59 protein-coding genes (2 of these 59 cut by a window edge) are annotated in these 56,140 nt (G+C 58.8%); 40 read left to right on the forward strand and 19 right to left on the reverse strand.

The genetic code is table 11. From position 1 onward, the window contains the following. The 3 genes in view from DTW90_RS23845 to DTW90_RS23855 are tightly spaced (each overlapping or abutting the next) and all read right to left on the reverse strand, a layout consistent with a single transcriptional unit that may run on beyond the window. Positions 1-233: the 5' end (the start) of a DUF4381 domain-containing protein gene (locus DTW90_RS23845; RefSeq protein ID WP_149341410.1), read on the reverse strand. The gene continues 289 nt to the left of window position 1, outside the view; 233 of the gene's 522 nt are visible here — the first part of the coding sequence; its start codon is at positions 231-233; the stop codon falls past the left edge of the window. Continuing rightward, complete coding sequence (locus tag DTW90_RS23850; protein WP_149341411.1) at positions 233-1,183, reverse strand: DUF58 domain-containing protein; 951 nt, start codon at positions 1,181-1,183, stop codon at positions 233-235. Before DTW90_RS23850 ends, DTW90_RS23845 begins: the two co-directional genes overlap by 1 nt. Next, the gene (locus tag DTW90_RS23855; protein WP_132523891.1) at positions 1,180-2,157 is read right to left on the reverse strand and encodes a MoxR family ATPase; all 978 of its coding nucleotides are present in this window, start codon (positions 2,155-2,157) and stop codon (positions 1,180-1,182) included. Before DTW90_RS23855 ends, DTW90_RS23850 begins: the two co-directional genes overlap by 4 nt. Positions 2,158-2,564: 407 nt before the next feature. Here DTW90_RS23855 and DTW90_RS23860 point away from each other — a divergent pair, with 407 nt between their 5' ends. Further along, complete coding sequence (locus DTW90_RS23860; protein WP_246665018.1) at positions 2,565-3,980, forward strand: transporter substrate-binding domain-containing protein; 1,416 nt, start codon at positions 2,565-2,567, stop codon at positions 3,978-3,980. Positions 3,981-4,014: 34 nt separating this feature from the next. Here DTW90_RS23860 and DTW90_RS23865 read toward each other — a convergent pair whose 3' ends face one another. Further along, the gene (locus DTW90_RS23865) at positions 4,015-4,230 is read right to left on the reverse strand and encodes a hypothetical protein (RefSeq protein WP_149341412.1); all 216 of its coding nucleotides are present in this window, start codon (positions 4,228-4,230) and stop codon (positions 4,015-4,017) included. A gap of 375 nt (positions 4,231-4,605) precedes the next feature. On the opposite strand from DTW90_RS23865, the gene DTW90_RS37655 reads away from it, so the two are divergent. Continuing rightward, positions 4,606-5,046 carry a hypothetical protein gene (locus tag DTW90_RS37655; protein WP_246665019.1) on the forward strand — a complete coding sequence of 147 codons (441 nt, stop codon included), beginning with the start codon at positions 4,606-4,608 and terminating at the stop codon, positions 5,044-5,046. A 381-nt stretch (positions 5,047-5,427) separates the two neighbouring features. Here DTW90_RS37655 and DTW90_RS23875 read toward each other — a convergent pair whose 3' ends face one another. From DTW90_RS23875 to DTW90_RS23890, 4 genes are all read right to left on the reverse strand, one after another. Continuing rightward, a complete protein-coding gene (locus tag DTW90_RS23875) occupies positions 5,428-6,204 on the reverse strand; it encodes an amino acid ABC transporter ATP-binding protein (protein ID WP_132523888.1) in 777 nt (258 codons plus the stop codon). Between the two features lie 15 nt (positions 6,205-6,219). Continuing rightward, positions 6,220-7,377 carry an amino acid ABC transporter permease gene (locus DTW90_RS23880; RefSeq protein ID WP_132523887.1) on the reverse strand — a complete coding sequence of 386 codons (1,158 nt, stop codon included), beginning with the start codon at positions 7,375-7,377 and terminating at the stop codon, positions 6,220-6,222. Further along, complete coding sequence (locus DTW90_RS23885) at positions 7,378-8,580, reverse strand: amino acid ABC transporter permease (protein ID WP_132523886.1); 1,203 nt, start codon at positions 8,578-8,580, stop codon at positions 7,378-7,380. It lies immediately after the preceding gene. Positions 8,581-8,675: 95 nt separating this feature from the next. Then, complete coding sequence (locus DTW90_RS23890; RefSeq protein ID WP_132523885.1) at positions 8,676-9,701, reverse strand: amino acid ABC transporter substrate-binding protein; 1,026 nt, start codon at positions 9,699-9,701, stop codon at positions 8,676-8,678. Between the two features lie 357 nt (positions 9,702-10,058). On the opposite strand from DTW90_RS23890, the gene DTW90_RS23895 reads away from it, so the two are divergent. Then, positions 10,059-11,249, forward strand: coding sequence for a cystathionine beta-lyase (locus tag DTW90_RS23895; protein WP_149341413.1), 1,191 nt, complete (start codon positions 10,059-10,061; stop codon positions 11,247-11,249). A 9-nt stretch (positions 11,250-11,258) separates the two neighbouring features. Here the strand turns inward: DTW90_RS23895 and DTW90_RS23900 are convergent, their stop codons facing one another. Further along, on the reverse strand, positions 11,259-12,422 hold the full coding sequence (locus DTW90_RS23900; protein ID WP_149341415.1) for an FAD-dependent monooxygenase: 1,164 nt from the start codon (positions 12,420-12,422) through the stop codon (positions 11,259-11,261). A gap of 26 nt (positions 12,423-12,448) precedes the next feature. Next, complete coding sequence (locus tag DTW90_RS23905) at positions 12,449-12,694, reverse strand: zinc-finger domain-containing protein (RefSeq protein ID WP_149341416.1); 246 nt, start codon at positions 12,692-12,694, stop codon at positions 12,449-12,451. 157 nt (positions 12,695-12,851) lie between these two features. Between DTW90_RS23905 and DTW90_RS23910 the strand changes: the two genes are divergently transcribed. Next, positions 12,852-13,637, forward strand: a complete 786-nt coding sequence (locus DTW90_RS23910; protein WP_149341417.1) for an alpha/beta hydrolase — start codon at positions 12,852-12,854, stop codon at positions 13,635-13,637. A gap of 20 nt (positions 13,638-13,657) precedes the next feature. Here the strand turns inward: DTW90_RS23910 and DTW90_RS23915 are convergent, their stop codons facing one another. Then, the gene (locus DTW90_RS23915) at positions 13,658-14,461 is read right to left on the reverse strand and encodes an enoyl-CoA hydratase-related protein (RefSeq protein ID WP_149341419.1); all 804 of its coding nucleotides are present in this window, start codon (positions 14,459-14,461) and stop codon (positions 13,658-13,660) included. Positions 14,462-14,535: 74 nt separating this feature from the next. Here DTW90_RS23915 and cysE point away from each other — a divergent pair, with 74 nt between their 5' ends. From cysE to clpA, 5 genes are all read left to right on the forward strand, one after another. Then, positions 14,536-15,384, forward strand: coding sequence for a serine O-acetyltransferase (gene cysE, locus DTW90_RS23920; protein WP_149341420.1), 849 nt, complete (start codon positions 14,536-14,538; stop codon positions 15,382-15,384). A gap of 129 nt (positions 15,385-15,513) precedes the next feature. Next, the gene (locus tag DTW90_RS23925) at positions 15,514-15,717 is read left to right on the forward strand and encodes a DUF3126 family protein (protein ID WP_149341421.1); all 204 of its coding nucleotides are present in this window, start codon (positions 15,514-15,516) and stop codon (positions 15,715-15,717) included. Between the two features lie 346 nt (positions 15,718-16,063). Then, positions 16,064-16,420: a phasin family protein gene (locus DTW90_RS23930; protein ID WP_132523877.1), complete on the forward strand. Its 357-nt coding sequence runs from the start codon at positions 16,064-16,066 to the stop codon at positions 16,418-16,420. Positions 16,421-16,704: 284 nt separating this feature from the next. After that, complete coding sequence (gene clpS / locus DTW90_RS23935) at positions 16,705-17,058, forward strand: ATP-dependent Clp protease adapter ClpS (protein WP_132523964.1); 354 nt, start codon at positions 16,705-16,707, stop codon at positions 17,056-17,058. Between the two features lie 10 nt (positions 17,059-17,068). Next, positions 17,069-19,570 carry an ATP-dependent Clp protease ATP-binding subunit ClpA gene (gene clpA / locus DTW90_RS23940; RefSeq protein WP_132523876.1) on the forward strand — a complete coding sequence of 834 codons (2,502 nt, stop codon included), beginning with the start codon at positions 17,069-17,071 and terminating at the stop codon, positions 19,568-19,570. Positions 19,571-19,699: 129 nt separating this feature from the next. Here clpA and DTW90_RS23945 read toward each other — a convergent pair whose 3' ends face one another. From DTW90_RS23945 to DTW90_RS23960, 4 genes are read right to left on the reverse strand one after another with little or no spacing between them, the layout of a single operon-like run. Continuing rightward, positions 19,700-20,128, reverse strand: coding sequence for an HIT family protein (locus DTW90_RS23945; protein WP_132523875.1), 429 nt, complete (start codon positions 20,126-20,128; stop codon positions 19,700-19,702). 49 nt (positions 20,129-20,177) lie between these two features. Beyond that, positions 20,178-21,365 carry a GNAT family N-acetyltransferase gene (locus DTW90_RS23950; RefSeq protein WP_149341423.1) on the reverse strand — a complete coding sequence of 396 codons (1,188 nt, stop codon included), beginning with the start codon at positions 21,363-21,365 and terminating at the stop codon, positions 20,178-20,180. Then, positions 21,362-22,093 carry a glycerophosphodiester phosphodiesterase gene (locus DTW90_RS23955; protein ID WP_132523873.1) on the reverse strand — a complete coding sequence of 244 codons (732 nt, stop codon included), beginning with the start codon at positions 22,091-22,093 and terminating at the stop codon, positions 21,362-21,364. Before DTW90_RS23955 ends, DTW90_RS23950 begins: the two co-directional genes overlap by 4 nt. After that, complete coding sequence (locus tag DTW90_RS23960) at positions 22,090-22,560, reverse strand: RidA family protein (RefSeq protein ID WP_132523872.1); 471 nt, start codon at positions 22,558-22,560, stop codon at positions 22,090-22,092. The genes DTW90_RS23955 and DTW90_RS23960 overlap by 4 nt, the downstream gene beginning before the upstream one ends. A gap of 135 nt (positions 22,561-22,695) precedes the next feature. On the opposite strand from DTW90_RS23960, the gene DTW90_RS23965 reads away from it, so the two are divergent. The 14 genes from DTW90_RS23965 (at position 22,696) to lpxB (ending at position 36,862) form a co-directional block, all read left to right on the forward strand. Continuing rightward, positions 22,696-23,523, forward strand: a complete 828-nt coding sequence (locus DTW90_RS23965) for a cell envelope integrity EipB family protein (RefSeq protein WP_149341424.1) — start codon at positions 22,696-22,698, stop codon at positions 23,521-23,523. Between the two features lie 200 nt (positions 23,524-23,723). Then, entirely contained in the window at positions 23,724-24,491 is a 768-nt protein-coding gene (rpsB, locus tag DTW90_RS23970; protein ID WP_132523870.1) for a 30S ribosomal protein S2, read from the forward strand. Positions 24,492-24,733: 242 nt separating this feature from the next. After that, complete coding sequence (gene tsf / locus DTW90_RS23975; RefSeq protein WP_149341425.1) at positions 24,734-25,660, forward strand: translation elongation factor Ts; 927 nt, start codon at positions 24,734-24,736, stop codon at positions 25,658-25,660. Positions 25,661-25,755: 95 nt separating this feature from the next. Continuing rightward, positions 25,756-26,475 (forward strand): UMP kinase, encoded by a 720-nt coding sequence (gene pyrH, locus DTW90_RS23980; RefSeq protein ID WP_149341426.1) that lies wholly within the window; start codon positions 25,756-25,758, stop codon positions 26,473-26,475. Positions 26,476-26,530: 55 nt separating this feature from the next. Further along, the gene (frr, locus tag DTW90_RS23985; RefSeq protein WP_132523867.1) at positions 26,531-27,091 is read left to right on the forward strand and encodes a ribosome recycling factor; all 561 of its coding nucleotides are present in this window, start codon (positions 26,531-26,533) and stop codon (positions 27,089-27,091) included. 49 nt (positions 27,092-27,140) lie between these two features. Beyond that, positions 27,141-27,887: an isoprenyl transferase gene (locus DTW90_RS23990; RefSeq protein ID WP_132523866.1), complete on the forward strand. Its 747-nt coding sequence runs from the start codon at positions 27,141-27,143 to the stop codon at positions 27,885-27,887. Then, the gene (locus DTW90_RS23995) at positions 27,887-28,720 is read left to right on the forward strand and encodes a phosphatidate cytidylyltransferase (protein ID WP_149341428.1); all 834 of its coding nucleotides are present in this window, start codon (positions 27,887-27,889) and stop codon (positions 28,718-28,720) included. The genes DTW90_RS23990 and DTW90_RS23995 overlap by 1 nt, the downstream gene beginning before the upstream one ends. A gap of 24 nt (positions 28,721-28,744) precedes the next feature. Beyond that, complete coding sequence (rseP, locus tag DTW90_RS24000; protein WP_149341429.1) at positions 28,745-29,878, forward strand: RIP metalloprotease RseP; 1,134 nt, start codon at positions 28,745-28,747, stop codon at positions 29,876-29,878. Positions 29,879-30,073: 195 nt separating this feature from the next. After that, positions 30,074-32,410 (forward strand): outer membrane protein assembly factor BamA, encoded by a 2,337-nt coding sequence (gene bamA, locus DTW90_RS24005; RefSeq protein WP_132523863.1) that lies wholly within the window; start codon positions 30,074-30,076, stop codon positions 32,408-32,410. Between the two features lie 48 nt (positions 32,411-32,458). Then, positions 32,459-33,526: a UDP-3-O-(3-hydroxymyristoyl)glucosamine N-acyltransferase gene (gene lpxD / locus DTW90_RS24010; RefSeq protein WP_149341430.1), complete on the forward strand. Its 1,068-nt coding sequence runs from the start codon at positions 32,459-32,461 to the stop codon at positions 33,524-33,526. Further along, positions 33,519-33,986, forward strand: coding sequence for a 3-hydroxyacyl-ACP dehydratase FabZ (gene fabZ / locus DTW90_RS24015; RefSeq protein WP_132523861.1), 468 nt, complete (start codon positions 33,519-33,521; stop codon positions 33,984-33,986). Before lpxD ends, fabZ begins: the two co-directional genes overlap by 8 nt. Beyond that, positions 33,983-34,801 (forward strand): acyl-ACP--UDP-N-acetylglucosamine O-acyltransferase, encoded by an 819-nt coding sequence (gene lpxA / locus DTW90_RS24020; protein ID WP_149341432.1) that lies wholly within the window; start codon positions 33,983-33,985, stop codon positions 34,799-34,801. Before fabZ ends, lpxA begins: the two co-directional genes overlap by 4 nt. Before the next feature lies 1 nt (position 34,802). After that, complete coding sequence (locus DTW90_RS24025; protein WP_149341433.1) at positions 34,803-35,684, forward strand: LpxI family protein; 882 nt, start codon at positions 34,803-34,805, stop codon at positions 35,682-35,684. After that, complete coding sequence (gene lpxB / locus DTW90_RS24030) at positions 35,681-36,862, forward strand: lipid-A-disaccharide synthase (protein ID WP_149341435.1); 1,182 nt, start codon at positions 35,681-35,683, stop codon at positions 36,860-36,862. Before DTW90_RS24025 ends, lpxB begins: the two co-directional genes overlap by 4 nt. 29 nt (positions 36,863-36,891) lie before the next feature. Here lpxB and gltA read toward each other — a convergent pair whose 3' ends face one another. Next, a complete protein-coding gene (gene gltA / locus DTW90_RS24035; protein WP_132523857.1) occupies positions 36,892-38,181 on the reverse strand; it encodes a citrate synthase in 1,290 nt (429 codons plus the stop codon). Positions 38,182-38,630: 449 nt separating this feature from the next. Here gltA and DTW90_RS24040 point away from each other — a divergent pair, with 449 nt between their 5' ends. Further along, positions 38,631-40,934, forward strand: a complete 2,304-nt coding sequence (locus tag DTW90_RS24040) for a ComEC/Rec2 family competence protein (RefSeq protein WP_246665020.1) — start codon at positions 38,631-38,633, stop codon at positions 40,932-40,934. On the opposite strand, the gene lexA is transcribed toward DTW90_RS24040, so the two are convergent. Further along, positions 40,915-41,634, reverse strand: coding sequence for a transcriptional repressor LexA (gene lexA / locus DTW90_RS24045; RefSeq protein ID WP_149341438.1), 720 nt, complete (start codon positions 41,632-41,634; stop codon positions 40,915-40,917). The two genes, DTW90_RS24040 and lexA, sit on opposite strands and share 20 nt — an antisense overlap. 220 nt (positions 41,635-41,854) lie before the next feature. On the opposite strand from lexA, the gene DTW90_RS24050 reads away from it, so the two are divergent. The 16 genes from DTW90_RS24050 to DTW90_RS24125 all read left to right on the forward strand — a co-directional run bounded on the left by DTW90_RS24050 (position 41,855) and on the right by DTW90_RS24125 (position 55,365). After that, positions 41,855-42,742: a VOC family protein gene (locus DTW90_RS24050; protein WP_149341439.1), complete on the forward strand. Its 888-nt coding sequence runs from the start codon at positions 41,855-41,857 to the stop codon at positions 42,740-42,742. Beyond that, positions 42,739-43,584: a 3-deoxy-8-phosphooctulonate synthase gene (gene kdsA / locus DTW90_RS24055; RefSeq protein WP_149341441.1), complete on the forward strand. Its 846-nt coding sequence runs from the start codon at positions 42,739-42,741 to the stop codon at positions 43,582-43,584. Before DTW90_RS24050 ends, kdsA begins: the two co-directional genes overlap by 4 nt. 149 nt (positions 43,585-43,733) lie before the next feature. Next, a complete protein-coding gene (eno, locus tag DTW90_RS24060; RefSeq protein WP_149341442.1) occupies positions 43,734-45,008 on the forward strand; it encodes a phosphopyruvate hydratase in 1,275 nt (424 codons plus the stop codon). Positions 45,009-45,142: 134 nt separating this feature from the next. Next, the gene (locus tag DTW90_RS24065; protein WP_149341444.1) at positions 45,143-45,460 is read left to right on the forward strand and encodes a septum formation initiator family protein; all 318 of its coding nucleotides are present in this window, start codon (positions 45,143-45,145) and stop codon (positions 45,458-45,460) included. Between the two features lie 150 nt (positions 45,461-45,610). Then, a complete protein-coding gene (pdhA, locus tag DTW90_RS24070) occupies positions 45,611-46,657 on the forward strand; it encodes a pyruvate dehydrogenase (acetyl-transferring) E1 component subunit alpha (protein ID WP_132523850.1) in 1,047 nt (348 codons plus the stop codon). 15 nt (positions 46,658-46,672) lie between these two features. Continuing rightward, the gene (locus DTW90_RS24075; RefSeq protein WP_149341445.1) at positions 46,673-48,070 is read left to right on the forward strand and encodes a pyruvate dehydrogenase complex E1 component subunit beta; all 1,398 of its coding nucleotides are present in this window, start codon (positions 46,673-46,675) and stop codon (positions 48,068-48,070) included. A 7-nt stretch (positions 48,071-48,077) separates the two neighbouring features. Beyond that, a complete protein-coding gene (locus DTW90_RS24080; protein WP_149341446.1) occupies positions 48,078-48,371 on the forward strand; it encodes a DUF5076 domain-containing protein in 294 nt (97 codons plus the stop codon). A gap of 13 nt (positions 48,372-48,384) precedes the next feature. Beyond that, positions 48,385-49,737, forward strand: coding sequence for a pyruvate dehydrogenase complex dihydrolipoamide acetyltransferase (locus tag DTW90_RS24085; protein WP_149341448.1), 1,353 nt, complete (start codon positions 48,385-48,387; stop codon positions 49,735-49,737). Between the two features lie 18 nt (positions 49,738-49,755). Next, the gene (locus DTW90_RS24090) at positions 49,756-50,397 is read left to right on the forward strand and encodes an SGNH/GDSL hydrolase family protein (protein WP_132523846.1); all 642 of its coding nucleotides are present in this window, start codon (positions 49,756-49,758) and stop codon (positions 50,395-50,397) included. Between the two features lie 58 nt (positions 50,398-50,455). After that, positions 50,456-51,904: a dihydrolipoyl dehydrogenase gene (gene lpdA / locus DTW90_RS24095; RefSeq protein ID WP_149341450.1), complete on the forward strand. Its 1,449-nt coding sequence runs from the start codon at positions 50,456-50,458 to the stop codon at positions 51,902-51,904. Between the two features lie 80 nt (positions 51,905-51,984). After that, positions 51,985-52,245, forward strand: coding sequence for a GlsB/YeaQ/YmgE family stress response membrane protein (locus DTW90_RS24100; protein WP_149341451.1), 261 nt, complete (start codon positions 51,985-51,987; stop codon positions 52,243-52,245). A 7-nt stretch (positions 52,246-52,252) separates the two neighbouring features. Continuing rightward, a complete protein-coding gene (locus DTW90_RS24105; protein ID WP_132523843.1) occupies positions 52,253-52,501 on the forward strand; it encodes a GlsB/YeaQ/YmgE family stress response membrane protein in 249 nt (82 codons plus the stop codon). 79 nt (positions 52,502-52,580) lie between these two features. After that, positions 52,581-53,552, forward strand: coding sequence for a lipoyl synthase (gene lipA / locus DTW90_RS24110; RefSeq protein ID WP_132523842.1), 972 nt, complete (start codon positions 52,581-52,583; stop codon positions 53,550-53,552). A gap of 154 nt (positions 53,553-53,706) precedes the next feature. Next, positions 53,707-54,300: an AAA family ATPase gene (locus DTW90_RS24115; protein WP_149341453.1), complete on the forward strand. Its 594-nt coding sequence runs from the start codon at positions 53,707-53,709 to the stop codon at positions 54,298-54,300. Between the two features lie 17 nt (positions 54,301-54,317). Then, the gene (locus DTW90_RS24120; protein ID WP_149341455.1) at positions 54,318-54,908 is read left to right on the forward strand and encodes an AAA family ATPase; all 591 of its coding nucleotides are present in this window, start codon (positions 54,318-54,320) and stop codon (positions 54,906-54,908) included. A gap of 10 nt (positions 54,909-54,918) precedes the next feature. Next, complete coding sequence (locus tag DTW90_RS24125) at positions 54,919-55,365, forward strand: type II toxin-antitoxin system RatA family toxin (protein ID WP_149341457.1); 447 nt, start codon at positions 54,919-54,921, stop codon at positions 55,363-55,365. Here DTW90_RS24125 and DTW90_RS24130 read toward each other — a convergent pair. Both DTW90_RS24130 and DTW90_RS24135 read right to left on the reverse strand, forming a co-directional pair. Beyond that, positions 55,356-55,856, reverse strand: a complete 501-nt coding sequence (locus DTW90_RS24130; RefSeq protein ID WP_149341459.1) for a CinA family protein — start codon at positions 55,854-55,856, stop codon at positions 55,356-55,358. The genes DTW90_RS24125 and DTW90_RS24130 overlap by 10 nt on opposite strands. Then, a protein-coding gene (locus DTW90_RS24135) for a bifunctional 2-C-methyl-D-erythritol 4-phosphate cytidylyltransferase/2-C-methyl-D-erythritol 2,4-cyclodiphosphate synthase (protein ID WP_149341461.1) crosses the window boundary here: on the reverse strand, positions 55,853-56,140 show its end. 933 nt of this gene lie beyond the right edge of the window; 288 of the gene's 1,221 nt are visible here — the last part of the coding sequence; its start codon lies off the right edge, out of view — the gene reads right to left on this strand; its stop codon occupies positions 55,853-55,855. The genes DTW90_RS24130 and DTW90_RS24135 overlap by 4 nt, the downstream gene beginning before the upstream one ends.

The following is a 56,140-nucleotide window of genomic DNA, read 5'->3' on the forward strand; positions in this document are numbered from 1 at the left end:
AGCTTCACGCCGATATCTTCAAGCAGCCGCAGAGCCTCGCGGCGATAGGCGTTGCGGCGATAGCGGCGCAAGGCCAGAGCGAGCCAGATCGCAAGCGCCAGGGCCAAAAGGACGGCGAGCAGAGCGCATCCCCAGGTCTGAGGCATCCAGGAGACCGGCGGCGGCACGGCGACATCCTTCATGGAGCGCAGGGCTATTTCGGTGATGGGATCAAGCTTGGCCTGCGGTTCCATCAGCGCCTCCGTTGTCGCCAGGCCGATTGTTCCAGCAGGCGCCGCAACTGTGGCGCCGTTTCTTCCGCCGCAGATACCGGCAGCATCGGCAGGCCGAGTTCGCGCTGCCACGACATCAGTTCCCGCCCTCTGTCGCGCGCAAAGCGATCGACGGCATCGCGCATGGGGCCACGGGCAAGCAGGAGTTCAGCCTGCAATCCACCGCCACTGACGACGATGTCTCCCGATTTCGGCAGCTCAAGCAGGAAGGGGTCGTAAACGAGAAGGCAGATGACATCATTCCCGCTCGACATCTGCAGCAGTATGTCTCGTGTCACTGCACCGTGACCGTCGAAATCGCTGACGATAACGATCAGGTGGTCGTGATGCGCTACCGCGGAAACACGGTGAAGCACTTCGTCCAGCCGCCCCGGTGCGGGCGTTCCGGCATAGGCGGCATTCAGGCTGAGATTTTTTTCGGAAATGCGGTCGGCCAGCGCGATGACCGCGTTGCGGCTGCGGTGAGGCTTCACTTCACTGATGCCTTCGTCATCGAAAACGAAGCCGCCGACGCGGTCGCCGGAACCGAGGATGCGCCATGCGCAGAGCATCGCCGCCTCAGCTGCCGCCACTGACTTCATTGATCTCCGACTGCCGAAGAACATGTTGATCCTCTGGTCGACAAGGATCAGCGCAGGCCGCTCCTTTTCCTCGGCATAAACGCGAACCACAGGCCTTGTGGTGCGGGCGGTGACACGCCAGTCGATCGAACGGATGTCGTCGCCGGGAAGATACTCCCGCAGCTCCTCGAATATCAGGCCGCGCCCCCTGAGCGACGATTGCATGCGCCCGGCGAGCTGCTGATGGCTGCGCGCCTTCTGAACGAAGGAGAGATCACGCGCTCGGCCTTCGAGCGCGACCAGCTCATTGGTCGTAACGTGAACGCCACCGGTCCCAGCCGCGCCGCTCATGAGACGGCTACCAGCTCGGTGATCCGATCGATCACATGGTCGGCACTGGCGTTGGAGGCGTGGGCTTCATAAGAGAGGATAAGGCGATGGCGGAAGACGTCGTTGACGATCGCCTTGACATCATCGGGGGTGACATAGTCGCGGCCCTTCAACCAGGCATAGGCGCGCGATACCTTGTCGAGGCCGATGACGCCGCGGGGACTGACACCAACCTGCAGCAGCTTGGCGAGGTCCTTGTCGTATCTGTCCGGATAGCGCGTGGCGAAGACAAGGGCGACCATGTACTTCTCGACAGGGTCTGACACGGCGACAGCACCTATCTCCTTGCGGGCGTCGAAGACGGCCTGCGGGTTCATCTTCAGTGGCTGCTCCGTCTTTGCGCCGCCATGCGTCTCATTCTCCTCGTTGCGGTTCAGCCGCATGATCGATGCCTCCGACGCTTCATCGGGATAGCCGACCTCGACGTGCATCAGAAAGCGGTCGAGCTGCGCCTCGGGCAGGGGATAGGTGCCTTCCTGCTCGATAGGGTTCTGGGTCGCCATGACCATGAAGAGAGGCGGAAGCGGATAACTCTTGCCCCCGACGGTTACCTGGCGCTCCTCCATGGCTTCCAGCAGGGCGGATTGCACTTTAGCGGGCGCGCGGTTGATTTCGTCGGCGAGGATCAGGTTGGCGAAGATCGGTCCCTGCTGGAACTTGAACTCACCCTTGCCGCCCTCCGAGAAATAGATCTCGGAGCCCGTGATGTCGGCCGGCAGCAGATCTGGGGTGAACTGAACGCGTGAAAGCTGGGAATCAAGATTTTTTGCCAGGCTCTTGATCGCCCTGGTCTTTGCAAGGCCCGGCAGCCCCTCCACCAGCAGGTGTCCATTTGCCAGAAGGCCGAGCAGCAGCCGTTCGACCATTGCCTCCTGACCGATGATCGACTGGCCGATGCGTTTGCCCAAATCGAGAATATCGTCTCGTGCCGCCATGGAGCTCACCTTTCCGGACCTCAGTCGATCGATGAAGCTTTCCTCGTTTTTGGTGCTTGAAGAAGTACGTTACGGTAAATGGAGCCACTGCCGGCCGTAAATTCCGGAGCGATGGAGCGCCATGGAGGCTCGAACAACGGCTGATGCCGCATTAACGCTGAGATTTACCGTAACGTACTTATTCGAAGAAACGCTTTGTGGTTCGCTGCTGCTCACTCGCACTGGAGCAGGCGATGCTACATATTCCGGCAACGAGAATTTCATTTAGGGAGCCCGGGCACGCCAGGGTATCAGCAAGCCCCGATCAATTCGAGCGGCACCTCGTGCCGGTACAGGCCCGACGAACCTCAATCCTTTCGCTCCTCAGTGTTTTTGGTGAAATTTGTACGATCTTGACGGCGTTCCTGATGTCGCTGGCGCTCGTCATTTCAGTATGCTCGGCGCCGCCTGCCGTCGCCGCAAATGACAAGCCGGCTCTGATCGAAAAGCATGTGATCGATCTCGATGAGATGCTGCAACGGCGCATCGTGCGGGTGCTCGTCCCTTACAGCAAGACGATCTATTTCATCGACAAGGGGCGACAGTTCGGCACTGCGGTTGATTTTGGCCTGGCACTGGAGAAATACCTCAACAAGGATCGCCCCAAACAGATCGACCACGTCCACGTGGTGTTCGTGCCGACGCCACGCGACAAATTGCTCAGCAGGCTGAATGAGGGCTTCGGCGACATCGTCATGGCCAACCTGACCATCACCGACGAGCGGCTGAAAGAGGTGGACTTCACCGATCCGTTATATGAGAACGCCGAGGAAGTGCTTGTCGCCGCGCCTAATAGCCCGATGGTGTCCAGCCTCGACAATCTGGAAGGCAAGCACGTCGCTGTCCGCGCCTCAAGCAGCTACTATGAACATCTCCTGGCCCACAACCAGTCACTCGCTGCCTCGGGCAAGCCTCAAATCGGCATCGACCTCATGGATGAAAACCTCGAGGACGAAGACCTGATGGAGATGGTCAACGCCGAACTGCTGCCGTTCACCATCGTCGATGCCTATAAGGCGGATATCTGGTCGCACATCTTCACCCGGATCAAGGTCCGCCACGACGTCGTCCTGGCCTCCGAGGGCAAGATCGCCTGGGCGGTCCGGAAGAGCAGTCCGAAATTGAAGGCAGAGTTGAACAGCTTTGTCGCGACGCACAAGGTCGGCACGACCTTTGGAAACATTCTCAGGAGGACCTTTTACCAGCAGGACAAGATCGTCAAACGAGCTTACGCGCCCGCAGATGTAGCACGGTTTCAGCATTTGGTTGAGATTTTTCGAAAGTACGGTACGAGCTATTCCTTCGATTATCTGATGCTGATGGCCCAAGGCTATCAGGAGTCGCAACTTGATCAGTCGAAACGGTCTCCCCGTGGAGCCGTCGGAATTATGCAGATGTTGCCGGCCACGGCCCGTGACAAGGTCATAGGCATCAAGGGGATCGACAAGGACCCCGAGCGAAATGTCGAAGCAGGCGCCAAATATCTCCGCTATCTGATCGATACTTATATCGACGACGAAGGATTGCAGCCGAAGGACCGGCAGCTCTTCGCTTTCGCAGCCTATAATGCGGGTCCTGGAAATCTTAGGAAATTTCGCGAAAAGGCCAGCGCTTTGGGTCTCGATCCCAACGTCTGGTTCGGCAATGTCGAGAATGGCGCCGCGGCGATTGTCGGCCGGGAGACCGTCCAGTACGTCAGTAACATCTATAAATACTACGTCGCGTACAGCCTGCTTTCAAAACGGATGGAGCCGTCAGCCCAGGAAACAAAGCAGGTTCAGTGACGCGCGGCGATGGATTGCGGTTCGTGGAATACGCCTAATGCACAGACGTCGTGGTGACCGGATCTTTCTCAGGGTCGGAGGATGTCACCAGAATGGCGCCGGCGGCAGCTATGATCAGGATCGCGCCGAGAACAAGCCATGGTCGCTTTGATTTTGCGCGTGGAGTCGAATTCAAGTCGCGCTGGAAACCGAATTCGCGGCGATCCTCCGAGACGGAAGCGAATAGCCCGTCGTTTGTCTCATCTTTCATGACCAGTCCTCCCTTTCCGGGAAACGCTGATCTCCAGTGTAGCTGGGGCCATAAAGGATGTGCATCTTACAAATGCGTAATTCTTCACATGTGTTCGCAACTGGTTAAGCTTTGCACGCTTATCGGGCGAGTTGTTCGATTATGACGCGTATTTCCCGATTATTTACCAAACTTTCTTTCCCTTTGATATCAAGGGGTTTGGTTCGTTTATTTATGAAACTTTTCTAATGTGCCTACGTTATCGGACTTATCACGATGGACGATCTCAGGTTGTCCATTTGTCGATATGAGGGTGCGCACCTTCTCTAAACATCGTATCCGCCGTCGCCGGTAGCTTACTCCGCGCGGCGGCTCTAACGACAACGGAGGAGTGTCATGCAAAATCTGTCTCGAAATCTCTCTCTTGCCATCCTGCTGTCCGCCTGTGCGGCAATCGTCATCCCCGCTCAGGCGCAGCAGGCCAGCAGCGGCGGCCTGGGTGTCGGCGCGTCCGTTGGGCGCAGCAGCAGCGGCGGTCTTGGCGTCGGGGTGGGCGCTTCACTGGGCGGGTCGTCGGGCGTCAACGCGGGCGTCGGCGCTGATATAGGTGGCAGTAACGGCACAAATGCCGGGGTAAGCGCCTCGGCCGGCGGTTCCGGTGGCCTCAATGCCGGTGTTGGCGCATCACTCGGCGGCGGTAACGGAGTGAATGCCGGTGCGAATGCGTCGCTTGGCGGTGGCAATGGTGTCAATGCCGGCCTCGGCGCGTCGGTGGGCCGCGGTGGTATCGATGCTGGAACGACGGCATCTGTCGCAACGGCCTCAACGCCAATGTAGGCGCATCTGTCGGTGGTGGTGGCGGCACCGGGGCAAGCCTTGGCCTCGGCATCGGAAGCGGTGGAACAGGCACAACTCCCGGGACCGGAACGGCCGGTGGGACAGGCACAGCTCCAGGAACAGGCGCTGCCGCCGGCAGCGGAACGGACTTCAGCCCCGACGCAACCAACAGGGCGATCGTCGCCTTTGATCGGATGTCTTCCGCTCAACGGCAGAAGATGCTGACCCGCTGCAAGGATGTAGCAGCCGGCGGATATGACGCTGGCCTGGCTGGCCTTTGCAAGATTCTCGGCCAGATGGCGGCTCGCTGAGTCCCATCCAGAAAACAAAAGCGCCGGTTTGCGAACCGGCGCTTTTTGTTTGGTTTTGCCCGTTGTGCGATCAGTGAAGGATCTGGCTCAGGAAGAGTTTCGTGCGCTCGTGCTTGGGATTGTCGAAGAATTCGGCGGGCGAATTCTGTTCGACAATCTGGCCTTGGTCCATGAAGATCACACGGTTCGCTACCTGGCGCGCGAAGCCCATTTCGTGGGTGACGCAGAGCATCGTCATGCCTTCTTCGGCAAGGCCGACCATGGTGTCGAGCACTTCCTTGATCATTTCCGGATCGAGCGCCGAAGTCGGCTCGTCGAACAGCATGATCTTCGGGTTCATGCAGAGGGAGCGGGCAATCGCCACGCGCTGCTGCTGGCCGCCTGACAACTGGCCCGGATATTTGTTGGCCTGCTCGGGGATCTTGACGCGCGTCAGGAAGTGCATCGCGATTTCTTCCGCCTGCTTCTTCGGCAGCTTGCGGACCCAGATCGGCGCCAGCGTGCAGTTTTCCAGGATCGTCAGATGAGGGAAGAGGTTGAAGTGCTGGAAGACCATCCCGACTTCGCGGCGCACTTCGTCGATCTTCTTGAGATCGTTGGTCAGCTCGACGCCATCAACGACGATGCTGCCCTTCTGGTGTTCTTCCAGCCGGTTGATGCAGCGGATCATCGTCGACTTGCCGGAGCCTGACGGGCCGGCAATGACGATGCGCTCGCCCTTCATGACCTTGAGGTTGATGTCGCGCAGTACGTGGAAGTCGCCGTACCACTTGTTGACGTTGCTCATATCCACCGCGACTTCCGTCGAGGAGACTGTCATCTTCGCTGTCTTAACGGCTTCTGCCATCGGTATTCCCTTTTATTATCGTTTGTAGCCGGTATCGAGGTGGCGTTCCATGAATATGGAATAGCGCGACATGCCGAAGCAGAAAAGCCAATAAATGAAGCCGGCGAAGATCAGGCCAGTGATAGGCGTGACGGCGGTTGCCCAGTTGGTATCGGCAAAGTTCTGCTGGACGGAGCCGAGCAGATCGAACATCGAGATGATCGATACCAGCGAGGTATCCTTGAACATGCCGATGAACGTGTTGACGATGCTGGGAATAAGCAGCTTGATTGCCTGCGGCAGGATGATGAGGCGCATCTTCTGCCAATAGCCGAGACCAAGGGAATCGGCACCCTCATACTGCCCCTTCGGAATGGCCTGCAAGCCGCCACGGAAGACCTCTGCCATATAGGCGGAGGCAAACAGCGAGAAGCCTACCAAGGCGCGCAGGAAATTGTCGATGGTAAAGCCGCTCGGCAGGAAAAGCGGCAGCATGACGCTGGCCATGAAAAGCACGAGGACGATCGGCACGCCGCGGATTACTTCGATGAAGATCACCGAGGCCATGCGGATGACAGGCATCGTCGAGCGTCTTCCAAGCGCCAGTAATATTCCTACCGGAAAAGATACGGCCATGCCGACGAAGGACAGGATCAGCGTGACCATCAGCCCGCCCCAGAGCGCCGTTTCGACGATTTCCAGACCGAACCCGCCGTAAAGCAGGTAGAAGGAGAGGATGGGCAGCACGATGAACATCAGGATGGCGTTCAGCCCCTTGCGAGGCACCGAAGGAATAAGCAACGGCACCAGCAGGAGGATGAACAGGATGCCGACCATATTCGGGCGCCAGCGCTCGTAGGATGGATATCGCCCATAGACGAACAGGCTGAATTTGGCGTCGACGAAAGCCCAGCAGGCGCCGCTCCAGCCATCCGGCTGCGATCCGCCCTGCGATTTCGTGGCGCAGAAGGTGCGGTCGACGCCATCCCAGACGGCCTGAATAAACAGCCAGTTGATGAGATGGGTGGCTGTCCAGACAATGAAAACCACGGCGGCGATCGTCAGGACGATATCCTTCGGCGTGGCGAAGAGATTGAGCCTCATCCAGTGCCAGGCGCCCTTTTCGCTGGAGGGCGCTGGCAGCGGCGGAAGAATGTTCTGGCGAACGAAGTTTCTATCGGAAGCAACGGACATTTAGCGCTCCACCAATGCCATCTTCGCATTGAACCAGTTCATCAGCAGCGATTGGAGAATGCTGATGAAGAGATAGCAAACGATGAGGATGGTCACGACCTCGATGGCCTTGCCTGTCTGATTAAGGACCGTCTTGCCGACGGCGAACAGGTCGGCGTAACCTATTGCCGTTGCCAGCGAGGTATTCTTGGTCAGATTGAGATACTGGCTCGATAGCGGCGGAATAATGATGCGCAGCGCCTGCGGCACGATGACAAGACGCATGGTTTTCGCAGGGCGAAGTCCAAGTGCGCCGGCTGCTTCACTTTGCCCCTTGGCGACGCCCCGAATGCCGCCGCGAACGATTTCGGCGATGAACGATGCAGTGTAGAAGGAAAGAGCCAGAAGCAGCGACATGAATTCCGGCGGTGCGACGGCGCCGCCCGTCAGGTTGAATTTCCCCGCGACCGGCACGTCGAAGGTAACAGGCATGCCGGTGGCGAAAAAGGTGAGAAGCGGCAAGCCGATGATCACGCCGAGGCTGGCCCATATGATCGGGAACTGCTTGCCTGTCGCCGCCTGCCGACGCGCCGACCAGCGATAAAGCCCAAAGGCGAGCGCAATTGCGACGAGGAAAGCCACGCCGATAATCCAGAAGGCATCGCCGAAGACAGGTCTCGGATAAGCGACACCACGGACGTTGACGTAGATACCGAACGGTAGATGAACTGAGTCCCGCGGCTGCGGCAGGATATTGAGAACGCCGTAATACCAGAAGAAAATCACCAGCAGCGGCGGGATGTTACGGAAAAACTCGACATAGACCGTGCACAGCCTGGAGATGAGCCAATTGTGCGACAGGCGGCCGATACCGATGATGAAGCCGACGACCGTCGCGATCACAATGCCGATCAACGACGCGTAGAGTGTATTGACGATGCCGACGACAAAGGCGCGCCCATAGGTCGAATCGCTTGAATAGTCGATCAGCGTCTGGCCAATGTTGAAACCGGCGCGGCCGTCGATGAAGCCGTAGCCGAGGGCCTGATTGTTGCGGGCGAGATTGATCGCAGTATTGTGTGCGACCCACCAGAAAAAGCCGATCAATATGACCGCCGTGATGATTTGGTAGAAAATGCCCCTGACCCTCGGGTCATTCAAGACGGAGCTACCGCTCGCTCGTTTTGGTAAATTCGTCGTTGCACCGACTGTTGTTTGTGCCATGCGCAGCCATTCCCCTTGTGGTCCTTGATCGGACCTTTCTTATAAGGCGGAGGGACGATCGATCGTCCCTCCTTAAAGTTGCTGTCGTCGGTCGATCAGCGGACCGGCGGTGCGTACTGGATGCCGCCCTTGGTCCACAGCTGGTTGAGGCCGCGCTTGATCTTCAGCGGGCTTCCTTCGCCGAGATTACGCTCGAACACTTCGCCGTAATTGCCGACGCCCTTGATGATGTTATACGCCCAGTTGTTGTCGAGGCCGAGATCCGTGCCGATCGTCGAGTTCGCCTCGGTGCCGAGGAAGCGGCGGATATCCGGATTGGTCGAGTTCTTCATCTCGTCGACATTCGCCTGCGTGATACCGAACTCTTCGGCATTGATCAGCGCATAGGATGCCCAGGTGACGATGTTGAACCACTGGTCGTCGCCCTGGCGAACGGCCGGACCGAAGGGTTCCTTGGAAATGATTTCCGGAAGGATCATGTGGTCATCCGGGTTCTTCATCACGAGACGCGTCGCATAAAGGCCGGACTGGTCGGTCGTGTAAACGTCGCAACGGCCCGATTCGTAGGCCGCGTTGACTTCTTCGAGCTTTTCGAAAACCACCGGGTTGTATTGTAGGTTATGCGACTTGAAATAGTCGGCGAGGTTCAGTTCCGTCGTCGTGCCGGCCTGTACGCAGATCGCCGCGCCGGAAAGCTCGAGGGCCGATTTGACGTTCAGGCTCTTGCGAACCATGAAGCCCTGGCCATCATAGTAGTTGATCGCGCGGAAAAGCAGGGGATGGGCGGTGTCGCGGTTGATCGTCCATGTCGTGTTGCGGACGAGAAGGTCGACCTGGCGGGATTCCAGCGCCGGGAAGCGGGTCGTCGCATTGAGAGGCGTGTACTTCACCTTGTTGACGTCGCCGAAGACGGCGGCGGCGACGGCTTTACAATAGTCGACGTCAAACCCGGCATAGTTGCCCGATGCGTCAGGCTGCGCGAAGCCGGCAAGGCCGGTGTTGACGCCGCATTGAACGAAACCTTTTGCCTTCACATCGCTGAGAGTGCTGGCAGAGGCGCCCGACGCGCCGAATGCCAAGGCTGCTGCGCCGATAATTGCGGACAGAAGCGTTTTTTTCATCTTTCCCAACCTTTTTCCCTTGTTTTATAATTAAAGTATCGCGGCCGAAGCGATTTTCGGGAATATTACCCCATCCCCCAGTGCGACTAGCCTTATCACAGTCGCAAAAGCAGTCATGGTCAAGGTGTTGTGCCGAAAATAGCGGCGAACGTCGGTCTTTTGCGAAATAATGCTTTGAAAATAAGCATTTGCCGCCGGGGTAGGCGGCATTTTGCAACAAATCCATGCGGTTTTGTGGGATGCCCACCTAACGTAAGGTTGCCGAGGCTCCAGAGCGCTGTCGTTTGCAGGGTTGACCTCGGTCGGCTTGGTTGCGAAAACTCCGGCTATCCCACAGCGCCAAAGGCATATTTCCCGATGAAAGAAAAAGACGACTATCTACAGAACGCTGGTATCAACACCCGTTTATCTCATATCGGCAATTCCCCCTCCGACTTCCACGGCTTCGTCAATCCTCCCGTCGTTCACGCCTCCACGGTATTGTTTCCGAACGCCCGGGCGATGGAGACGCGCGCCCAGAAATACACCTACGGCACACGGGGTACGCCAACGACGGATGCGCTTTGCGAGGCGATCGACGCGCTCGAGGGATCTGCCGGCACGATCCTGGTGCCATCGGGGCTGGCTGCGATCACCGTTCCTTTTCTGGCGTTCCTGTCGTCTGGCGACCATGCGCTGATCGTTGATTCGGTCTACACGCCGACCCGCATCTTCTGCGATACGATGCTGAAGCGCCTAGGCGTTGAGATCGATTACTACGATCCGCTCGTCGGCGCCGGCATCGAGCAGCTGATAAAGCCGAACACCAAGCTGGTGCACACAGAGGCGCCCGGCTCCAATACTTTTGAAATGCAGGACATTTCGGCGATCTCCACCGTCGCTCACCGGCACGGCTGTGTGGTGACGATGGACAATACCTGGGCAACGCCGATCTATTTCAAGCCGCTCGATCATGGTGTCGATATCTCGATCCATGCAGCGACTAAATATCCGGCTGGCCACTCCGATATCCTGTTGGGGACGGTTTCCGCCAATGCTGCGCATTGGGAAAGACTGAAGGACGCAAACATCACGCTCGGCATCTGTGCAGCACCCGACGACGCCTATCAGGTGCTGCGCGGCCTGCGGACCATGGGCGTCCGTCTGGACCGCCATCAGGAAAGTGCGCTTGCCTTGGCGACGTGGCTTGAGGGCAGGGACGATGTCGCGCGCGTTCTGCACCCGGCGCTCCCGAGCTTCCCCGGTCACGAATTGTGGAAGCGCGATTTCAAGGGCGCAAGCGGCATCTTTTCCATCGTCCTTGCGGCCGACAGCCCAGAAAAATTCAAGCCGAAGGCGCACTCCTTCCTCGACGCGCTGTCGATCTTCGGACTCGGCTATTCCTGGGGCGGCTTCGAAAGCCTTGCTGTTCACGTCAATCTCAGTGACAGGCGTGTCGCAAAGGCTCCCACGCAGGGTCCGGTCCTGCGCTTGCAGATCGGACTGGAGGATGTCGCCGATATCAAGGCCGATATCGAAAAGGGCCTGGCAGCCGCAGCGGCGATCTAAGGCTGTTCGTCAGCCGATGGCGTGATAGCCGTAGATCCAGTCAAGATCCGCCGCAAGACTTTGCGGCGGCCGCATCGAAAGAACGAAATCGCGCCCCAGCCGAAACGGCCCGCGCGCATGATAGGCAAAGCGGTTGAACGCAGCGCGCTGGCGCAAATGAGCGATCCGCGGCGTGCGGTGCCTCTCGAAAACATCGAGCGCCTCAGTGAGGGGCCGACCGGCAACGATACCGGCGAGCTCGAAGGCATCTTCGATCGCCATGGCAGCACCCTGGGCCGCAAACGGCATCATGGCATGGGCGGCGTCGCCGATCAGTACGGTGTCCGCGCCATTGTGCCAGCGGCCTGTTCCGACCTCGTAGAGCGGCCAGAAGGTCGGATGCTTCACTTGATCCAGTAATGCTGAAATCGTCTTGTTCCATCCGGAGAAACGCTGCCTCAGGATGGAGCGCTGCGAATCGCTCCCTGTCGCGTTCCAGTCGTGCACCGCATTGCCGCCTGCCGTGATGGCGACGATGTTGAAAGTGCCGGTCTCCTTGAGCGGATAGCAGACGAGATGCGCGGAGGGGCCGAGGAATGCCGTGACGCTGGTCCGGTCAAAAACCCCCGGTGCATCGGCTGCCGGAATGGCGAAACGCCAGGCGATATTTCCGGAAAAATGCGGCGAGGGGCTGCCAGGCACCATAGTCCGCGCCTTTGACCAGACGCCATCGGCCCCTATGATCAACTCCGCCCCGAGACGGCTGCTGATATCGGCAGATGATCCGGCCACGGGATCGATACGCTGGCCGAGATGCAGCTCACACAGGGGATTAGCAAGGACGGCGTCGAGCAGAGCCTTCTGCAATGTCGCGCGGTGCAGCGTGCCGTAGGGCGAGCCCCAGCGCAGCTTAGCAAAATTTCCGCTCGGCACGGCAGCCAGCTGACGCAGCGAGGTGCCGGAGACGAGGCGTACCTCTTTCGGCTCCAGCCAGACGGCCGACAATGCATCCAGCACGCCAAGTTGTCCGAGGATATACGAGGCGTTCGGCGAAACCTGCAGGCCGGCGCCGACTTCAGTCAGCGCGTCCGCCTGCTCGAAAATCGCGGAACTGATACCATGCCTTGCCATGGCCAGGGCTGCAGTCAGGCCTGCCACCCCGGCGCCGATGATTGCGGCATGCTTGATCGGCATTTCAGGTTCCGATCACGATCCGGTACTCAGGCAGCCTTCACATGAAAGACGCAGCCCGGCGGGTTGGTCTGATCGGCCTTCAGCGACGGATTGTAGTGGAAGAGCGTCGAGCAGTAGGAACAGACCTTCTCGTTCTCGTCGCCCATGTCGATGAAGATATGGGGATGGTCGAAGGGGATCGATGCGCCCGTGCACATGAATTCCTTCACGCCGATCTCGATAAGGCGATGTCCGCCATCGTTCTGGAAATGGGGAATGTTGTGGCCGGCCATGTTGATCTCCGAATGCTTCTGGAATTTGGCCGGACTTTATAGTCCTTCGTTCCAATTGTGTAGTGCGAAAGTCCCGCGTCGGACACAGTTTTCTTCACCGCCCGGGTTCACCTCATATCGCCGATAAATTATGGTCCGCGCGCAGAAGGATGATGCCATGAACCTGAATACGCCTGTCTTTTCCAATTTCACCCACGACGGATTGAAGCTTGCCTTTTTCGACGAAGGCGACCCCAACGGCGTGCCTGTTCTGCTGATCCACGGCTTCGCATCGACCGCCAATGTCAACTGGGTGCATCCGGGCTGGCTGAAAACGCTTGGAGATGCCGGCTATCGTGTGATCGCCATCGACAACAGAGGCCATGGCGCCAGCGACAAGCCGCATGACGCTGAGGCCTACAGGCCATGGATCATGGCGGAAGACGCGGTGGCTTTGCTCGATCATCTCGGCATTCCTGAAGCGAATATCATGGGCTATTCAATGGGCGCCCGCATCTCTGCCTTCCTTGCGCTCGCGCATCCGGATCGCGTTCGCTCGCTCGTCTTCGGCGGGCTCGGCATCGGTATGACGGATGGCGTCGGAGATTGGGATCCGATCGCCGACGCATTGCTTGCGCCATCGCTCGAAACGGTGACGCATGCGCGGGGACATATGTTCCGGGCTTTCGCCGAACAGACCAAGAGCGATCGTACGGCGTTAGCCGCCTGTATCCGCGGCTCCCGCGATCTCATAAGCCGTGAGGATATGGCCAGGATCGAAGCGCCGACCCTGATCGGGGTGGGCACCAAGGACGACATTGCCGGCTCGCCGCAGGAGCTTGCCGATCTGATGCCGCATGGCGAAGCGCTGGATATTCCCAATCGCGACCATATGCTCGCTGTCGGCGATCGGGTGTTCAAGAAAGCCGTGCTGGAATTCTACGAGCGTGTCGCCGGCCGGTGACAGCTGGATTATTTATAGTGTCACTGCCCGGTGAAATGCGGTTTCCGGCGCTCGGCAAAAGCCGCGCGGCCTTCGGCATAATCCAGGCTGTCGAAGGTTTCCGCGCCGAGAATTTCGGCGTCTCGCAACAGGTCGTCATCCTGCTCGATCACGGCTCGTATCGCCATCTTTGAGGCATGCAGGGCAAGTGGTGCATTTGCGGCGATCGCGAGGGCCAGCGCATGCGCTTCCCCTTCGAGAGCGTCTGTCGCCATCGTCTCCAGCAGGAAGCCGGCCGATATCATCTTTGCCGCCGATAGGGGCGCTCCGGTGAAGATGGCGACCTTGGCCATTTGCGGCCCGAGCGCGGTGACGATGTCCTGGATGGCGTCGGCCGGGTAGGCGAGGCCGAGACGTGCCGCCGGTATCGAGAAGCGCGCGCTTTCATCGGCAATACGCAGATCACAGGCCGCGGCGATCCCGAACCCGCCCCCGAAGCAGATGCCGCGGATCAGGGCAATGGTCGGCACGCGGCAATGACGCACCGCAGTAAAGGCTGCGGAGTTCAGGGCCTCGTAGACACGCGCCGTTGCTGTATCTTTGCGCTCCGTGTCGAATTCGCTGATATCCGCACCGGCGCTGAAATCCTTTTCTCCGCCGCCACGGATGACGATCACACGTGCGTTCGCTTCGTCCGTCAGGTGCCGTATCGCCTGCGGCACCGCGCGCCACATGGCGGCCGTGATTGCATTCTTGCGATCCGGATTGTCGAGCACCAATGTCCCGATGCCGTCGTCAAAGGTGGTGCGGACATGGCCGCCAGCGAAATCGTGAGAAGAAGTCATGCGGTCTGCCCCATTTATGTTGTAGGACTTTTCCTCTATATAATGGCGCTCAACAGGAAATGAGGAGACCGCCAATGGTCGCAATAACGGACGTTCGCCAGATTGATGGCGCAAACTCGGTCAAGGTGGTCGATCCGATATGGGATAGCATGCGGGATGAAGCGCGTGCTGCCGCCGAGAGGGATCCGCTTCTGGCTGCCTTTCTCTATTCCACCATTATCAATCATCGTTCGCTTGAGGAATGCGTCATTTATCGCATCTGCGAGCGTCTCGATCATCCGGATATGCAGGCAGTCCTGCTGCGCCAGACATTCGAGGAAATGCTGGCGGATTGGCCCGAATGGGGATCGATCCTCCGTGTCGACATTCAGGCGGTCTATGACCGCGATCCTGCCTGCCTCCGTTTCATGGAGCCTGTCCTTTATTTCAAGGGCTTCCACGCCATCCAGACCCATCGCCTTGCCCATTGGCTGTATAACCACGGGCGTCGGGATTTTGCGCTTTATCTCCAGAGCCGCTCTTCCAGCGTGTTCCAGACGGATATCAATCCGGCGGCGCGCATCGGGAAGGGTATCTTCCTCGATCATGCGACGGGCGTCGTGGTCGGCGAGACCGCCGTCATCGGCGACAACGTCTCCATTCTGCACGGTGTGACACTTGGTGGCACCGGCAAGGAAGGAAGCGACCGTCATCCGAAGATCGCCAATGGGGTGCTCATCGGGGCAGGGGCCAAAATCCTTGGCAACATCCAGATCGGACATTGCTCACGCATCGCGGCAGGCTCCGTCGTGCTGAAGGAAGTCCCGCCGAAGACGACTGTTGCGGGCGTGCCGGCGAAGGTCGTCGGAGAAGCAGGCTGTTCGGAGCCCTCACGATTGATGGACCAGATCGTTCGGGATCAGGTTATCGGCGCCGGAATCTGAGATCAGGCAGCCAGGGATTGGCGGGTTGCGGCAGGCGTGGACATCCGCGTCATGCCGCGCTTGCAGCCTTTACACCGCCGCTTTTCCTGTGCAAGAACCGGCCAGCCGCGAGAACCACGGAGATGACTTGTGAAGCCTGAAGAAATCAAGAAACTCGACGCTTATTTCAAACGCACCTTCAATCCGCAGATATTGGTGAAGGCCCGTCCGCGCAAGAATGATTCCGCGGAAGTCTATCTCGGCGAAGAGTTTCTCGGTGTCGTCTATATCGACGATGAGGATGGCGATCGTTCCTACAACTTTTCGATGGCTATCCTGGACGTCGATCTCTGACGTCGCGATTAGCAAGAGCGCCGGGTTTCGATGAAATCCGGCTCTCTTTTTGAGTATTTGCTCTCAAAATCTGCAAAAATTCATCCAATTTCATTTCAAATATGCCCCTGCGACAGCTGAAATCAGGAATCCTCAGTGAAGACGCAAGTTTTTCACTTAATCCTAAAGTTGTAGCCTTCTGATATATTTCTGCGAAAACATACCGATGGAAGTGCCCCTTCCGGCCAGCCCAATGTTCACGGCATCAAATACAACTTTAACATGCTGTGCGCCGCACAAGACTACTTGACTATTTGTGCACCGCAATTACGTTTGCCTCGAAGCCATCCAAGGGAGAGAGGACAGCATGTTCAATTTTGAAGAAGCAAACAAGAAGAGCAAGGAAGCGATGGACACCGCGCTGAAGGGCTATTCCGAAGTTGCAAAGGGCTTTCAGGCAATTGCTGCCGAAACGGCCGAATATTCCAAGAAGTCCTTCCAGGACACGGTAACGCACATGGAAACGCTCGCCGGTGCCAAGAGCTTCGAGACCGTTTTCGAACTGCAGGGCAATTTCGTGAAGTCGTCCTACGAGAACTTCATCGCTGAGGCGACGAAGCTCGGCGAAATGTATGCCGACCTCGCCAAGACGGCCTACAAGCCTTACGAAGCGCCGATTGCAAAGGCAACGAGCAAGGCAGCCTCTGTGGCTTCTGCTGCGTAAAACGCCTCGCGAATAGATTTCAGGACTTTGAAGGTCCGGTAAGACCGGCTGCACTTTGCTGCAGCCGGTCTTTTTCGTTTGTCGTTCCCGATCAGGGCCGCTCGCCAAGACTTTTTTTCTTCTGGGGTTCTTTGGCAACGAATTGTGATTGCAGTGTCGAGCGAGGGGCTTAAAATCACGCCAATATGAACTAAGTTAGGGGTTCGGATATTCGGCGGAACGATTAAGAATGACTGGTCGGAATGCAATGTCCTCCCGCCGGATGATTTGAGGAATGAATGACAATGATCGCTAAGCCGATCCGGATGCAAAACGACAGCGAAAGGAACGGGGACAACGGCAATCGCGGGACCTCGGTGATTACACGCACGAAGTCCAAGACCAAAAAGCCCAATCTTTATCGCGTACTGCTGCTGAATGACGACTACACGCCCATGGATTTCGTGATCCATATCCTGGAGCGTTTTTTCCAGAAGGATCGTGAAGGTGCCACGCGCATCATGCTCCATGTCCACAATCACGGCGTGGGCGAGTGCGGCGTGTTTACATACGAAGTAGCTGAGACCAAGGTGAGCCAGGTGATGGACTTTGCCCGGCAACACCAGCATCCGCTGCAATGTGTAATGGAAAAGAAGTGAGGATCTGAACGTGCCAACATTTTCGCCTAGTCTTGAGAAGGCGCTGCATCAGGCACTGACCTACGCAAACGAGCGGCATCATGAGTATGCCACGCTCGAGCATCTGCTGTTGGCGCTTGTGGACGACTCCGATGCGGCGGCCGTCATGGGCGCCTGCAATGTCGATCTCGATGCGCTCCGCAAAACGCTGATTGAATATGTCGATAACGAACTCTCGAATTTGATCACCGGTTATGACGAGGACTCCAAGCCGACATCCGGCTTCCAGCGCGTCATCCAGCGAGCCGTGATCCATGTTCAGTCTTCGGGCCGCGAAGAGGTAACGGGAGCCAATGTTCTCGTCGCCATTTTCGCGGAACGGGAAAGCCATGCAGCCTATTTCCTGCAGGAGCAGGAGATGACCCGCTACGACGCGGTCAATTATATTTCCCATGGTATCGGCAAGCGTGCGGGCTCCTCCCAGGTTCGTGCGCCGCGCGGTGCTGAAGAAAACGAATCCGAAAGCAAGCCGACCTCCCGCGGCGAGCAGGAGGAGGGTGGGGCCAAGAAGCAGCAGGATGCGCTGAAGGCCTATTGCGTCAATCTGAACGAGAAGGCCAAGAGCGGCAAGATCGATCCGCTGATCGGCCGCCACCAGGAAGTCAGCCGGACTATCCAGGTCCTGTGCCGCCGTTCGAAGAACAACCCGCTTTACGTGGGCGATCCGGGCGTCGGCAAGACGGCCATCGCCGAAGGTCTGGCAAAGCGCATCGTCGAAGGCAAGGTGCCGGAAGCGCTCGCTGACGCCACCATCTTCTCGCTCGACATGGGCACGCTGCTCGCCGGAACCCGCTATCGCGGTGACTTCGAGGAGCGCCTGAAGCAGGTCGTCAAGGAACTCGAGGAATATCCGGGCGCAGTGCTCTTCATCGACGAAATCCACACCGTCATCGGTGCTGGCGCGACGTCGGGTGGAGCCATGGATGCCTCGAACCTCCTGAAGCCTGCTTTATCCTCGGGTGCGATCCGTTGCATCGGCTCGACCACCTACAAGGAATATCGCCAGTTCTTCGAAAAGGATCGGGCCCTGGTTCGCCGCTTCCAGAAGATCGACGTCAACGAACCGTCGATCGACGATGCGATCGAAATCATGAAGGGTCTGAAGCCCTATTTCGAAGAGTATCATCACCTGCGTTATTCCAACGACGCGATCAAGTCGGCGGTCGAACTGTCGGCTCGCTATATTTCCGATCGCAAGTTGCCTGACAAGGCGATTGACGTCATCGACGAAACGGGTGCAGCCCAGATGCTGCTGCCGCCTTCGAGACGCCGCAAGCTGATCACCGAGAAGGAAATCGAAGCGACCGTCGCGACGATGGCGCGTATTCCGCCGAAGAGCGTCTCCAAGGACGATGAGGCCGTTCTTGCCAATCTCGAGCAGGAACTGCGGTCTGTCGTCTATGGTCAGGATACGGCCATCGAAGCCCTGTCCACCTCGATCAAGTTGGCCCGTGCCGGCCTGCGCGAACCGAACAAGCCGATCGGCTCCTACGTCTTCTCCGGCCCGACAGGCGTCGGCAAGACGGAAGTCGCCAAGCAGCTTGCCTCTTCGCTCGGCGTCGAGATGCTGCGCTTCGACATGTCGGAATATATGGAACGGCATACGGTTTCCCGTCTGCTCGGTGCACCTCCCGGCTATGTCGGCTTCGACCAGGGTGGCCTGTTGACCGACGGCGTCGACCAGCATCCGCATTGCGTGGTCCTGCTCGATGAAATCGAGAAGGCGCATCCCGACATCTACAACATCCTGCTGCAGGTCATGGACCATGGCACGCTGACGGACCATAATGGCAAGAAGATCGACTTCCGCAACGTCATCCTAATTATGACGACCAATGCGGGTGCGTCGGAAATGGCCAAGGCCGCCTTCGGCTTCGGCTCGTCCAAGCGGACGGGCGAGGACGAGGAAGCGCTCAACCGCCTCTTCACGCCGGAGTTCCGCAACCGTCTGGATGCGATCATTCCGTTCGCATCGTTGCCGACGGCTGTCATTCACAAGGTGGTTCAGAAGTTCATCATGCAACTGGAAGCACAGCTTTCCGAACGCAACGTGACCTTCGACTTGCATGAGGATGCGATCGCCTGGCTGGCGGAAAAGGGTTACGACGAGAAGATGGGTGCCCGCCCGCTCGCTCGCGTCATCCAGGACGTCATCAAGAAGCCTCTGGCGAACGAAATCCTCTTCGGCAAACTGAAGAAGGGTGGCGTCGTCAAGGTAACCGTCGGTCCGAAGGAAGACGGCAAGCCCGGCATCGTTCTCGAATCGATCGCCGAGACCGCGCCGATTAAGCCGAAGCCGGAGGCCGAACTGGTCGAGGCAGAAGCCGAACACGATGCCGATGGCGAACTGAAGGCGAAGGCCTCGCCGAAGCGTGCTTCGTCTGCCGCCAAGCAGGCCAAGCCGGAGGCCGAGCCGGAAGTGAAGAACGCCGGCAAGAGCGGTGCCGTACCGAAGGTTCCGCGCAAGAAGTAAAGCGCGGCGACTAGGTTGAATGAGAAAAGGCCTGCATCGGTGACGATGCAGGCCTTTTTGGTTGGGACATTATATCTACCAAGCGTTGGTGGCCTGCCGTGTGGCCCCCTCATCCCCTCGAATGAGAGCTCAAGCCAATGCTTCGATAATCTTCTGCGCATTGGCGGCGAGCACCGCGCCATCTTCCATCTTGCCGCCATGCGGCTTCAGCGGAACGCCTTCGTTGCGCGGAATGATGTGAAAATGCAGGTGGAAGACGGTTTGGCCCGCTGCCGGTTCGTTGAACTGGGCGATGTAGACACCGTCAGCGTCGAAAGCCTCTTTGACGGCATTGGCGATCTTTTGCACCACCTGGATCGCATGCTGCAACGTTTCGGGGTCCGCATCGAACAGATTGCGTGACGGCTGCTTCGGCACGACCAATGTGTGACCCGTCGATTGCGGCATGACATCCATGAAGGCGACCGTATGTTCGTCCTCGTAGACCCGGTAGGACGGAATTTCGCCCTTGAGTATCTTCGCAAAGATATTGTTGCTGTCATAGCTCGGGCTGGTCATCCAGGATCTCCTTATTCCGGAATTGTCGGGCCGCAGTGTCGCCCGACAATCAATTATCCTGTCGTTCGCCCCGGCGGAAGGGGCTATGCTCCGTCAGCATCTCGCCGATCTGCTCAACCTCCTGCCGCTCCCGCGCCAGATAGTCGGCAACGGCGCGGCGAAGCCCGGCATGGGCGATATAGTGTGCCGAATGCGTCGTCACAGGCAGATAGCCGCGGGCGAGCTTGTGTTCGCCCTGGGCGCCTGCTTCGACCCGGCTGAGGCCCTTTGCCAGCGCAAAATCGATGGCCTGATGATAGCAGACTTCGAAATGCAGGAAGGGATGATCCTCGATGCAGCCCCAGTGGCGGCCATAGAGCGTGTCGCCGCCGATGAAATTGATCGCGCCAGCAATGTAGCGCCCCTCGCGCTTCGCCATGACGAGAAGGATGTCGTCTGCCATGCGCTCGCCGATCAGCGAGTAGAATTGGCGCGTCAGATAAGGTCGGCCCCATTTGCGGCCGCCGGTATCCATATAGAAGGTGAAGAACTGGTCCCAGATGTCCTCTGTCAGATCGCTGCCGGTCAGCCAGTCGATGGTGATCCCGTTTTCGAGCGCGACACGACGTTCCTTCTTCAGCGCCTTGCGCTTGCGCGACGCGAGCGTTTCCAGAAACGCGTCATGGTTGGCGTAGCCTTCATTGATGAAGTGGAATTGCTGGTCCGTGCGGTGCAGATAGCCATCCGTTTCGAAGACGGAGACCTCGTCCTCGGGCAGGAACGTGACATGCGCGGAAGATATGCCGAGCTGCCGTGTCACTTCTTTCAGACTTTCGGCAAGCGCTGCCTGGATGATCGGCCTGTCATAGCCTTCGGCGACAAGCAGGCGCGGGCCGGTCGCTGGCGTGAACGGAATGGAGCACTGCAGCTTCGGATAATATTCGCCGCCTGCGCGTTCGAACGCGTCCGCCCAGCCATGGTCGAAGACATATTCTCCCTGGCTATGGCTTTTGAGATAGCCGGGTATGGCGCCTATGAGGGTGCCGTCATCGGTTTCGAGTAACAGGTGATGCCCGAGCCATCCGGCCCGGTCGGTGGCCGAGCCGGATTCCTCAAGGGATGAGAGGAAGGCATGCGAGACGAAGGGATTGTAGGGCAGGGCCGAGCCTGCTCGTGAAGCTCCGGCCAGCTTCGACCAGCTTTCCGGAGATATTGCCTTGAATGATCGTTCTGCGCGAAAGGATAATTCGTCTGTCATGAAACGAGGGCGGGGCTCTCCCGTGGATCAAAGCCTTCGAATGTCATCTGGTCTGCATTCGCAAATGTGTGTCGCCTTGCTGCCTCGTCGCGAACCGTCCAGGTAATGACAGGGATGCCGCGCTGGCGCTGAGCCGTGACGAAGGGATTGGGCAGATCACCATAGAAATATGAGATGAAGTCTAGACCAAGCTGCATAGCTTCGTCATGCACAAAGAATGTGTCGGGATTGTTTCCATCCGCGGTCAAACCGATCGGGTGAGGCGGATTAAGCGCCTTCAGATCCTTCAAAATCCAGTGATCGAAGCTCATCAGGGCGACATGGCCCTTGTAGCCTTCCAGAACCTCGATGACCGTCTCGGCAAAGCCTTCGTCGTCGCCCTGTCGGCCTTTTAGTTCGAGAACCAGCGGCACTTTCCCGTCGCAGAGCTTGAGCAACTGCTTCAGAGTCGGGATCTTGTCATTCGTGCCGCCGACGGACAGCAATCCGAGTTCGGCCGAGCTGCGGTCGCGCAGGGCGCCGGGCAGATTGCAGACCCGCTGCAGGTCATCGTCGTGGAAGACGACCGGGACACCGTCGGCAGCATAGTGCAGATCGCATTCGATCGAAAAGCCGGCGTCTATCGCACGGGAGAAGGCGGAAAGCGTGTTCTCCCAGACTTGGCTGTTCATGTCATGATAGCCGCGATGGGCGACCGGCCTTTCGGTAAGCCAGGCAATCTTGCTCATAGAGAAATTTCCAGGATGGCATCGATTTCGACAGCGGCGTTCAGCGGCAGGGCAGCCATGCCGACAGCTGCACGTGCATGCTTGCCGGCCTCTCCAAGCACGTTGGCGAGAAGATTGGATGCGCCGTTGATCACGAGATGTTGTTCGGTGAAATCAGGGACCGAGGCGACGAAGCCGTTGAGCTTGATCAGCCGCCTGATGCGGCCAAGATCGCCGGCCAATGCTGCCTTTGCCTGTGCAAGTATGTTGATCGCGCAGAGTTCCGCGGCACGTTGACCCCTTGCCACATCGACGTCCTTGCCCAAATGGCCAGTAATCGCGACCTTTCCACCCTCGATCGGCAATTGCCCCGAAAGATAAAGGAGGTTGCCGCTGATGACGTATGGCACGTAGTTCGCAGCCGGTGCGGCGGCCTCCGGCAGGGTGATCCCAAGCTCGGTGAGGCGGGTATCGATGGCGTCGGACATTTTCGTCTCCCGTTTGTTGTAAATTCTTCAAAAATCCTGCATCAAGACTTAAAATCCCGCGGAGCGAGACGTCGGCCTCTATTTGGTCGAAAGCGTTCTTATAACATCGCGTGCGAGTCCAATAGGAGATAATGAATGTTCCGCTCGAGTCTTGCCGCTGTTCTGGTTTCGGGTGCGAGCTTTGCGGTTCTTCCTGCGCCGTCGGCATTTGCAGCCGGTCCGAGCGGCCTCATCGCCCATCGCGCGGTCTATGATCTCGAACTCAAGGATGCTTCCGATCGCTCCGGCATTTCCGGCATGTACGGACGGATGGTCTACGAGTTCGACGGCTCTGATTGCACCGGGTTCACGACCAATTTCCGTTTCGTCACCCAGATCGATACGGGCGATTCGACACGCCTGAGCGACCAGCAGACGACGACCTTCGAGGATCTCACGAAGCGCATTTTCCGGTTCGAGACAAAGTCGTTCACTGACGAGCAACTCGACAAGGATGTAAGGGGCGCTGCAGAGGACGACCAGAAGGGCGTCAAGGTCGAACTCACCCAGCCGGCCACCAAAGAGGTGGACCTGGCCGAGAGCCGCTTCCCAACGGAGCACATGCTGGACATCATCCAGAATGCAAAGATCGGCAAGAATTTCTTCGAGGCCCGCGTCTTCGACGGTTCCGATGATGGCGACAAGTCGCTGGTCGCAACCACTGTCGTCGGCAAGCAGGAAACGCCGGGGGCCGATGACGCGGATGCCGACAAGGCCGGTGCCTTCGCCAAGACGCCGTTCTGGCCGGTAACGGTTGCCTATTTCAATGAGAAGAGCAGCGGCGATGCGATGCCCGTATACCGCATGTCGTTCAAGCTCTACGAGAACGGCATCACGCGCGATCTAACCATGGACTATGGTGATTTCGTGCTGACAGGCAAACTCTCGAAGCTCGAAGTGCTCGACACCAAGGCCTGCAAGTAGACGCGGCAGCTCTTCGCGGTTTTAAGTAATTTTTCTGTCATAAGCCTTGCTTTTACCGCCAAGGGAGGGTAAGGCCAGCCGCATTCCACACGTAAGGCATGGGATTGTCCGGGAGAAATCCGGATCGTTCCGCCCGGTGGCATCTTCGAAGAGGATGCTGTTCGCCTTGCGGAGGTTCAACCGGAAAAGGATAAAAAGGCATGGCATTGCCCGATTTCTCTATGCGCCAGCTTCTCGAAGCAGGCGTCCACTTCGGCCACCAGACTCACCGCTGGAACCCGAAGATGAAGCCGTACATTTTCGGCGATCGTAACAACATCCACATCATCGACCTGGCTCAGACCGTTCCGATGCTGTCGCGCGCCCTGCAGGTCGTCAGCGACACCGTTGCTCGCGGCGGCCGTGTTCTCTTCGTCGGCACCAAGCGTCAGGCTTCCGAGCTCATCGCTGATTCGGCCAAGCGTTCCGCCCAGTACTACGTCAACTCGCGTTGGCTCGGCGGCATGATGACGAACTGGAAGACGATCTCCAACTCGATCCAGCGTCTGCGCAAGCTCGACGAAATCCTGAACGGCGAAGCCCAGGGTTTCACCAAGAAGGAACGTCTGAACCTTGAGCGCGAGCGCGAAAAGCTCGACAAGGCTCTCGGCGGTATCCGCGATATGGGCGGCACCCCGGACCTGATGTTCATCATCGACACCAACAAGGAAAAGATCGCGATCGACGAAGCCAAGCGCCTTGGCATCCCGGTTGTCGCCATCATCGACAGCAACTGCGATCCGGACCTGATCGACTACCCGATCCCGGGTAACGACGACGCTTCGCGCGCCATCGCTCTCTATTGCGAACTGATCTCGCGCGCTGCCATCGACGGCATTGCTCGCCAGCAGGGCGCTTCCGGCCGCGATCTCGGTGCTTCTGCTGAAGTTCCGATGGAACCGGCGCTCGAAGGCGAAGCCGAAGCCTGATAAAGAAGCAGGCGGACCAAAAGGTCCGCTGTGCTTTCCAGAGATTGGGAAAGGCCGCTCGCGACTCCTAGAAGTTCGGCGGCCTTGACTGTTTCAGGCGAGGGCGATCCGCCCGCCGCCATACGAGTTTCGTTATGACGCGTCTTTCATCACGCTGTCATACATTCAGGTACATTTCGTGCCTCAATCCGGTGCCGCACCGCCTTTCGCGGGCCACCGTTTGAACCGACAAGAGGAAGCTTATGACCGAGATTACGGCTGCACTGGTGAAGGAACTGCGCGAAAAGTCTGGCGCAGGCATGATGGACTGCAAGAAGGCGCTGGTCGAAAACAACGGCGACATCGAAGCATCGATCGACTGGCTGCGCGCCAAGGGCATCTCCAAGGCCGACAAGAAGGCTGGTCGCGCCGCTGCTGAAGGCCTGGTCGCCATTGCCGGCGCCGGTCACAAGGCTGTTGTCGTCGAGCTCAACTCCGAAACCGACTTTGTTGCCCGTAACGACGCCTTCCAGGATCTCGTTCGCGGTATCGCCGAAGTTGCCCTGTCGACCGACGGCACGGTTGAAGCCATCGCTGCGGCGACCTACCCGGCATCCGGCAAGCCGGTCGCCGACACCATCAAGGACGCAATCGCCACGATCGGCGAAAACATGACGCTCCGTCGCGCTGCCAAGCTCGAAGTCGAGCACGGCGTTGTCGCGACCTACATCCACAACGCTGCCGGCGACGGCATCGGCAAGCTCGGCGTTCTCGTTGCCCTCAAGTCCGAAGGCGACAAGGCCGTTCTGACGTCGATCGGCCGCCAGGTTGCCATGCACATCGCTGCGACCAACCCGCTCGCTATCCGCGCCGAAGAAGTCGACGCTGCTGTTGCCGAGCGCGAGCGCAACGTGTTCATCGAACAGGCTCGCGAATCCGGCAAGCCGGACGCGATCATCGAAAAGATGGTCGAAGGCCGCATGCGCAAGTTCTTCGAAGAAGTCGCTCTTCTGTCGCAGGCTTTCGTGATCAACCCCGACCTGACGGTTGGCGCTGCGGTCAAGGAAGCTGAAAAGGAAGCCGGCGCGAAGATCGAAGTCGTCGGCATGGCCCGTCTTCTCCTCGGCGAAGGCGTCGAGAAGGAAGAGACGGACTTCGCAGCTGAAGTCGCAGCTGTCGCCAAGGGCTGATCTGCGGATCATACCAAAGGAAAACTGAAGGGCATCGCGTGACAACGCGGTGCCCTTCGTGTATCCGGCTTTCACGATCATTTCGAGGAGCCAATATGTCCCAGCCCATTTACAAGCGCGTATTGCTTAAGGCCTCCGGCGAAGCCCTTATGGGGAGCCAGGGTTTCGGAATTGATGTCGCTGTTGCTGACCGCATTGCTTCGGATATTTCGGAAGCGCGCGAAATGGGGGTCGAGGTCGGCGTCGTCGTCGGTGGCGGCAACATCTTTCGCGGCGTAGCGGTCGCGTCCAAAGGCGGCGATCGGGTAACCGGTGACCACATGGGCATGCTGGCGACCATCATCAACGCGCTGGCGCTCGCAACCTCCTTGCGCAAGCTGAATATCGATACCGTCGTTCTCTCCGCCATCGCAATGCCCGAAATCTGCGAGAGTTTTTCGCAGCGCGCAACGCTCTATCATCTGTCGCTTGGCCGTGTGGTCATCTTTGCCGGCGGGACGGGGAATCCCTTCTTCACCACCGATTCGGCTGCTGCTCTAAGGGCTGCAGAAATGGGTGCCGAAGCGATCTTCAAGGGAACGCAGGTCGATGGTATCTATTCTGCCGATCCGAAGAAGGTGCCGGATGCCGAGCGGTTCGATCATCTGACCCACAGCCAGGTCCTGGAAAAGGGGCTTGCCGTGATGGATATTGCTGCCGTGGCGCTTGCTCGCGAAAACAGCATTCCGATCGTCGTTTTCTCGATTCACGAGAAAGGCGGCTTCGCAGAAATCTTGACCGGCGGGGGCCGCAAGACCATCGTATCGGACAATTGAGAATTCCGCAGCGTCAGGCCTTGAACGGCGCTGTTCAAAATATGGAGTTATGACAATGAGTGACAACACCGACCTCAAGGAACTGAAGCGCCGCATGGATGGCGCCGTCTCGGCCTTCAAGAGCGATATCGCGTCTTTGCGCACGGGGCGCGCATCTGCCAACATTCTCGATCCGGTGACACTTGAAGCCTATGGATCGCGCGTGCCGCTGAACCAGGTTGCCAACATCACCGTTCCCGAGCCGCGCATGCTCACGGTTTCGGTCTGGGACAAGTCGATGGTCGGCGCGGTCGAGCGCGGGATTCGCGAATCGAACCTTGGTCTTAATCCGATCGTCGACGGCCAGAGCCTGCGCATTCCGCTTCCGGAACTCAACGAAGAGCGTCGCCGCTCGCTGGTCAAGGTTGCGCACGACTATGCCGAGAAGGCAAAGGTCGCGATCCGTCACGTTCGCCGCGACGGCATGGACGGCCTGAAGAAGGCCGAGAAGGATGGCGTGCTCGGTCAGGACGAAAGCCGGGCGCAGTCGGAAAAGGTGCAGAAGATGACGGATGATATGATTTCCGATATCGACCGCTTGCTAGCGGAGAAGGAAAAGGAAATCATGCAGGTCTAAAGTATCTGCTGATACCCGCGCCTTCCTGCCCGAACGAAACCGGATCCATATGACAAACTCCACGTTTTCGCGCATACCTGAGCATGTTGCCATCATCATGGATGGCAATGGCCGATGGGCCAATGCGCGCGGCTTGCCGCGCACGATGGGTCATCGCAAGGGTGTGGAAGCGGTGCGGGAGACTGTGCGCGCAGCGGGCGATGTCGGCATAAAATACCTGACATTGTTCGCCTTCTCTTCCGAGAATTGGCGCCGGCCGGAGACTGAGGTCACCGATCTGCTCGGCCTGCTGAAGGCGTTCATCCGGCGTGATCTGGCAGAGCTCCACAGGCAGAATGTGCGCATTCGCGTTATCGGCGATCGTTACAATCTGCGTAGCGATATCCTGCCGCTGCTGATCGAGGCCGAGGAGACGACGAAAGACAATACGGCGCTGACGCTGGTCATAGCCTTCAACTACGGCTCGCGGGACGAGATCGCGCGTGCCGTCGTCAGCCTTGCCAAAGAGGTGGAGGCGGGTCGACTGCGCGCGCAGGACATCACTCCGGCTCTGATCGATGGAAGGCTGGACACGGCAGGCATTCCCGACCCTGATCTGATCATTCGGACCAGCGGTGAGGAACGTCTTTCGAACTTCCTTCTCTGGCAGGCAGCCTATTCGGAATTCATGTTCATGCCCGAATACTGGCCGGACTTCAGCCGCGATCTGTTCCTTTCAGCCCTCGAGAAATATGCGGCGCGCGACCGTCGCTTCGGCGGCCTTTCCGCCAAGCCCGCCGCCGCCGTGGGGTCCTGATGAGCCGCGAACTGAGGCTGCGTATCGTCTCCGGGATCATCCTTGCTATCGTTGTCCTTGCGGCCACGTGGTGTGGCGGTTTGGCCTTCCGCTTGCTGGCATCAGTGATTGCCTTGCTCGTCTATTACGAATGGTCGAGGATCACGGGGCTGCATGGCCGCGACCCGCAGGGCAATGCAATCGCCTGGCTCGGCCTTGCCGCGATCGCTGCCGCAACCCTGGCTGAGGAGCCGGTATATGCTGTCGCCGCGCTCTGCCTGTTTGTCCTGGTGACTGCCATACTGGTCGCCGCTCGACGAAAGAGCTGGTGGCTTCCCGGCGGCGTGCTCTATGCGGGACTGACCTGTATTGCCCTTTCCGAGATTCGCGATGACGATTTCCGTGGTTTCGCGGTCATGCTGTTCGTCTTCGCGACCGTGTGGGCGACTGACATATTCGCTTATTTCGTCGGACGTGCGATCGGAGGCGCCAAGCTTGCGCCGCGCATATCGCCCGGCAAGACGTGGTCAGGGGCGATCGGTGGCGCTGTTGCAGCCGTGATCGCAGGTAGCGCCGTCATCTGGTACTTCTTTCTCGGCACGGGTTTATGGGTTGCCGGAGTGGCTCTCCTTCTCTCCATCTGCAGCCAGGCAGGCGATCTTTTCGAATCCTTCATCAAGCGACGATTCGGCGTCAAGGACTCCAGTCACCTCATTCCTGGCCATGGCGGAGTGATGGATAGGGTCGATGGTCTAATTTTTGCTTGTTTTGCGGCCTTTTTGTTGGCTATCGTGCTGTCGCTGGCAACGGATGGCGAAACGGTGTCACTGGGCGGGGTATTGCTCGGTGTCTGAACTCAAATCAGGCGGGATCGTTTCATGGGTAGCGTGACGAGTATCATCGGCTTCTTTACGGGCTATATCGTCCCGTTCGTTCTTGTTCTGTCTCTATTGGTATTCGTGCACGAGATGGGCCACTACCTCATTGGTCGCTTGTCCGGCATTCGGGTCGTTGCCTTCTCCATCGGATTCGGCCCGGAGATTCTCGGCTTCACGGACAGGCACGGCACGCGGTGGAAGCTTTCGGCGATCCCGCTTGGCGGCTATGTGCGCTTCTTCGGCGACGAGGATGCCTCGAGCAAGCCGGATATGGACATGGTCGAGGCGATGACCGAGGCAGAGCGGGCGCAATCCTTCGCCGGCGCCAAGCTTTGGAAGCGGGCTGCGACAGTGGCCGCGGGACCGATCGCCAACTTCATCCTCGCCATTGCGATCTTTGCCGTGCTCTTCGCCATCTATGGGCGACCTGTGGCCGATCCGGTGGTTGCTGAGGTCAAGGCCGACAGTGCGGCGGCCCAGGCCGGCATTCAGCCGGGAGATCTCTTGGTTGCCATCGATGGCAGCAGGGTCGAGACCTTCGATGATGTGCGCCGCTATGTCAGCATCCGCCCGGGCCACCATATCGTCGTCACCGTGGAGCGTAACGGTGAGAAACGCGATTTCCCGATGGTGCCGCAGGCGACCGACATGACCGACCAGTTCGGCAACAAAATGGAAGTCGGCCTCATCGGCATCGTGACCAATCAGGAGGTCGGGCACTTCCGCACCCAGACTTTCACGCCGCTCCAAGCAATTTCTGAAGGAGTGAGGCAAACGGGCCACATCATCAGCGGCACGTTCGAATATATCGGCAACCTGCTGGGCGGATACATGAAGGCAGACCAGCTGGGCGGGCCGATCCGCGTCGCGCAAGCCTCGGGTCAGATGGCCACGCTAGGCATTGCAGCAGTACTCCAGCTTGCCGCCGTTCTGTCTGTTTCGATCGGTCTATTGAATCTTATGCCGGTTCCGGTACTTGATGGCGGGCATCTGATGTTCTATGCGATTGAAGCCGTCAGAGGAAAACCTCTCGGGGCAGGTGCGCAGGATATTGCGTTTCGGATCGGATTGGCCATGGTGCTGTCGCTCATGGTTTTCGCTACCTGGAACGATATTAGCGCCTTGATCGGATGAGGGACGGAAAGAGGGAAATAACCATTTATTTACGATGTTTCAAAGCTGTAGTGGCGAATGGGTCACGCTTCGAAATGAAGTAAACAGAAATTAACCCGCTCACTTGCTTGTATGTCAAAAGCGGGTAAAACGACACACGTAGCCGGAATCGGGTTCGCTCGACCTGGGAACGACTGAAAAAAGGTAAGAAGTGAAATGAAGGCTGGTTCAAGATTTTTGAACGCAGTATCGGCGGTTGCGCTGTCTGCTGGTGTTGTTGCTTCTGGCGCGGGTGTTGTAACTCTTGCTTCTGCCTCGGTCGCCGAGGCTGCCGTTATCCAGAATGTCGATGTGCGCGGTGCATCCCGTACGGGTGCCGATGCCGTTCGCGACAACATAACGATTAAGCCCGGCAAAGCCTTCTCGAATGCCGACATCGATGCTTCGGTCAAGCAGCTCTATGCGACCGGATATTTCTCCGATGTGCATATCACCGTTTCCGGCGGCACCCTGGTTGTGAACGTCAAGGAAAACCAGCTGGTCAACGCCGTCGTCTTCAACGGCAACCGCAAGATCAAGGACGACAAGCTGCAGGGTATCGTTCAGACCCACGCGGCTGGTCCCTTCAATGCCGATACGGTGCAGGCAGACGTCAAGACTATCAAGGACGCCTATGCGGTGATCGGTCGTAACGACGTTCAGGTCACCACGCAGGTGGTTCCCGTCGCCGAAGGCCGCGTCAATCTTGCATTCGTCATCAACGAAGGCGATCGAACGAAGATCGCCAAGATCAATTTCACGGGCAACCAGGCCTATAGCGACGGTCGTCTTGCTGCCGTCATTTCGACCAAGCGGTCGAACTTCCTGTCGTTCCTGACCCGTAAGGACGTCTACAGCGCTGACAAGCAGCATGCCGACGAAGATGCGCTGCGTCAGTTCTACTACAATCATGGTTATGCCGATTTCCGCATCGTGTCTTCCGACGCTACGCTCGATGAGCAGACCAACGAATACACGCTGAACTTCAATGTCGAGGAAGGTCCTCGTTACAAGTACGGCGATATCAACGTTGTTTCGACGGTTGAGGGTATCAACGCCGACGAGTTGAAAGGCCTGGTCATCACGCATGCCGGTGATACCTACAGCGCCAAGGACATTCAGACCTCGATCGAGAACATTTCCAAGCGTGTCGCAGCAGCAGGTTACCCCTTCGCGCGCGTAACGCCCCGCGGCAACCGCAACTTCTCCAACAACACCATCGGTGTTGAATACCTGGTCGACCAGGGCGAGCGCGCCTATGTCGAGCGTATCGAGATCCGCGGAAACACCCGTACGCGTGACTACGTTATCCGCCGCGAATTCGACATCAACGAAGGCGACGCGTTCAACCAGCAAATGATCACGCGCGCCAAGCGCCGTCTTGACGCGCTCGGTTACTTCACCAAGGTCGACATTACGACCGCTCCGGGCAGCGCGCCGGACCGTGTGGTCGTGGTTGTCAACGTTGAGGATCAGCCGACCGGCTCGTTCGGCATCGGTGCTGGTTATTCGGTCGGCAACAACGGCGGCATTCTTCTCGAAGCTTCCGTCGAAGAAAAGAACTTCCTCGGTCGCGGCCAGTACATCCGTATCGCTGCGGGTGCTGGTACCGAAGGCAGCCGTACCTACAACATTTCGTTCACCGAGCCTTACTTCCTCGGCTATCGCCTGGCAGCCGGCTTCGATATCTTCAAGAACGATACGTCGAGCGACGACTTCTACGATTATAGCGAAGAAGGCTTCTCTCTGCGCGTAACGGCGCCGATCACGGACGACCTGTCCACGACGCTGCGTTACAACTACAAGAAGCTTCACTATGACGGTGTTGACGACTGGCAGGACAACCTGTCCCGTCCGTACATCAACCTTGTCGAGAACGGCCCGTGGACGCAGTCTTCCGTTTCGCAGACGATCACCTACAACACGCTGGATGACCAGAACCTGCCGCGTGAAGGTATCATCGCCAAGGCGACGCAGGAACTTGCGGGTCTCGGCGGCGACTCCGACTTCTACAAGATCAGCGGCAAGGCTCGTTACTATAAGATGCTGTCGGACGAATCCGATATCATCGGATCGCTGACGGTTGGTGCCGGTTACGTTCTGCCGACCAGCGGCAATACGCTGAATGTCTTCGATCAGTTCATGCTCGGCGGACGTGAAGTTCGCGGCTTTGAGAACACGGGTATCGGACCGCGTTCTTCGCATGGCGACCCGCTCGGCGGCACGACCTACTTCACCGCTTCTGCTGAAGCCAGCATGCCGATGCCGGGTATTCCGCAGGATATCGGTCTGCGTGCAGCGGTATTCGCTGATGCCGGTACGCTCTATGGCAACAAGGCAGACCTGTTCGGCGATACGCTGCACAATGACAGCTCGCTCCGTGCTTCGCTCGGCCTCGGTGTCATCTGGTCGTCGCCCTTCGGTGTGATCCGTGTTGACTACGCACAGCCTGTCGTGAAGGAAGATTACGACAAGGTTCAGCAGTTCCGGTTTGGCATCGCCAACCAGTTCTGATATCGGCAGACCAGAATTGCGGGTTCAAATACCGTTCTGGAGCTGTTGATGGAACATAACTGCTTTTTCCCGCCCCATGATGGCGTCAGCCTGCGCAAGCTGGCCGAGTATCTTGGGGCGGAACTTGCCGATGAAGCCCATGCCGACGTCGTTATTCGGTCGGTGGCGCCGGTGCATCGGGCGACCGATGGCGATCTCTGCTACATCCTTTCCCGAAAGAGCTCCAAGGATATTGAGAGCTGCCGCGCTTCCGCGCTCATCTGTGAGCCGAGCCTGCGGTCGATCGTTCCGGATCATATTCCGGTTATTCTTGCATCAAAGCCTCACACTGCCTTTGCCATGGCCGGTTTGCTCCTGCATCCGGAGGCTGCTCGTCCTGACGCAGTGACGTCCCAATCGGAAGCCATCTCGCCGGCGGCTTTTGTCGATCCGGCTGCAAAGCTTGAAGCGAATGTTACAGTCGAGCCGATGGCCGTCATCGGCCGAGGGGCGGAAATCGGGGAAGGCACGAGCATTCGCGCAGGCGCCGTCATTGGCGCCAACGTGAAGATCGGCCGAAACTGCACGATTGGCGCCGGTGCGACTGTCCTCTGTGCGCTCATCGGCAACAACGTCATCATCCACAATGGTGCGCGTATAGGCCAGGATGGTTTTGGTTATGCGCCCGGGCCACGCGGGATGGTGAAGATCGTCCAGATTGGCCGGGTCATCATCCAGGATTACGTCGAGGTCGGCGCAAATTCGACGATCGATCGCGGCGCAATGGATGACACCGTGATCGGCGAAGGCACGAAGATCGACAACCAGGTGCAGATTGGCCATAACGTGCGCATTGGCCGTCACTGCGCTATTGTGAGCCAGGTGGGAATAGCCGGTAGCACGAAGATCGGAAACGGCGTGCAGATCGGTGGTCAGGCTGGTTTGAATGGCCATATTACTATTGGTGACGGTGTCCAGATCGGCGCAAAGAGCGGTGTAATTTCGGATATCCCTCCCGGTGAAAGATATGCTGGGATTCCCGCTCGTCCGCTGTGGGATTTCTTGAGAGAATCGGCCGAGGTCGCAAAGAGGACCGGTAGCCGGAATAAGGAACGTGGGGTTAAGAAGAATGACTGAGGACGCCAAGGAATCTCTGGCATCGGCCGAAATCCTGGAGATCATGAAGCTGCTGCCGCATCGCTATCCCTTCCTTCTTGTCGATAGGATCATCGACATCGACGGTGATAATTCTGCGATCGGAATTAAGAATGTAACCGCCAACGAGCCGCAGTTTACGGGGCATTTCCCCGAGCAGCCGATCATGCCTGGTGTATTGTTGATCGAAGGCATGGCTCAGACGGCAGGTGCGATTTGCGCTCGTAAGGAAGGCGAGTCGGGCAATCTCGTCTACTTCATGACGATCGACAATGCCCGCTTCCGCAAGCCGGTAGTCCCCGGCGATCGCGTCGAGTATCATGTCAACAAGCAAAAGCAGCGTGGCAATATCTGGAAATTCCATTGCGACGCAAAGGTTGATGGTGTGCTTGTCGCAGAGGCCGATATCGGTGCGATGATCGTACGCAAGGACAAGGCATGACTGGTATAGCAAAGAGCGCCCGCGTTCATCCCTCGGCTGTAGTCGAAGACGGCGCTGTCGTGGGAGAGGGCGTGACGATCGGCCCGTTCAGCTATGTCGGGCCGAAAGTGGTGTTGCACGACAATGTTGTCTTGCACCCGCATGCCATCGTGACCGGCCTGACAACCGTCGGCAAGGGAACGAAGATTTTCCCCAATGCGGTTGTCGGCGGCGATCCGCAGAGCGTTCATCACGGCGGCGAAGAGACGACGCTCACCGTCGGCGAGAACTGCACGATCCGTGAAGGTGTCACCATGAACACCGGCACCACGGATTTCGGCGGCAAGACGATTGTCGGCAATAACAATCTCTTCCTGGCCAATTCGCATGTGGCGCATGATTGCCGTCTCGGCAACAACATTATTATGTCCAACAATGTCATGCTGGCGGGTCACGTCGTCATTGACGACCGCGCTATTCTCGGCGGCGGCTGTGCCGTCCACCAGTTTACGCGTGTTGGCCGAAATGCCTTTATCGGCGGTCTCTCTGCCGTCAGCTACGATGTCATTCCCTATGGCATGCTGAACGGAAATCCGGGCATCCTCGATGGCCTGAACGTCGTTGGCATGAGCCGCGCCGGTATCGAGCGATCGGTCATCCACGTCGTCCGCCGCGCCTTCAAGGCGATATTCGAGGGCGAAGGGTCCATCCGCGACAATGCGGCTGCCATTCGTGACGAATATGCAGATTGCAAGGAAGTGATCGAGATCCTGGATTTCATTGCCGGCGATCGCGAGCGTGCTCTTTCCTCTCCGAACCGGGGACCGAAAGGCTAACGTGGCAGAAGGCGCCCAAAGGGATAAGGGCAGATTGGCGATCATCGCCGGCAGCGGATTCCTGCCGTCCTACGTGGCCGCAGCTGCCCGCAGTGCCGGCGAAGATCCCGTTATTATCGCATTGCGAAATGAAGCCGACCGAGATTGGAGCGACTACGATCACGCTCTTCTCGGCATCGGCAATTTTGCGGGATTAGAGGCTATCCTGGATAAATATGGTGTTGGGCGCATCGTGATGTCGGGGAGCGTTGCCCGCCGTCCGGAGTGGCGGGAAATCAGGCCGACATGGCGCACGCTGGCCAAAATGCCGGGCGTCGTCCGCGCGCTCCTGTCCAGCGGTGACGACAAGGTACTGAAGACGGTCATCGGCCTTCTCGAAAGCAAGGGACGGCGGGTCATTGGCGCGCATGAGATCGCCCCCGATCTGCTGGCGACGACGGGATCGATCGGAGCCCGGTCACCGGGCGAAGACGATCTTCATGATATTGCCCGCGCCATGGAGGCCGCCGACGCTCTGGGGCGTCTTGATGTCGGGCAGGGCGCTATCAGTATTGGCGGGCGCATCGTTGCGCTCGAGGGTGTCGAGGGTACCGATCAGATGATCGAGCGCGTGGCCACCTTGCGGGCCGAGGGCAGGATTTCCAACCGCAGGCGCGGAGTTCTGGTCAAGCTGTGCAAACCACAGCAGGATGTGCGCGCCGACCTGCCATCCATCGGCGCATCGACCATTCTCAATGCGAAGAAAGCGGGGCTTGCCGGCGTTGCTGTGGAAGCCGGTCGTGCGTTGATCCTGGATCGAAAAGCTGTCATCGAGGCCGCAGATAATGCGGGACTGTTTGTATGTGGCATAGATCGCGGACTGAGCACGAAGGGGTTCATGTGAGCGGCGCACCCTTGAAAATTGCCGTCGTCGCCGGAGAGGTCTCAGGCGACTTGCTCGGCGGCGATCTCATCGCCGCGCTGAAGCGGAACTACAATGGCGTTGTCGAACTCGTGGGCGTTGGCGGGGACGCACTAGAGGCGCAGGGACTGCGCTCCCTATACGATTTTTCCGATCTCTCCGTCATGGGCTTTACGCAGGTCATTGCGCGCCTTCCGCGCCTTGTCGCGCGCATTCGCCAGACAGCAGCGGCGATCATCGCTGCAAACCCGGACATATTGATCATTATTGACAGTCCCGACTTTACGCACCGGGTCGCCCGGGCCGTGCGCAAGGCACTGCCGGACGTTCCGATCATCGACTACGTCTGTCCGAGCGTCTGGGCGTGGAAGGAATATCGCGCGCAGGAAATGCTCGGCTATGTGGACCACGTGCTTGCCGTTCTGCCGTTTGAGCCCGATGTGATGCGACGGCTTGGCGGCCCTGCGACGACCTATGTCGGTCACCGTCTCGTGATGGACCGCGGCGTCATCGCTACACGTCGCCAACGTGCGCTTCGTGCGCTGCCCGGAGAGGATCAGCAAAAGACGATCATGCTTTTGCCCGGCTCCCGCTCCTCCGAAATCAGCAGGCTCTTGCCGATCTTCCAGCAGGCGGTCGTGGAACTGAGCCGGCAAAATAATGCAATACGCTATGTCCTGCCCACGGTCGGCCCGAGGGAGCAACTGGTCCGCGATCTCGTCTCGAATTGGCAGACAAAGCCTGAAATTTGTGTCGGCCAGGAGGCGAAATGGACTGCATTCGCTGAGGCGGATGCTGCTCTGGCAGCCTCGGGGACGGTGCTCCTGGAACTCGGTCTTGCCGGCGTACCAGTCGTATCGACCTACAGTACCGACTGGATCGTCAAGATCATCCACAAACGCATCAAGACCTGGACGGCGGCTTTGCCCAACCTGATCGCCGATTATGCTGTTATCCCCGAGCAGATCAACGAGACGCTGCGCCCCGGCATGCTTGCGCGCTGGCTTGAGCGGCTGTCCGGCGATACGCTGCAGCGAAAGGCGATGCTCGAAGGTTTCGATCTCGTCTGGCAGCGCATGCAGACCGAGAGGCCGCCGGGCGAACAGGCGGCGGCCGTCGTTCTCGATGTTCTGGCAAAGAAAAAACCCGGCCATTTCTGACCGGGTTTTTTGTTGGTCTGTCCAGCGGCTTAGCGCTTGGAAACCGGAACGTATTCCCGCTTCGGCTCGCCCGTGTAGAGCTGGCGCGGACGACCGATACGCTGCTGCGGATCTTCGATCATTTCGTTCCACTGTGCGATCCAGCCGACGGTGCGGGCGAGAGCGAACAGAACGGTAAACATGGTCGTGGGGAAGCCCAGCGCCTTCAGCGTGATGCCGGAATAGAAGTCGACGTTCGGGTAGAGCTTCTTCTCGATGAAGTACTCGTCCGTCAGGGCGATATGTTCCAGCTCGATCGCGATATCGAGGAGCGGATCGTCCTTGATGCCGAGTTCTCCGAGAACTTCGTGCGCCGTCTTCTGCATGATCTTGGCGCGCGGGTCATAGTTCTTGTAGACGCGATGACCGAAGCCCATCAGACGGAACGGATCGTTCTTGTCCTTGGCGCGAGCGATGTATTCCGGGATACGATCAACCGTACCGATTTCCGTCAGCATGTTGAGCGCTGCTTCGTTGGCGCCGCCATGAGCGGGACCCCAGAGGCAGGCAATGCCGGCTGCGATGCAGGCGAACGGATTGGCGCCGGACGAGCCGGCCAGGCGGACGGTCGAGGTCGAAGCGTTCTGCTCGTGATCGGCATGCAGGATGAAGATGCGGTCCATGGCGCGTGCAAGCACCGGATTGACCACATATTCCTCGCAAGGAACGGCAAAGCACATGCGCAGGAAGTTCGACGCGTAGTCGAGATCGTTCTTCGGGTAAACGAAGGGCTGGCCGATATGGTACTTGTAGGCCATGGCGGCAAGCGTCGGCATCTTGGCGATCATGCGCAGGCTTGCGACCATGCGCTGGTGCGGATCGGTGATGTCGGTGGAGTCGTGGTAGAAGGCCGAAAGAGCGCCGACACAACCGCACATGACGGCCATCGGATGCGCATCGCGACGGAAACCGGTGAAGAAGCGCGACATCTGTTCATGCACCATCGTGTGATGCGTGACGCGATAGTCGAAGTCCTTTTTCTGAGCTGCCGTCGGCAATTCGCCGTAAAGCAGCAGATAGCAGACTTCCAGGAAGTCACCATGTTCCGCGAGCTGGTCGATCGGATAGCCGCGGTGAAGCAGAACGCCTTCGTCGCCGTCAATATATGTGATCTTGGATTCGCAAGATGCGGTCGAGGTAAAGCCAGGATCGTAAGTGAAAGAAGCGGTGTTCTTATAAAGGGCACCAATATCAATGACACTTGGGCCGATGGTTCCGGCTTTGACCGGCAGGTCAACCGACTTCTCACCCAAGGTTAGTTTCGCGCTTTGTTCCGTCATGCTGATCCTCCAAGATTTGGCGGGTTGGCGCCATAAAAAACGCCAAAAGGTTAAGCGACCCCCGATTAGCTATATGATCCCGAAGTGAATGCCAAGTTACTCTGACCCCTATTTGTGCATTGCAGTATCAACTTTTGGGCAACGCTTTCCCGGCCTTCGACCCGTCTCCTGACACCCCTGCAAACGAAGGGTGAAACGGTCAGTATTTTATCGGGAGTCTAATCGATTTTAATTGAGTTTCTCGATCGAAGGTTGCAGAATTCAAGGGGTTAGGGCTCTGGGGCGTATGTTCGATGTCGGAATTGGAAGCGCCGGATCGACGGGCGAAAAATCGAAATTTATTTGCGATCAGAGAGCGTTCCCCAAGCTCCATCGCCGATATCGGCGTCCGGACGACTGAGTCGGCAAGAACCCAGGACCGGATCGGCTTCCCGGCACGCCTGCGTTTAATGACGCGAACGGCACGACATGCCGTTCAGCGCATGGCGCAGGAGGAGGCGCAATATGGTCGTGCCGTCCTTTTCGCGCCTGTCTACATGGGGGCGGGTGCCATCATCTGGTTTGAGCTGGATACGGATCCGCCGCTCGCCGCAATATCGGCGGCCTTTGCAATCTCTGTTGCAGCACTCCTGCTCAGACGTGAAGCCGGGCCAGTGGCGCGTCATCTGCTTCTTGCCGCTGCTCTCCTTCTGTTCGGCATGCTGCTCGCGCAATGGCAGACCTGGCGCGCCGCAACCGTCATGCTCGATACGCCAGTGACAACGACCGTCACCGGCCGCATTGAAGAACGCGAAGCCGATGCTCGCGGTCGGTGGCGCTATGTTCTCAAGCTGCAATCGACCCAGGCGCCCGCGCTTGGCAGGGCGCCGGGAATGGTGACCGCCTTTGTCCGCGGGCAGGAGCAGCCTTTCGAACTCGGCGATATCATTCAGGGCAGGGCGCGCCTGACGCCACCGGCAGGCCCGGCTCTGCCCGGCCTACATGATTTTGCTTTCGGCGCCTTCTTCGACGGCATTGGTGCCAATGGCTACTTCTACGGTCTGCCGAAACTGATGTCGCCGGCCGGTGATGCTACGGATGATGGATCGTTTATCGGCAGGGCAGATATCTGGCTGACGAAATTCCGCAGCGGTATCGGCGATCGCATCAGGACAATCTTGCCGGGCGATACCGGCGCCTTTGCGGCTTCGCTCGTCACCGACGAGAGACGCGCGATTTCGGATGAGACGACGGAGGCCCTGCGTGTCTCTGGCCTCGCCGACATCATTGCCATTTCAGGCCTCAACATGGCGCTGTCGGCCGGCATCTTCTATGTCGGCCTGCGCTATCTCTTCAGTCTCTTTCCCGGCGCCGCACAAGCATGGCCCACCAAGAAGATTGCAGCTTTCGGGGCGCTGGTGACGGTGACGGCCTACTATATGATTTCCGGCTTCGGTGTCTCGGCAGAGCGCGCCTTCGTGATGATGGCGATCATGCTGGTCGCCGTCCTGTTCGACAGGCCCTCGCTCAGTCTAAGGAACGTGGCCCTCTCGGCAATCGCGATTCTGATATTGTCGCCCTCCGAGGCACTTGGCCCGAGCTTCCAGATGTCTTTTGCCGCAACGCTTGCCCTCGTCTCTGGCTATTCGCTCTGGCAGCGGCGGCCAAGCCGTGAGGGAGGGCTGCTGAGGCTACGGATATTCAGCCCGCTGGCTGTGGTGTTTCGCTTCTTCGGGGGTATTGCATCGACATCCTTCGTCGGCGGCCTGTCGACGGCTATCTTCTCGATCGAGCATTTTCACCGCCTGGCGACATATGGTCTTGTTGCCAATCTCGCCGCCATGCCCGTCGTGTCCTTCGTGGTCATGCCAGTCGGGATGCTCGCCGTGCTGCTCATGCCCTTCGGGCTCGACTATTATCCCTGGCAGGTGACAGGCGTGGGGCTCGACGCCGTAACCGCCATCGCCAAGACGGTTGCCGCGTGGGGCGGCAATATTCCATTTGCCCGGCTACCGCTCTGGCTCTTTCCAACCATCGTTGCCGGCTTTTTGCTGATGACGATGCTAAGAACGAAGTTGCGCCATGCCGGTGCCGTCTTGATTGCGGCATCGATCGCAATCGCCGCTCTGACACCTGAGACTCCCAAGACGGAAGTCCTGATCTCCGAGGACGGCGAACTCGTCGCTCTGCTACGCAACGGAAAGCTCGAACCCAATCGCGAGCGGCCGCCAGACTTTATTTTCGGACAGTGGCAGCAAGCGCTTGCGCTCTTCGATCAGCAACCGCCGAAAATGCTGCCTGCGGACGATACGACACCAACCCGCAAGGCCAAAACAGGGCCGCCTCTCAGGCTGGATTTCAATCAGCAGAAAATCCTGCGCGATGCCATGGCAGCCGCTCTGGATACCGTTCCCGAAGGAGGATTTGCCTGCCACCGCAAGGATTGGTGCGCCGCAATCCTGGACAATGGAAGGATCCTGCTGACGATCGATAACGCCGCCTATCTCGGCCCGGCCTGCGATATTGCCGACCTTGTCGTGATACCGGTGCGGCTGCGTCTCAACATCTGCCGTTCTGGTGCACAGTTGTTCACCGGCGCGACCCTCAGGCGCTCCGGCTCGGTCGAGATCGATCTGGCATCCGAAAAACCCGAAATAATAACCGCGTTTCAAGGCGTTCAACGCGCCTGGAACCGCCACCGGGCTTATGATTGGCGCTCCAACACCTTTGTCACGAGCCGGGACATATCATCGCTCAGTGATAGCGACGGATGAGCCCTACCAGTTTGCCCTGCACCTTGACGCGATCCGGTCCGAAAATGCGGGTTTCGTAAGCCGGGTTTGCTGCTTCGAGCGCAATCGAAGCGCCCTTGCGGCGGAAGCGCTTGAGCGTGGCTTCTTCGTCATCGACGAGAGCGACGACGATATCTCCGGGATTGGCGGTCGTCACGTTTCGGATGATGACCGTATCGCCGTCGAAAATGCCCGCCTCGATCATCGAATCGCCTTTGACTTCCAGCGCATAGTGCTCGCCGGAGCTCAGCATATCGGCAGGAACGACGATGTCGTGGGTATTGTTCTGAATAGCGGAAATCGGCACACCGGCAGCGATTCGCCCCATGACAGGCACGGAAACCGAGTTGCCCGAATCATCATTAGCCGGCTTCGTTGGAGCTGCCGCAACGGGCTGCGGTTTTCCAAGGCTCCCCTCGATGACACTGGGCGAAAAGCCCCGGCGTATCTGCGAAGGAGGGTTATATGCTTCGGGCAATTTGATCACTTCGAGCGCACGCGCTCGGTTCGGGAGGCGGCGAATGAAACCGCGCTCCTCAAGAGCTGTAATCAGCCGGTGAATGCCTGATTTGGAGGCGAGATCCAGCGCATCTTTCATCTCGTCGAATGACGGTGGAACGCCGGATTCCTTCATCCGCTCATGAATGAATAGAAGCAGTTCCTGCTGCTTGCGTGTCAACATCGTCATCGACCCCGATATGTGAAACAAATACAGAACAGACACTATATGTTCCATATGTGTTCCGCAAGTCCCTAAATTTTCGTGAAGTTTCCGCGAAAGAGCAAACTTTCTCTAATGTTTAGCTGGGTGGGCGCCGTTTTGACGCTTGTTCGGTCTACCATCCCGCTTGAATTGCTTGACCGAAAGGTGCAAACCATCGGCAGGGTAAGGGGATAATTCGATGAAGCCATTGCCGTATCCGCTCGACCACCTGGTCCTTCCGACCTTCAAGATCGCGTCGGCGCGCGAAAGACTGGGCAAGCTCGGCTTTACAGTTGCGGCCGATGCCCGGCATCCCTTTGGCACCGAGAATGCCTGCATCTTCCTCGCGGACAAGACTTATCTGGAGCCGCTGGGTGTTGCGAGCAGAGAGGAATGCGAGAGCGCGACGCTTGAGGGGAATGTCTTTACCGCTCGTGATCAAGCATACAGGTTCCGTCAGGGCGAGGACGGTTTTTCTGCCGTGGTCTTCGGAACCCCGGACGCGGCAGCAGACGATGAACGGCTGCGCGCCCATGCCATATCTGCCGGCCGAATGCTGGAGTTCACGCGACCGATGCAGATGCCGGACGGTTCGAAATCGACCGCCGGCTTCCGGTTGGCGTTTGCCGCCGATCTGCGCTCCCCTGATTTCTTTTCTTTCTGCTGCGAGCGCATCAATCCGTTCCCAACCGATCGCGATGCTCTCGAGAGGCATGCGAACGGTGCTGTCGGGTTGATAGAGGTGGCGCTATCGACGCCGGAGCCGGCTGCCTTCGCCGAATTTTTCGACAAGGTCGCAAACGGTCCGAAAATCACGCAGCAATCCTTCGGCCTGATGATCGAAGCGGCAAACGCCCGCATCGCGGTGCTGACGCCGCAGGGTATGGAAGCGTTCTACGATCTTCCCGTTCCCTCCTATGATTCCGGGCTGCGTGCGGGGGCAATCCTATTCCGCACGCGCGATCTTTCCGTGACAGCGGCGCATTTGGCTGGTAACGGCGTGAGCTACACGCATAAGAACCACCGTATCTTGGTAAGGGCAGCACCCGGGCAGGGCGCCCTGTTTGCCTTCGAGGAGACACAATGAGCAATCCGACCAATTCCGCAGTCGTCGCCGGCGAAGGCGCATCGAAAGTCACGTTTTCAAACAGCGGCAAGCTGTCGCTGATCGCTGGCCCCTGTCAGATGGAGAGCCGCGACCATGCCTTCATGATTGCGGGCGTGCTGAAGGAGCTTTGTGCCAAGCTTGGTATCGGGCTCGTCTACAAATCGTCTTTCGACAAGGCCAACCGCACCTCGCTTTCCGGCCAGCGTGGCATGGGGCTTGAGAAGTCTCTGGAAGTCTTCGCCGATCTCAAGAAGGAATTTGGCTTTCCTGTCCTGACTGACGTTCACACGGAAGAGCAGTGCGCGATTGTCGGAAAGGTCGTCGACGTGCTGCAGATCCCGGCCTTCCTCTCGCGCCAGACCGATCTCCTGATCGCGGCCGCCAAGACTGGCCGTGTGATCAACGTCAAGAAGGGCCAGTTCCTTGCGCCCTGGGACATGAAGAATGTGCTTGCCAAGCTGAATGACAGCGGCAATCCGAACGTGCTTCTGTGCGAGCGCGGCGCCTCCTTCGGCTACAATACCCTCGTTTCCGACATGCGCTCGCTGCCGATCATGGCGGCCATGGGCGCGCCGGTCATTTTCGACGCAACGCATTCGGTCCAGCAGCCGGGCGGGCAGGGCGGTTCGACTGGCGGCCAGCGTGAATTCGTGGAAACGCTGGCGCGTGCGGCTGTCGCTGTCGGCGTCGCGGGCGTCTTCATCGAAACCCATGAGGATCCGGACCATGCGCCGTCCGACGGCCCGAACATGGTGCATCTGAAGGACATGCCGCGGCTTCTTGAGAAGCTTCTGGCCTTCGACGCCATCGCCAAATCCTGATTCTTTCGGCCGCTTCAAAAGGCTGACATGATCTTGGGTTAGGCGGCTATATATGTTTCTCCAATCGGCGGCCGGAGCGGCATTGTAATTTCCCGGCCTTCGATTATGAGATTTCAATCGATTTATCACCCAGCGAGCAGGAAGAAACCATGACCGCAATTACCGACATCATCGCCCGCGAGATTCTCGACAGCCGTGGCAACCCGACTGTCGAAGTCGACGTCTATCTCGAAGACGGCAGCATGGGCCGTGCGGCCGTTCCGTCGGGCGCTTCCACCGGCGCGCACGAAGCCGTTGAAATCCGTGACGGCGGCAGCCGCTACCATGGCAAGGGCGTCGAGAAGGCAGTCGAAGCCGTCGATACGGAAATCTTCGACGCGATTGGCGGCATGGACGCTGAAAACCAGATCCAGATCGACAACATCATGATCGAGCTGGACGGCACGCCGAACAAGTCGCGCCTCGGCGCCAACGCCATCCTCGGCGTTTCGCTCGCCGTTGCCAAGGCTGCGGCCCAGAGCGCCAACCTGCCGCTCTACCGTTATGTCGGCGGTGCTCGCGCCTGCCTGCTGCCGGTTCCGATGATGAACATCATCAACGGCGGTGCGCATGCCGACAACCCGATCGACTTCCAGGAATTCATGATCCTGCCGGTTGGCGCCGACACGCTGCGCGACGCCGTCCGCATGGGTTCGGAAGTCTTCCACGTTCTGAAGAAGGAACTGAGCGCCGGCGGCCACAACACCAACGTTGGTGATGAAGGCGGTTTTGCTCCGAACCTGAAGAGCGCTCCTGAAGCACTCGACTTCATCATGAAGTCGATCGAGAAGGCTGGCTACAAGCCGGGCGAAGACATCTATCTCGGCCTTGACTGCGCCTCGACCGAATTCTTCAAGGACGGCAAGTATGCTCTGGAAGGCGAAGGCCGTACGCTGGAATCCGGCGCCATGGCCGAATATCTTGCCCAGCTCGCCGCCAACTACCCGATCGCCTCGATCGAAGACGGCATGGCTGAAGACGATTGGGAAGGCTGGAAGACGCTGACCGACCTGATCGGCAAGAAGACCCAGCTCGTCGGCGACGATCTCTTCGTCACCAACTCGGCCCGTCTGCGCGACGGCATCAAGATGGGCGTTGCCAACTCGATCCTCGTCAAGGTCAACCAGATCGGTTCGCTGACCGAAACCCTCGACGCCGTCGAAACCGCGCACAAGGCAGCCTACACCGCCGTCATGTCGCACCGCTCGGGCGAAACGGAAGATTCGACGATCGCCGATCTCGCAGTTGCCACCAACTGCGGCCAGATCAAGACCGGCTCGCTGTCGCGCTCGGATCGTACCGCCAAGTACAACCAGCTGATCCGCATCGAGGAAGCACTCGGCCCGCAGGCGCAGTATGCCGGCCGCTCCATTCTTCGCGGCTGATAATCCAGCGATTTCCTGATCTTGAACCGCGCCTTCGGGCGCGGTTTTTTATTGCCGGCTCAGCATAGTTAACGGACGGTCAATCTCTCCGGGCTAAAGTTCCATCTCAGGTGTTGCGTGTTGAGCAAGCGAGTATGTGGACAAAATATCATAAGAAAAGACGACTTGGCCGTTTCGTCCTTCCTGCCATGACTGTCGCATTTCTTTCCTATTTCGGCTATCATTGCATTCATGGCGATTACGGTCTGCGTGCCACGGAGAAATTCGAGCAGCAACGCCTTGTTCGCGAAAAGGAATTGGCTGATCTTGTCGCCAAGCGCGAGCACCTGGAAAAGGAGGTCGCACTTCTCAGTGATGGCTCTCTGGACAAGGACATGCTCGACGAAAAGGCGCGTTATCAGCTGAACTATTCCCGCGCCGACGAGATTGTGATCTTCAACAGCCAGAACTAATTAACCGAATTTCGGTTAATCGGAATTTCTGCATAGTTTTCAGTCGTTTATACAGAATACGAGCCATGCAATTATAGCATTGCTGTGGCGAGCAATCTTGCCTATGGTACGCGTCACTTCGAACGATGCTAATCACACAGGGAGGGTTGAATGGCGCCGCGCAAAACTGCGTCCGTTTCCAGCCGCAAGACCACTGCAAAATCGTCTGGCAAGATATCGAACGGCGGCCCGATCGCCGATTTCGATCGTGATGAGGAGCTCAAGGCATATCGCGAGATGCTGCTCATCCGCCGCTTCGAAGAGAAGGCGGGCCAGCTTTACGGCATGGGCTTCATCGGCGGTTTCTGTCACCTCTATATCGGTCAGGAAGCTGTCGTTGTCGGCATGCAGATGGCCCAGAAGGACGGCGACCAGGTCATCACCGCCTATCGTGATCACGGCCATATGCTGGCAACCGGCATGAGCGCCCGTGGCGTCATGGCCGAGCTCACCGGTCGCCGCAGCGGTTATTCGCGCGGCAAGGGCGGTTCGATGCATATGTTCTCGAAAGAGAAGAATTTCTACGGCGGCCACGGCATCGTCGGAGCCCAGGTCTCCCTCGGCACGGGTTTGGCATTTGCCAACAAGTATCGCGGTGACGACAGCGTCTCGATCGCCTATTTCGGCGACGGCGCCGCCAACCAGGGCCAGGTCTACGAGAGCTTCAACATGGCCGCTCTCTGGAAGCTCCCGATCGTCTATATCGTCGAGAACAACCGCTACGCCATGGGCACGTCGACGGCGCGCGCCACTGCACAGTCGAACTACTCGCTGCGCGGCTCCGGCTTCGGCATTCCCGGCATCCAGGTCGACGGCATGGACGTTCGCGCCGTCAAGGCGGCTGCCGACGAAGCGCTTGAATATTGCCGGTCCGGCAAGGGTCCGATCATTCTCGAAATGCTGACCTACCGTTATCGCGGTCACTCCATGTCCGACCCGGCGAAGTATCGCTCCAAGGACGAAGTGCAGAAGGTCCGCTCCGAGCATGACCCGATCGAGCAGGTGAAGGCACGCCTCGTCGAAAAGGGCTGGGCTTCCGAAGAGGATCTGAAGGCGATAGACAAGGACGTTCGCGACATCGTCGCCGACAGCGCCGATTTCGCCCAGGCCGATCCGGAGCCGGATGTATCCGAGCTCTACACCGACATTCTGCTCTAATCGGGGAGGGAACCAATGCCTATCGATATTCTCATGCCCGCCCTCTCTCCGACGATGGAAGAAGGCACGCTTTCCAAATGGCTCAAGCAGGAAGGTGACAAGGTCACCTCAGGCGATGTGCTTGCTGAAATCGAAACCGACAAGGCGACGATGGAAGTCGAAGCCGTTGATGAAGGCATCATCGGCAAGCTTCTGGTTCCGGCCGGAACCGAAGGCGTCAAGGTGAATGCCAAGATCGCAATTCTGCTGCAGGACGGTGAATCCGCCTCCGACATTTCCGCCTCCGCTCCTGCAGCAACACCGGCTCCTGCCGCTGCTCCGCAGGCCGTGCAGGAAGAAAAGCCGGCTGCGGCAAGCCCGGCATCCGCACCCGTTCCCGCCGAGCCCAAGGCTCAGGTGGCAAACGATCCAGACATTCCGGCTGGCACGGAAATGGTGTCGATGACGGTTCGCGAAGCACTTCGTGACGCCATGGCCGAAGAAATGCGCGCCGATGAAAACGTCTTCGTCATGGGCGAAGAAGTTGCCGAATACCAGGGCGCCTACAAGGTCACCCAGGGTCTTCTGCAGGAATTCGGCGCACGTCGCGTCATCGATACCCCGATCACCGAACATGGCTTTGCCGGCGTCGGCGTCGGCGCTGCGATGTCCGGCCTGAAGCCGATCGTCGAGTTCATGACCTTCAACTTTGCCATGCAGGCGATAGACCAGATCATCAACTCTGCTGCAAAGACGCTTTACATGTCCGGCGGCCAGATGGGCGCTCCGATCGTATTCCGCGGCCCGAACGGTGCGGCGGCGCGCGTCGGCGCACAGCACAGCCAGGACTATGCCGCCTGGTACAGCGCCATCCCCGGCCTCAAGGTGGTCATGCCCTATACGGCAGCCGACGCCAAGGGCCTGCTCAAGGCTGCGATCCGCGATCCGAACCCGGTCGTCTTCCTGGAAAACGAAATTCTCTACGGCCAGCACTTCGACGTGCCGAAGCTTGACAATTTCGTTCTGCCGATCGGCAAGGCGCGCATCCATCGTAAGGGCAAGGACGTCACGATCGTCTCCTTCGGCATCGGCATGACCTATGCCACGAAGGCTGTTGCCGAGCTCGAGAAGATCGGCATCGACGCCGAACTGATCGATCTGCGCGCGCTGCGCCCGATGGATCTCCCGACCGTCATCGAGTCGGTCAAGAAGACCGGCCGTCTGGTCACCGTCGAGGAAGGCTATCCGCAGAACTCGGTTGGTACGGAAATCGCAACCCGCGTGATGCAGCAGGCGTTCGACTATCTCGATGCGCCGATCCTGACTATCGCCGGCAAGGACGTTCCGATGCCCTACGCCGCAAACCTCGAAAAGCTGGCGCTGCCGAATGTCGGCGAAGTGGTCGATGCGGTGAAAGCCGTTTGCTACAAGTAGGTCTGCCGTGAAAACACTCAACGTTCCCAATGAGGTGCTTGAGATGGAAGACGCGGACGAGATCGTTCGCGTCTGGATCGGGGAGGGCGACTCGGTGGTCACCCTCGATGATCTTTTCGGTGACGATCTCGAGGCTTGGGGAATGGTGATCGCGGATATTGCTGTTCACATTGCGCGCATGAAATCGCTGGATGGAGCGGTTTCAGAGATAGAGACATTGAAGGCGATCGAGCAGGGGTACCGTGGCCGTTTGGCCGAGTTCCATCAGCTTGAACACAGGTCGCTTTCTGCGAACAATTGAGGGAGGCGTATTAATGCCGATCAATATCACGATGCCTGCCCTGTCTCCGACCATGGAGGAGGGTAACCTCGCCAAATGGCTGGTCAAGGAAGGCGACACCGTCAAGTCTGGCGATGTGATCGCCGAGATTGAGACCGACAAGGCGACGATGGAAGTCGAAGCTGTCGACGAAGGCACTGTTGCCAAGCTCGTCGTTCCTGCCGGCACCGAAGGTGTCAAAGTCAATGCGCTGATCGCCGTTCTCGCCGGCGAGGGCGAGGACGTTGCAGCTGCCGCAAGTGCGGCCGGCTCTGCGGCGCCTGCCCCTAAGGTGGAAGCCGTTCCCGCGCCGAAGGCTGAAGCCACACCGGCTCCTGCTGCACCGGCGGCGTCAGCTGCTGCTCCGGCTCCGACCGCAGCGCTTGCTGCTGCCGTATCGGCTGGCGGCAATCGCGTTTTCTCCTCGCCGCTCGCTCGCCGCCTCGCAAAGGAATCCGGCATCGATCTCTCCGCCGTTGCAGGCTCCGGCCCGCATGGCCGCGTCGTCAAGAGCGATATCGAAGCTGCCGTTGCCGGCGGTGGCGCAAAGGCCGCTCCGGCTGCTGCACCGTCGGCCCAAGCCGCTGCTCCGGCAGCCGCCCCCAAGGGTGCTTCCGAGGAAGCCGTGCTCAAGCTCTTCGAGCCGGGTTCCTACGAGCTCGTGCCGCATGACGGCATGCGCAAGACGATCGCTCGCCGTCTCGTCGAATCCAAGCAGACCGTGCCGCATTTCTACGTCACCGTCGATTGCGAGCTCGATGCGCTGATGGCGCTTCGTGCGCAGCTGAACGATGCGGCTCCGCGCAAGGACAGCGCCCCGGCCTACAAGCTCTCGGTCAACGACATGGTCATCAAGGCCATGGCGCTTGCGCTGCGCGATGTGCCCGACGCCAATGTCTCCTGGACCGAAAACAACATGGTCAAGCACAAGCATGCCGATGTAGGTGTTGCTGTCTCGATCCCGGGCGGCCTGATCACGCCGATCATCCGCAAGGCGGAAGAGAAGACCCTGTCGGTCATCTCCAACGAGATGAAGGATCTCGGCAAGCGCGCCAAGGAACGCAAGCTGAAGCCCGAGGAATATCAGGGCGGCACGACCTCGGTGTCGAACATGGGCATGATGGGCGTCAAGGATTTCGCCGCCGTCATCAACCCGCCGCACGCCACGATCCTGGCCGTCGGTGCCGGCGAACAGCGCGTCGTCGTCAAGAACGGCGAGATGAAGATCGCGACGGTCATGAGCGTGACGCTCTCGACCGACCATCGCTGCGTCGACGGTGCTCTCGGTGCCCAGCTTCTGCAGGCCTTCAAGGGCTATATCGAAAATCCGATGGGGATGCTCGTCTGAGCTTGAGCGGAGGCGGAAATGGTAAAGACCGTTCTTTGCTACGGAGATTCGCTGACCTGGGGCTATGACGCCGATACGATCGGTCGTCATGCCTATGAAGATCGCTGGCCGAGCGTGCTGCAAAAGGCGCTCGGTGACCAGGCTCAGATCATCCCGGAAGGGCTCAACGGCCGAACCACCGCCTTCGACGACCACCTTGCCGATTGCGATCGCAACGGCGCGCGCGTGCTGCCGACGATATTGCAGACGCACGCGCCGCTGGATCTGGTGATCATTCTCCTCGGCACCAATGACATGAAGCCCGTTGTCGCGGGTTCGGCGTTTGCGGCATGCCAGGGCGTTGCGCGGCTTGTGCGGCTGATCCGCGGACATGCATGGCCCTTCGACTATGATGTGCCCGACATTCTGATCGTTGCGCCGCCGACGATCCGCGAGACCGCAAATGTGGCTTTTGCGGCCTCCTTTGTCGGGGCGATCGAGGAATCCGCGATGCTCGCGACGCTCTATCGCGATCTCGCCGACGAGCTCGGCTGCGGTTTCTTCGACGGTGCTTCGGTTGCCGCCACGACGCCGCTCGATGGCATTCATCTCGATGCGGAAAACACCCGGGCGCTCGGACGCGGCCTTGAGCCGATCGTGCGCATGATGCTCGGAATTTGAACGAATAAAGGCCGGCCTGGCTCTGTTCAGCCGCCAATGAAAAGGCAGGAAACAACACATGGCTGAGAATTACGACCTCATCATCATCGGTTCCGGTCCCGGCGGCTATGTGGCCGCCGTGCGCGCCGGCCAGCTTGGCCTGAAGACCGCGATCATCGAGCGCGAGCATATGGGCGGCATCTGCCTGAACTGGGGCTGCATTCCGACCAAGGCGCTGCTGCGCTCGGCCGAGATCCTCGACCATTCCAACCATCTGAAGGATTACGGCCTCGTTCTCGAAGGCACCGTAAAGCCGGATGCCAAGGCCGTCGTTGGCCGCTCGCGCGCCGTCTCCGCCCGTCTGAACATGGGCGTTGGCTTCCTGATGAAGAAGAACAAGGTCGACATCATCTGGGGCGAGGCTAAGATCAGCAAGCCCGGCGAAGTCGTGGTCACCAAGACCACGAAGCCCGTCGTCGAGCCGCAGCATCCGCTGCCGAAGAACATCAAGAGCCAGGAAGGCACTTACACCGCCAAGAACATCATCATCGCGACCGGCGCGCGCCCGCGCGCCCTGCCGGGCATCGAGCCGGATGGCAAGCTGATCTGGACCTATTTCGAAGCGCTGAAGCCGGACGCCCTGCCGAAGTCGCTGATCGTCATGGGGTCGGGCGCGATCGGCATCGAATTCGCAAGCTTCTATCGCTCGATGGGCGTCGACGTAACCGTCGTCGAAGTCATGCCGACGATCATGCCGGTCGAGGATGCGGAAGTGACCGCGATCGCTCGCAAGCAGCTTGAAAAGCGCGGCCTGAAGATCTTCACCAGCGCCAAGGTGACGAAGGTCGAGAAGGGCGCCGACAGCGTCACCGCGACCGTCGAGACCGCTGACGGCAAGTCGCAGCAGATCACGGCCGATCGGATGATCTCTGCCGTCGGCGTGCAGGGCAATATCGAAAATCTCGGCCTGGAAGCCCTTGGCGTGAAGACTGATCGCGGCTGTGTCGTGATCGACGGCTACGGCAAGACCAACGTACCGGGTATCTACGCGATCGGCGACGTCGCCGGCCCGCCGATGCTCGCCCACAAGGCTGAGCATGAAGGCGTAGTCTGCGTCGAGAAGATCGCCGGCCTGCCGAACGTTCATCCGATCGACAAGCTGAAGGTTCCGGGCTGCACCTACTGCCAGCCGCAGGTTGCTTCCGTCGGCCTCACCGAAGCCAAGGCCAAGGAGCAGGGCCGCGACATCCGCGTCGGCCGCTTCCCCTTCACGGCGAACGGCAAGGCGATCGCGCTCGGCGAGGATCAGGGTCTCTGCAAGGTGATCTTCGACAAGAAGACCGGTGAGTTGCTGGGCGCGCATATGGTCGGCGCGGAAGTCACCGAACTCATCCAGGGCTTCGTCGTCGCCATGAACCTGGAGACGACTGAAGAAGAATTGATGCACACGATCTTCCCGCATCCGACCGTTTCGGAGACGATGAAGGAAGCCGTTCTCGATGCCTACGGCCGCGTGTTGAATACTTGATAATTTCCTGATCCGCTCTTTCTATCCCTTGGTGGCTTCAGTCATCCCAAGGGGTGGAAAACAGGAAAGGAAATCAATACATGACAGCAGTACAGCATGCTTGGATCGTATTTCTCCTGATCGGTCTCGTGGCTGGCTTTCTTGCCAGCCTGGTGGTTGGGGGAGGCGGTTTGATTAGTTGCCTCGTCAGCGGCGTCATTGGTGCCTTCGTCGGCGGTTTCCTCTTCCATGCGCTGGGGATATCGCTCGGAATACAAAACGCGCTGGTGGTTGAGATCATTCATGCGACCGTCGGCGCGATTATCGTCGTCCTGCTGGCGCGGTTGATAGCGTGGGGATAGAGGGCGAATGGAAAGCGTGGGCTGGATTGGCGCGATCATTATCGGCGGTTTGGCAGGCTGGCTCGCCGGCAAGCTGATGGAGGCGCGCTACGGCGTCCTCCTCAACATCGTGCTCGGTATCGTCGGTTCCGTCATTGCGACGGCGATATTAGCGCAGTTTCATGTGGTGGTGGCCGGCGGCAGGCTCGGCTTCTTCATCACCGGCTTCCTCGGAGCCTGCCTGTTGATATTCCTGGCGCGGCTGGTGCGGCGCTAGAAAGCATAAAAAACTTGCCGACATTCGGGCGGGAAAATATGCGAAAGGGGCCGCGTTGGGGCGGCGGAAAGTTGAACTGATGGTCACGATTCTCGACACGATCAATCCAGAGGCCAAGCGCGTCCGGCATCCGGAAAAGGCGCATCGCCCGGATACTGAAGTCCTGCGCAAGCCGGACTGGATCCGCGTCAAGGCGCCGACGTCGAAAGGCTATCAGGAGACCCGCTCGATCGTGAAGGAGCACAAGCTCGTCACCGTCTGCGAAGAGGCCGGCTGCCCGAATATCGGCGAGTGCTGGGACAAGAAGCACGCGACCTTTATGATCATGGGTGAAATCTGCACCCGTGCCTGCGCCTTCTGCAACGTCGCGACCGGCAAACCGAACGCGCTCGACATGGCCGAACCGGAGAATGTCGCCAAGGCCGTCAAGGAAATGGGCCTGTCCCACGTCGTCATCACCTCGGTCGACCGCGATGATCTCGAGGACGGTGGAGCCGAGCATTTTGAGAAGGTAATTTGGGCGATCCGCGCCGCGTCTCCTGCCACAACTATCGAAATCCTGACACCTGACTTCCTGAAGAAGCCTGGTGCGCTGGAGCGCGTCGTCGCGGCAAAGCCTGACGTCTTCAATCACAATATGGAGACGGTCCCTGGCAACTACCTCACCGTTCGTCCCGGCGCCCGCTATTTCCATTCCATTCGCCTGCTGCAGCGGGTGAAGGAGCTGGACCCGACCATGTTCACCAAATCAGGGATCATGGTCGGCCTCGGGGAAGAGCGCAACGAAGTGCTGCAGCTGATGGATGACCTGCGCACCGCGGACGTCGACTTCCTCACCATCGGCCAGTATCTGCAGCCGACCCGCAAGCATCACGCCGTCATGAGCTTCGTCACGCCTGAGGAATTCAAGTCCTACGAGACGGTCGCCTATACCAAGGGCTTCCTGATGGTCGCCTCGAGCCCGCTGACCCGCTCCTCCCACCACGCCGGCGACGATTTCGCCCGCCTGAAGGCCGCGCGCGAAAAGAAGCTGCTGATTGCTGCCGAGTAATATTTTCGGCGCCTTTGTTTCGATAAGGCCGCGGTGATTGCTGCGGCCTTTTTATTTATTTAATTTCTGGTTGTGGAATCCTGTTTGTCATGTGCCGGTCATATCGGCGGAATAGATCGCTCGCCCGCACATAGCTATTTGAATGGAGCAGGGCATGGATCAGACATCGAAGCTTGCCACTCCAAACTATGTCGAAGATCTCGCAAAGGCAGCTGCCCTCGTTCAAAAGGCGGAGCGCATCCTTATTATCGGCTGCTCCGGCACGGGCAAAAGCACGCTCGCAAAGGCCCTGGCCGAGCAATTCGGTCATGTCTATATCTCGATGGACCGTGACATTTTCTGGCTGCCGGGGTGGAAGCTGCGACCGCGCGAGGAGATCCAGCAACGCATCCGTGATGCGGTTGCCGGGCCGCGCTGGATCATGGACGGCAACAGCCCCGGAACCCTGCCGATAAGGCTGCCGCGCACGGATCTTGTGATATGGCGCCGTGCACCACGCCATGTGGCATTCCTCGGCGTGTTCAAGCGCTGGTGGAAATATCACGGAAAGACGCGTCCCGAAATGGCACCCGGTTGTCCTGAGCACATCGACCTGAAATTCCTGCGTTACATCTGGAATTTCGAGCGCAAGGAAGTGCCTCAGTTCGAGGAGATGCTGACCAAACATGGGTCCCATATTCCTCTCCTGACGCTGAGTTCCTTCCGCGAGATTGATCGATTGCTCGCTCTGTTGCAGACCGCGGCATGATCTTGGAGGAGACCCTTATGGACCAATCGGTGCTGTCGACGGCGTTGAACTTCGTTGACGATGTCACCGCCGCGGGACAGATCCGCAGTGCAAACCGCATCCTTGTCATCGGTTGTTCCGGCGGCGGAAAATCGACGCTGTCGCAGAAGCTCGCACAGCGCTTCGGCCTTACTTACATCTCCTTCGATCGGGACATTTTCTGGATGCCAGGCTGGACCGAGCGTCCGAGGACAGAGCAGCGCGAGATCATCACTGAAATGGTCGCCAGAGAGCGTTGGATCATGGATGGCAGCAACCCATCGAGCTTCGATCTGCGGCTGCCGCGTGCTGACCTCGTCATCTGGATGCAGATCTCGCGCCTCGTCTGCATCTGGTCGGTTTTCAAACGCTGGATCATGTTCTTCGGTCGCACGCGGCCGGAAATGGCGCCGGGTTGCATCGAGAAGATCGATTGGGAGTTCGTTCGTTTCATCTGGACCTATGACAAGAAATTCACGCCGCGCTTCGTGACCGGCATCGCTGCACATGCTCCAGAAGTCCCGGTTCTGCAGCTAAAATCCCGTCGGCAAACACGCGAGCTTCTTGATCTTCTCGGCACGCCAGCTTAATTGCCGGTTCATGCCTCAGTTCGAAACTCACCGCACCGTCCCGCATACCCCCGAGCAGATGTTCGACCTCGTCGCCGACGTCGAGCGCTATCCCGAATTCTTGCCCCTTTGCGACGCGTTGACCGTCCGAAACCGCAAGGAGAGGGACGGGAAGATCCTGCTGATTGCCGACATGACCGTCGGCTACAAGGCGATCCGCGAGACCTTCACCACCCAGGTGTTGCTGAACAAGGCAGAGAACGCCATCGACGTGAAATATATCGACGGCCCGTTCAAATATCTCGACAATCGCTGGCGTTTCCAGGATGGTCCGAACGGCGGATGCGTGATCGATTTCTTCATCGACTACGAGTTCAAGAGCCGTATCCTCGGCGCCCTCATGGGCTCGATGTTCGACCGCGCCTTCCGGATGTTCACCGATGCCTTCGAGACGCGTGCCGGCAAGATCTACGCCTGAAAGAGCTTCAGCAGCATTTCCAGAGCCGTCTGAACCGTCGCGCTGCGCACCTTGTCGCGGCCGATATCGCCGTAACGCATTTCACGGTGAATGATCTCGCCGGAGCGTGACTTGGCGGCAAGATGGACGAGGCCGACTGGCTTATCCACCGAGCCGCCACCCGGTCCGGCAACACCGGTGACGGCAACGGCCATATCGGCCTCCGACCGATAAAGCGCACCATGCACCATCTGGAGGGCCGTTTCTCTGGACACAGCGCCAAAACTCGCAAGCGTTGCTTCCTGCACGCCCAGCATCTCCATCTTCGCCGTGTTGGTATAGGTCACGAAGCCGCGGTCGACGACTGCCGACGAGCCGGAAATATCGGTCAATGCCCCGGCAATCAGTCCGCCGGTGCAGGATTCGGCGGTTGAGACCATCAGACCCTTTGCCGCAAACTCTGTGATGATCGTCTGGGCGAGCGAAAGAATGTCGTCGGAAAAGTAGCTCATGCCTTGCCTCCGCGGTAAACGACCGTCGCCGTTGCGATGGCGGCGATACCCTCGCGACGGCCGACGAAGCCGATCGTCTCGTTGGTGGTTGCCTTGACCGAGCAGCGCTGAATATCGATGCCGAGATATTCGGAAAGCTTGGCGCGCATGCTGTCCCGATGCGGCCCGACCTTCGGCGCCTCGGCGATCAGCGACACGTCGGCATTCATGATCGTCCCGCCGTTCTCCCGCACGATCCTGGCGGCGTGCTCGATGAAGATGCGCGACGGTGCGCCCTTCCATTG

The sequence above is a fragment of the Neorhizobium sp. P12A genome (genome assembly GCF_008365395.1).
Classification (GTDB): domain Bacteria; phylum Pseudomonadota; class Alphaproteobacteria; order Rhizobiales; family Rhizobiaceae; genus Rhizobium.

Bases quoted from the DNA above. Each gene is read 5' to 3' on its own strand.
- DTW90_RS23990 (WP_132523866.1), top strand. From the start codon at position 27,141: ATGACAAACTCCACGTTTTCGCGCATACCTGAGCATGTTGCCATCATC.
- DTW90_RS23875 (WP_132523888.1), bottom strand. From the start codon at position 6,204: ATGGCAGAAGCCGTTAAGACAGCGAAGATGACAGTCTCCTCGACGGAA.
- DTW90_RS24120 (WP_149341455.1), top strand. From the start codon at position 54,318: ATGGACCAATCGGTGCTGTCGACGGCGTTGAACTTCGTTGACGATGTC.
- DTW90_RS23895 (WP_149341413.1), top strand. From the start codon at position 10,059: ATGAAAGAAAAAGACGACTATCTACAGAACGCTGGTATCAACACCCGT.
- DTW90_RS23890 (WP_132523885.1), bottom strand. From the start codon at position 9,701: ATGAAAAAAACGCTTCTGTCCGCAATTATCGGCGCAGCAGCCTTGGCA.
- lpxD (WP_149341430.1), top strand. From the start codon at position 32,459: ATGGAACATAACTGCTTTTTCCCGCCCCATGATGGCGTCAGCCTGCGC.
- DTW90_RS23995 (WP_149341428.1), top strand. From the start codon at position 27,887: ATGAGCCGCGAACTGAGGCTGCGTATCGTCTCCGGGATCATCCTTGCT.
- frr (WP_132523867.1), top strand. From the start codon at position 26,531: ATGAGTGACAACACCGACCTCAAGGAACTGAAGCGCCGCATGGATGGC.
- fabZ (WP_132523861.1), top strand. From the start codon at position 33,519: ATGACTGAGGACGCCAAGGAATCTCTGGCATCGGCCGAAATCCTGGAG.
- DTW90_RS23855 (WP_132523891.1), bottom strand. From the start codon at position 2,157: ATGGCGGCACGAGACGATATTCTCGATTTGGGCAAACGCATCGGCCAG.
- DTW90_RS23885 (WP_132523886.1), bottom strand. From the start codon at position 8,580: ATGGCACAAACAACAGTCGGTGCAACGACGAATTTACCAAAACGAGCG.
- DTW90_RS23945 (WP_132523875.1), bottom strand. From the start codon at position 20,128: ATGACCAGCCCGAGCTATGACAGCAACAATATCTTTGCGAAGATACTC.
- DTW90_RS23965 (WP_149341424.1), top strand. From the start codon at position 22,696: ATGTTCCGCTCGAGTCTTGCCGCTGTTCTGGTTTCGGGTGCGAGCTTT.
- DTW90_RS24085 (WP_149341448.1), top strand. From the start codon at position 48,385: ATGCCGATCAATATCACGATGCCTGCCCTGTCTCCGACCATGGAGGAG.
- DTW90_RS24100 (WP_149341451.1), top strand. From the start codon at position 51,985: ATGACAGCAGTACAGCATGCTTGGATCGTATTTCTCCTGATCGGTCTC.
- gltA (WP_132523857.1), bottom strand. From the start codon at position 38,181: ATGACGGAACAAAGCGCGAAACTAACCTTGGGTGAGAAGTCGGTTGAC.
- DTW90_RS24075 (WP_149341445.1), top strand. From the start codon at position 46,673: ATGCCTATCGATATTCTCATGCCCGCCCTCTCTCCGACGATGGAAGAA.
- rpsB (WP_132523870.1), top strand. From the start codon at position 23,724: ATGGCATTGCCCGATTTCTCTATGCGCCAGCTTCTCGAAGCAGGCGTC.
- pyrH (WP_149341426.1), top strand. From the start codon at position 25,756: ATGTCCCAGCCCATTTACAAGCGCGTATTGCTTAAGGCCTCCGGCGAA.
- DTW90_RS23860 (WP_246665018.1), top strand. From the start codon at position 2,565: ATGTCGCTGGCGCTCGTCATTTCAGTATGCTCGGCGCCGCCTGCCGTC.
- DTW90_RS23880 (WP_132523887.1), bottom strand. From the start codon at position 7,377: ATGTCCGTTGCTTCCGATAGAAACTTCGTTCGCCAGAACATTCTTCCG.
- bamA (WP_132523863.1), top strand. From the start codon at position 30,074: ATGAAGGCTGGTTCAAGATTTTTGAACGCAGTATCGGCGGTTGCGCTG.
- DTW90_RS24130 (WP_149341459.1), bottom strand. From the start codon at position 55,856: ATGAGCTACTTTTCCGACGACATTCTTTCGCTCGCCCAGACGATCATC.
- DTW90_RS23905 (WP_149341416.1), bottom strand. From the start codon at position 12,694: ATGGCCGGCCACAACATTCCCCATTTCCAGAACGATGGCGGACATCGC.
- DTW90_RS23865 (WP_149341412.1), bottom strand. From the start codon at position 4,230: ATGAAAGATGAGACAAACGACGGGCTATTCGCTTCCGTCTCGGAGGAT.
- DTW90_RS23955 (WP_132523873.1), bottom strand. From the start codon at position 22,093: ATGAGCAAGATTGCCTGGCTTACCGAAAGGCCGGTCGCCCATCGCGGC.
- kdsA (WP_149341441.1), top strand. From the start codon at position 42,739: ATGAGCAATCCGACCAATTCCGCAGTCGTCGCCGGCGAAGGCGCATCG.
- DTW90_RS23910 (WP_149341417.1), top strand. From the start codon at position 12,852: ATGAACCTGAATACGCCTGTCTTTTCCAATTTCACCCACGACGGATTG.
- DTW90_RS24125 (WP_149341457.1), top strand. From the start codon at position 54,919: ATGCCTCAGTTCGAAACTCACCGCACCGTCCCGCATACCCCCGAGCAG.
- pdhA (WP_132523850.1), top strand. From the start codon at position 45,611: ATGGCGCCGCGCAAAACTGCGTCCGTTTCCAGCCGCAAGACCACTGCA.
- DTW90_RS37655 (WP_246665019.1), top strand. From the start codon at position 4,606: ATGCAAAATCTGTCTCGAAATCTCTCTCTTGCCATCCTGCTGTCCGCC.
- lexA (WP_149341438.1), bottom strand. From the start codon at position 41,634: ATGTTGACACGCAAGCAGCAGGAACTGCTTCTATTCATTCATGAGCGG.
- DTW90_RS24105 (WP_132523843.1), top strand. From the start codon at position 52,253: ATGGAAAGCGTGGGCTGGATTGGCGCGATCATTATCGGCGGTTTGGCA.
- tsf (WP_149341425.1), top strand. From the start codon at position 24,734: ATGACCGAGATTACGGCTGCACTGGTGAAGGAACTGCGCGAAAAGTCT.
- DTW90_RS23850 (WP_149341411.1), bottom strand. From the start codon at position 1,183: ATGAGCGGCGCGGCTGGGACCGGTGGCGTTCACGTTACGACCAATGAG.
- DTW90_RS23900 (WP_149341415.1), bottom strand. From the start codon at position 12,422: ATGCCGATCAAGCATGCCGCAATCATCGGCGCCGGGGTGGCAGGCCTG.
- DTW90_RS23960 (WP_132523872.1), bottom strand. From the start codon at position 22,560: ATGTCCGACGCCATCGATACCCGCCTCACCGAGCTTGGGATCACCCTG.
- cysE (WP_149341420.1), top strand. From the start codon at position 14,536: ATGGTCGCAATAACGGACGTTCGCCAGATTGATGGCGCAAACTCGGTC.
- rseP (WP_149341429.1), top strand. From the start codon at position 28,745: ATGGGTAGCGTGACGAGTATCATCGGCTTCTTTACGGGCTATATCGTC.
- lpdA (WP_149341450.1), top strand. From the start codon at position 50,456: ATGGCTGAGAATTACGACCTCATCATCATCGGTTCCGGTCCCGGCGGC.
- DTW90_RS24065 (WP_149341444.1), top strand. From the start codon at position 45,143: ATGTGGACAAAATATCATAAGAAAAGACGACTTGGCCGTTTCGTCCTT.
- DTW90_RS24040 (WP_246665020.1), top strand. From the start codon at position 38,631: ATGACGCGAACGGCACGACATGCCGTTCAGCGCATGGCGCAGGAGGAG.
- DTW90_RS23915 (WP_149341419.1), bottom strand. From the start codon at position 14,461: ATGACTTCTTCTCACGATTTCGCTGGCGGCCATGTCCGCACCACCTTT.
- DTW90_RS24050 (WP_149341439.1), top strand. From the start codon at position 41,855: ATGAAGCCATTGCCGTATCCGCTCGACCACCTGGTCCTTCCGACCTTC.
- DTW90_RS23930 (WP_132523877.1), top strand. From the start codon at position 16,064: ATGTTCAATTTTGAAGAAGCAAACAAGAAGAGCAAGGAAGCGATGGAC.
- DTW90_RS24115 (WP_149341453.1), top strand. From the start codon at position 53,707: ATGGATCAGACATCGAAGCTTGCCACTCCAAACTATGTCGAAGATCTC.
- DTW90_RS23950 (WP_149341423.1), bottom strand. From the start codon at position 21,365: ATGACAGACGAATTATCCTTTCGCGCAGAACGATCATTCAAGGCAATA.
- eno (WP_149341442.1), top strand. From the start codon at position 43,734: ATGACCGCAATTACCGACATCATCGCCCGCGAGATTCTCGACAGCCGT.
- lpxA (WP_149341432.1), top strand. From the start codon at position 33,983: ATGACTGGTATAGCAAAGAGCGCCCGCGTTCATCCCTCGGCTGTAGTC.
- lipA (WP_132523842.1), top strand. From the start codon at position 52,581: ATGGTCACGATTCTCGACACGATCAATCCAGAGGCCAAGCGCGTCCGG.
- clpS (WP_132523964.1), top strand. From the start codon at position 16,705: ATGATCGCTAAGCCGATCCGGATGCAAAACGACAGCGAAAGGAACGGG.
- DTW90_RS24090 (WP_132523846.1), top strand. From the start codon at position 49,756: ATGGTAAAGACCGTTCTTTGCTACGGAGATTCGCTGACCTGGGGCTAT.